Raw genomic sequence first — 57,671 nt, forward strand, 5'->3', positions numbered from 1 at the left:
GGCATAGGCGCCACCAACCACCGCCTGATCGCCTTCAAACATATAATCGCCAAGCAGAGAGAAGGTGCCGGTCGAGGTGGGGTCAACAATCTCGATCAGCTGGATGCCTTCACTCGTCTGCGCTCCGGTCCCGCCGGCATTTTTTACCCTGACAAAAGAAGAACCCGTCGTTTCCTGAGCCTTCATCCTGTCGGTGACGCTGGTATCATCTCCAAGAACGGTATTGAATTCGATCACCCGGCCATTGCCCGTATAGGTGTCACTGACCTCAAGAGTGGCTCCGCCATTGCCGCCAAAGCGCACAAGGCCGCCATTGTCGAGATTGGTCAGGGTCTGGCCAAAACCATTCAGGTCGAGCGTCCCGAACTCATCAACGAAATGATCTGAATTTGCGCTCAGGAAATTGACGCCGCCAGCCTTCAGCGCACCGGCGCTGATCGTCGTCAGACCGCTATAGTCGCTTGCTGTGGTTAGTGTCGTTGCGCCAGTGTTGATATGGTTGACATCGAGATTGCCTGCCATTTGAGGCGTAAAATCTATATCATCAATGTGATTGAAATTGATTGTCGCGTCACCCAGGCCCCCTCGGATTATCGGGGCATTCACGACTCCGCTCAGGCCACCAACACCGATATTGATGGTGCCTTTACCTGTCGCCATTGCAGCAATGCCGACGGCGCCAGAATTAAAAGTGCCGCCATCCATCAGGTTCAGGATGCCTTTCCCGGATCGCCCCAAAGAAGCGTCTCCTGTAACATTAATCCCTGAGTCCAGACCATGTATATCAACAACCGCATCTGCATGCTCCTCATATCCGATCGCCAATACGGTACCAATACTTAACAGGCCGCCTTCCTCAACTAATAATGATGCTTTTCCATCATCACCTACATATCCGAAATCATTAATAATTACAGACGATTTATAGTTTAGAGGTGAGTAAATACCACTTATTACTAATCTTCCGTCAGAATTTTCAGCGCGTCCTACGGACAAGGTATTTGCATTTACAACAGATCCACCAGTAACAGCGGCTGTACCTTCTCCTGCTGAAGCTACATAAAACGCATTTGAATTTATCGTGGAGCGCGTTCCTGTCGCTTCATTAACGCCATCCAGCTGGAGAAACCCTTTGCCATGCTGTCTTCCTCCCACGATGAACCCATCATGAATTTCAACAAGGCCACCATCAAGAACACTAATCGAAGCGTGACCTTCGTAACCAACCCAAAACAGGTTATTAGCAACCTTATATGTAGATGAAAGACCAGTTACTGCATTGACGCCACTAACAAGCAGGGATCCATTAGAGTTTATATTTTCACCCATGACGCTTGTATACTCTGATCGTGCGAGGCCACCATCAAGTACCTTCATTGTGCCAGTGCCATAATTGCCAATGTTAATTCTGGCCATGGATATGAGGGTTGATCTTTGTCCGTTTGCTGCAACGCCGCTAACTTCTACGTATCCATTACCGGTTTCTCCATAGCCAGCATCGAAATAATCAGGATTTACTTGCCTATAGACACCTCCATCGTGAATGATAAGTTCACCACTGCCGGCATTTCCTACTGTTGTTGATGCGTGGTTTACATACTCTGAGCCAGCGCCAGATATTATTACAGAACCGGAAGCATTCTCCTCGTGGCCAACCACCAAATGCGCGGTACTTGCTGTGCCACCGTCTGTAATACTGACTTCACCACTCCCATCTTTCCCAATTATAATTCCATGTTGCCAGTCACCAGAACTAGCAAACGATGAATCACTATAGGGATCCTGCGGCGTATATTCCACCGTGGCGCAAGGCTCTGGCACGGTTACGATTGGATCTGGTTCACCAGAAATTCTACAATCGTTTTTTACCTGTGCATTATCTCCGCTGATGGTAATATTCTGCGCGCCAGCATTTATTGTCAGAGCCGTCAACAACATCAACGCAGATGACGACAATAATACTGATTTCAATCTAGCATTATATTTCATGCTATTCTCCAGACTACGATCTTTCTGCCTGTACCAAGGCAGCAGAAATATTCTCGGTTGGCTTGCTGACGATTTGCCTGCGGGGTGGGGAATACCGCTCTTCTCACCACTGTTTTCACAGGGTTGCACCGCGATGAGATGAACAGAGAAGGAGTTTTCTCCGGAGGAGAATTAAAGCACTACAACTGACAGGTGCGTGCATAGATGACCCTTCACGCAGATCGGTTCCATGGTCACATAAACGGGTCGGCTCCGGATTATGTGGTCAAATACATACAAGAGCACAAGACTCGTTTACAACTATAGGTTGTATATATCTCGCACAATACAACCATTTGTAATAGCCGATAATTATACAATCGGGAGCCATGCGATATTGTTTAGAATTGATTGTTCCAACCAGAGAGCAGGAAGCGGCGATGGTGACGATGGCGAGATAGTGCTTTGCCGTTTTTTCAAAGCGAGTTGCAACCCGGCGGAATTGCTTGATCTTTGAAAAGCAGCACTCGACCAGATGACGCTGTGCCCGGAATATCAGGAAGATAATGACCTGCATTCGTGAGGCTGATCAGATGTAGTTATCTGAAACTGTCATGGTAGAAATGGTAAAGGCCGCTCACCAGACCAACAGACACGACAGAAATAACAAAAACTGCTTTTTTTACAGACATGATCTTGCTGTAAAACAAAAATGAATTTGTCACATGCCAGCCTGAGGTCGGCTGCGCTTTTTCCGATACAGATCACTATCCGTTTTTTCCAGCATCGCCCTGAATGTCTGTCCCGGCTTGCACATCTGTAATCCTGCAGAAATGGAAAGCCGCAATTCAGGTGTTTCAGTCCGGCAACCAAATTCCCGATTCGCAATATCATTGATATCGCCCAGCAGCCGGTCATGATCCCCTTTTTCGGCATGGGGGATGAAGGCGCAAAATTCATCGCCGCCAATGCGGGCAATCAAACTTTCCTCGCCCAATACAGCCTGAAGTGCAGCCGCCACCGACAGGATGGCGTCATCACCGGTCAGATGGCCATATTTGTCATTGATCGCTTTCAGATAATCAACATCGGCAATGATGAATTTCCCCGCAATATCATGGGCCATGGCCATGTTGAACTGCTCTTCAAAACTGCGTCTGTTAAGCAGCCCGGTGAGCGGATCTGTATTTGCACGGCGCGCCAGTTCCGCACTCTGCCTGAGCAGGTTCCGATAAGCTCTTTCCAGCTTTTCCATCTTGCTGAACCAGACGATGGCGATGGGCGGCGCAATCACAAAAGGCAGCACCAGTCGCACAAAAATCGTGATCGCATCCGCCTTTGCGCCCACCAGCAGGCGAAGGCCCGTCGAGAACGAGATTGAAATAGCCGCCGCAATCAAAGTGACCTGCACGCTGCGTTTCAACACATATCGAGAAGGAAGTTTCAAATCACGCCCGCATTGCTTGCCGGTTTCAGAAAAAAATACGAAACCGCCTTTGATCCAAATTTCCATGAAATCAAAATACTAAAGCCTGTCTCTCGAGACTTGAGAACCAGTTTCGGGATAAAGATATGCGTAAAAGCAAAGATTTAAAGCAAGTATGTGAATCTAAAAGATCACGACGCGCTTTAAAGCATTTTGTGAGCACATATAAAATCATCTGGCGCAAGCACAATGCAGCTAAAGCAAGGGCTTGGGGTCAGGTTGAAGCCCGTGGTGCTTTTTCTCCTCACACCATGTCCAGCGTGATTGCAACCGGGCAATGATCCGAGGCTTTGGGCCTGTCCCAGCCAGCGCGTGGAAACCGCTCCACCTCCTGTCCCGGTGGAAAGGGTGTGCGCCAGGGCTGGCCATTGCGGATAATATCGGGAATGGCTGCGGCATTGGTGCGCGCCCATGCAGGCGACAGCAGAATATAATCAAGCTGGCACAGATGCCGCTCCTGGGGCCCGCGTGTGTGATAAAGCGTCCAGCGATCCATTTCCGGCCGCCGCTTCACCACATTTTCACAAAACCCATCTTCAAGCAGCACTTCAAGGCATGAACCCGCCTCGTTTTGCACCTCAAAACGGGTGTCCGAAGCCCCCTCGCCCTCGATTACCACTTTTTGCTGATAATCATTGAAATCGCCACAAATCGCCCAGCGCTTGTCAGCCGTGCGCCCCCGCCCAAAACGCGCTTCAATAATGTGGCGAACAGCCTTTGCCTCGGCAAAACGGATCGGCATGGTCGCCTGCCTGCCATCAAGCCCGTTGCGCGCGCCCCCCATCGATTTGAAATGGACCAGATACAGGGTAAGCGGTTTGCCCCCCACTTTCAGGTCGATTTCCAGACAATCACGTCTGAAAATACGCTCATGCGGCTCTTGCCCCAAAGCCGCCAGTTCAGGCGTATGCAGGCCAAGATCACCATAGGTCAGATGTGCATGACTGGTCATGCGTATAAATTCGATTGGCTGGCCGTCCGCGGTTTCATCGCGCATCATCAAGGCCACATCAATGCCGCGCGAATCATTACCCGACGTGGTGTATTTTTGCCGGTAGCCATGCCCGACCATCTTGAACAGATAACCATATTCAAAGGCTTTCAGCGCCTCGATATTATCCACTTCCTGCATACAGATAATGTCGGCGCGCGTTGCCGCAATGGCCAGCGCGGTCAACTGGCGCGTATCGTCGGAGTGGGCAATGGCGCGCGCCTGTTCCAGCGCGCGATATTCCGCCTCGCTCTTGATCTCGAACAGGGCCAGTGTCCGATCCTGTCTGAGTTGGTTACGAAAACCGGAAAAATCGAACCTGTTCATCAGGTTCTCGACATTGAAGGTGGCAAGACGAAGTGACATGGGATCAACACATGCCTGCAAGCCCCGCCAAACACAAGGCTCAATCCCAAATGGGAGCCATTCATCCTGCGTTCATTGAACACATGTCATTTTGCAGCCATTCACCAGATCAGTCCAACACAGGAGTGACAGATGAAATCTCCTCATTTCTTTTCAATGAAAAGCGGTCTGGCGGCACTGTGTCTGGCCGGCCTGATGTCCATGCCTGCTTTGGCTGCCCCTCCCCCCATATCAGCCCCTGCTGTGCCAGCAGCCTCGACAAGCCAGGACGTGGTGCAAATTCGCGATCACCGACGCTACAAACCCCGGTCACATCGCGGGCACCGCCACCGGCATCATCATCGGCCCCATTATCGCAGTTCCGGCTTTTATTTCGGCCTTGGCCTGGGGCTGCCTGCCTATCGCTATGCAGAACCACGCCGCTATTATCGGCCAACCAGCAACGCCCACGTCAACTGGTGCTACAACCGCTACAGATCATACCGGGCCTGGGACAACAGCTTTCAGCCCTATAACGGACCACGCCGCCAGTGCCGTTCTCCCTACCGTTGAGATTTTGACAGTCCACACATGAAAAAGGCCGGTGATCATGCCACCGGCCTTTTTTACCTGTCAGGTCAAAAGAATTAGTTCTTGGCCTTGTCGACCAGCTTGTTCTTGGCAATCCACGGCATCATGCCGCGCAGCTTTTCGCCGACTTCCTCAATCGGATGCGCATCATTGAGGCGACGGATACCCTTGAAGCGGGCAGCGCCCGAGCGGTATTCCTGCATCCACTCAGACGTGAACTTGCCGGTCTGAATATCTTTCAGAACGCGCTTCATCTCCGCCTTGGTTTCAGCGGTAATGATACGCGGACCGGAGACATATTCACCCCATTCAGCCGTGTTGGAGATCGAGTAGTTCATATTGGCAATGCCGCCCTCATAAATGAGGTCAACAATCAGCTTCACTTCGTGCAGGCACTCGAAATAAGCCATTTCCGGTGCATAGCCAGCCTCGGTCAGCGTCTCGAAACCGGCGCGGATCAGTTCAACCAGACCGCCGCACAGCACAACCTGCTCACCAAACAGATCCGTTTCGCACTCTTCCTTGAAAGTGGTCTCGATAATGCCGGAACGGCCACCGCCAACACCGCAAGCGTAAGACAGGCCAAGCTCAAGCGCATTGCCCGAAGCATTTTGGTGCACAGCCACCAGACATGGCACGCCGCCGCCCTTTTGATATTCGCCGCGAACCGTATGGCCGGGCCCCTTGGGCGCAACCATAATCACGTCCACAGTTGTCTTCGGCTCGATCAGGCCAAAATGCACATTCAGGCCATGCGCAAAGGCAATGGCGGCGCCATCACGGATATTGGGCGCAATTTCATTGTTGTAGATGTCGGCCTGCAACTCATCGGGAGCCGCCATCATCATCAGATCGGCCCATTTGGCAATTTCGGCAACCGTCATCACCTTCAGCCCGTCAGCTTCCACCTTTTTGGCGGTTGCCGAACCGGCCTTGAGACCGACAGCAATTTCCTTGACGCCTGAATCCTTCAGGTTCATTGCATGGGCACGGCCCTGCGAACCATAACCGATAATGGCAACCTTCTTGCCCTTGATGAGGTTCAGATCGGCATCGCGATCATAATAAACACGCATATTCAAATACCCTTCCCGTTCCAATGGATCTATGTGGTTGGTTGATTTTTCCCGGCCCCATGCAGGGCAAGAAACTGTCTGGTGGCGCGCACCGCATCTTCCTCGACTGCCGCCTCCGTCATGCCCGGCCAATCTCCGAGCAAAAGCCTGATCTGCACATCGCGTGCAACCAGCCCAAAAAATGTCCTGAACGCCGTCTCGGCATCTTCAAACACCAACAATCCGGCCCGCTTGCCAGCATCGAGCACCGGCTTCAAGCGGGAGGCCAGTGCAAAACGGCCATTTTCCAAAACGATTTCGCCCAGCTTGTCACGCCCCGACCCGGCATGGCTGATGGCCACACGATTGAGCGCCACCGATGTGTCACTGGAAATCACCTTGAGCCAGTCCCGCGCATAGCCTTCCAGACTTTCACGAAGCCACACGAGATCAGGCTCCACCCGATCAAGCGGAACCACCCGCACCTTGGAAGCTTGCCAGCGCACAGTGGCTGTCAGCAGCCCGTCGCGATCTCCAAACCATTTATAGAGGCTTTCCTTGGAACACCGGGCGCGGCGCGCCACAGCCGCCATGGTCAGATTGTCACCATCTTCGACCAGCAGACGCAAAGCCGCATCCAGAACGTCTTTCTGGCGCTGCGTCAGCTTTTGCACATCATCCTGTTCGTCAGCCTGCACCACCACACTGCCTGCTTCTTGCGTATCGCAAAAACTTTGCGCCCATGCCGCCTCAACAAACCGTACCGTACGTTACGGTTCCTTTAATGCCCGATCATGATTGCAAAGGCAAGGGCAAATAAAAAATGATTTAAAGCGTGTCGCTTTTCTTTCAGATTCACGCGACCCGCTTTAAATCTTTATTTTTACGCATGTCTTTATCTCGAAACTGGTTCCCAAGTCTCGAGAGACAGGCTTTAGATCGCAACCTGCGTGCCGATTTCAACCACGCGCCCGGTCGGTATCTGGAAATATTCGGTCGCATCGGCTGCCGAGCGCGCCAGCCCGATAAAAATCCGATCCTGCCACACCGGAATACCAGCGCTGGCTGACGCTTTGAGTGAACGCCGCGACAGGAAAAACGAGCTTGTCATGATATCGAATTTCCAGCCCGGCTTGCAGCAGGCGGCCAGCGCGCGCGGGATATTCGGCTGTTCCATATAGCCGAAAGTCAAGGTCATGCGCGAAAACAGATCATTTAGCGGCTCCAGCTTCACACGCTCGCCTTCATCTACTTTCGGCTGCTGCGCGGTGACCACACATAGAATGATGTTTTTTTCATGCAGCACCTTGTAGTGCTTCAAGGAGTGCATCAGCGCGGTTGGCGCACTGGATGGGTCGCTGGTCAGAAAAAAGGCGGTGCCGGGCACCAGTTGCGGCTGTTTCTTTTGCAGATTACCAACCAGAAACTCCAGCGGAACCTCGCTTTTTCGTGTCTTTTCAAACAGGAAGCGGCTACCGCGCACCCATGTCCACATGATGAAAGCCATCACCAGCGCAATGGACACCGACACCCAGCCGCCATCCCAAAATTTTACGATATTGGCAATGAAAAAGCCTGTGTCGATAATGCCAAAGAAGAAAGCCAGTGCAATTGCTCCACCAAGGCTCCATGTCCAGCGCCAGCGCATGACCACAAACAGCAATATGGTGGTCATCAGCATTTCGCCGGTTACTGAAATACCATAAGCAGAAGCCAGAGCGCTGGAACTGCCAAATCCCAGCACCAGAATGGTCACGCCAATGGCCAGAAGCAGATTGACACGCGGCATGTAAATCTGCCCCGACTGGGCAGCCGATGTATGGCGCACCTCAAGACGCGGCAGGATATTGAGCCGCACCGCCTGACGCGCCAGCGAAAACGCTCCTGAAATAACAGCCTGTGAAGCAATAACGGTAGCCATGGTCGCCAAAATGACCATCGGCGCCAGGCCCCATTGCGGCATCATCTGGAAAAACGGATTTGTCGGCCTTCCCCCATGCGACAGGACAAAAGCGCCCTGCCCGAAATAGCACAGCAACAGGCTGGGAAAGACTATCAGTAGCCATGCCAGAATGATGGGCCGCCGCCCAAAATGCCCCAGATCGACATAAAGCGCTTCTGCGCCGGTCACGGCCAGAAACACCGCACCAACCGTAATGAGCGCACCGCTTGGCGTATTCAAAAGATAATAGACGGCATAATAGGGATTGACGGCAAGCAGCACACTTGGATCATCAAATATGTGCCATAGTCCCACTGCCCCCAGACATAAAAACCAGATTGCCATGATCGGGCCAAACACAATGGCCATCCGCCCCGAACCAAAGCGCTGGACGGAAAACAGGGCAAACAAGATCACCAGCGTGATGGGCACGACATAGGGCGTGAAGGCAGGCGTAACCAGTTCAAGCCCTTCTACGGCAGACAGAACCGATACGGCAGGCGCAATGATGGAATCGCCAAAAAACAAAGCCGCACCGCATATGCCAAGACCTAAAATGATGCGTCCCCCTTTGGGGTAGGCGCTGCGCGCCAGCGCCATCAGCGATAATGTGCCGCCCTCGCCCGCATTGTCGGCACGCAGCACAAAAACCACATATTTGATCATCACGATGATGGTCAGCGCCCAGACGATCAGCGACAGAACGCCCAGCACATCCATGCGCATGGCCTGTTCACCGGAAGCATGCAACGCCTCGCGAAACGCATAGATCGGACTGGTGCCAATATCACCGAACACAACACCCAGCGCACCAACCATCATGATGGGCACATTATGCTGCTCTTGAACAGGCTGGTCTGCTGGCGAAGCGGGCTCAACCTCACTGCCTGGTTCGGTAACGGCCATGAAAGGAACTCCGTTCAGAACGCGGTGCTCTACTCTTGCTGCGATGCAATATCAAGAGCTTCAAGCCTTGTTTTGCTTCCAGGCAACGGGCAGCTTATGGCCAGCCGCAGGCATTTAAAAACCGTTTGACAGTTTTTTCCATGCCAAATTCCAGCGCATCGGCCGTCAATCCATGCCCGATGGACACTTCCATGAGTTGCGGAACACGCTTGACCAGTGCGGGCAGATTGGCAACCACCAGATCGTGGCCGGCATTGATCTCCAGCCCCTTTGCCAGGGCGGCATCGGCTGCACGACCCAGTTTTTCCAGTTCACGCGCCATCGCATCGGCATCCGCATAGTGGCTGGCATAAGGGCCAGTGTAAAACTCCACCCGTTGTGCTCCGCTATCACGCGCCGCCGACAGCCCCTGTTCATCAGGATTTGCAAATAGCGAGACCCTTGCCCCGCCTTTTTTCAGGCGGGCAATGATCGGGGTTAAAAACCCAAGCTGTTCCTCAAAATCCCAGCCATGATCGGAGGTTGCTTGTGCTGGATCGTCCGGCACAAGGGTTACCTGTTCCGGTTCATTTTCTTCCACCAGCGCTAGAAATTCTTGCGTTGGATAGCCTTCAATGTTGAACTCGGCTTGTGGAAACTCATCATCAATCAGCGCCCGCAACTCCGGCAGATCGGAATTGCGGGTATGGCGCTGGTCAGGACGTGGATGAACCGTCAGCCCATGCGCGCCAGCAGCCAGCGCGATGCGGCCCAAATCCGTCACACTTGGCCATGGCAGATCGCGCCGGTTGCGCAACATGGCCACGGCGTTGAGATTGACTGACAATTTGACCGGCATGGCGTCCTCCCCAAACATCTGCACCAAAATCTGGAGCATTTTGCTTATACGCATAATCATATCCAAAAATCCTGCAACTTTTTGGATATGATTTAGCGAACCACCGTCAAGGTTTCCGCAGCTCGCGTAATGGCCGTATAGAGCCAGCGTTCGCGCGTATCCCGGAACGCCCAGCTTTCATCAAACAGCACCACATTGTTCCACTGCGAGCCTTGCGCCTTATGCACGGTCAGCGCATAGCCATAATCGAAATCATCAAAACGGCGCTTCTGCTGCCAGGGAATTTCGGCCTCTGCATCTTCAAACACCGCCTTGAGCAGCTTGATCTTGGCAAGCCCGCGGTCCGGATCATCTTCTTCGGGCGACACCAGAAGATTGATGCCGGGCTTTACCGTCTCGCGTGAGGCGGTCATCACCTTCCACAGCGAGCCATTCAGCAGCCCCTTGGCCGGATCATTGCGCAGACACACCAGCTTGTCGCCAGCCTGCGGATAATCAGCCGTAAACCCCTTCAACTCGCGCAACCGGTAATTATAGCGCCTGCGCGTGCGGTTGGTGCCCACCAGCACCTGATCGGCATCCAGCACCAGATCCTGGCTCACATCATTCTTGCCGATGACGCGCGCCGCGCCATAATCGCCAAAGCCAAGTTCACGCCCTTCACGCACATCCAGCGCCAGCCGGATAATGGGATTGTCACGCGCCTGCCGATGAATTTCGGTCAGCAGAAAGTCCGGCTCCTGCTCGGTGAAAAAACCGCCGCCGGAAATGGGTGGCAATTGCCCGGGGTCACCCAGCACCAGAATGGGTGTGCCAAAACTTATCAAATCGCGACCCAATTGCTCATCCACCATCGAGCATTCATCAATCACCACCAGTGCGGCCTTGGAAATGGGGCTTTGACGGTTGAGTGAAAATGTCGGCGACATGGAGGTTTTTCCGGTCGTCTCATCTTCCACCTGCTCCTCACCACGCGGGCGATAGATCAGGGAATGGATGGTGCGGGCATTGGTTGCGCCCTTGGAGCGCAGCACTTGAGCAGCCTTGCCGGTGAAGGCGGCAAATTGCACCTGCCCGTCAACATGTTCGGCAAAATGGCGCGCCAGCGTGGTCTTGCCGGTTCCGGCATAGCCAAACAGGCGAAATAGGGGTGAACGGCCATCTTTCAGCCATTTGGCGACAGCTTTGAGCGCCTCGTCCTGCTGTGGTGAGAATTGCATGGCATGGTCAGACCCGATTCTTGAGCCCTTAGCAAGCTTGAACCCTTAAAGCGTGTCGCAATCTTTCAGATTCACGTGACCCGCTTTAAGCTTTTGTTTTTACGCATGTCTTTATCCCGAAACTGGTTCTCAAGTCTCGGAGACAGGCTTTAGCAAGCTTGGCAGCTACACCTTACTGCACCATCGGCCACAATGTGGCAGCAAGCAGCACCCCCATGGTGATATTGAACCATTTCAGCCGCACCGGATCAGACAAGAAACCCCGCAGCACCGTGCCAAACCCCGCCCAGCTTGAAACACATGGCAGGTTGATGATGCCAAACACGGCTGCAATCAACATGACCGACAACAATGGATTGGCCGGGTTGGAAAACACCGCCATGGCCGTGACCGCCATCACCCATGCCTTGGGATTAACCCACTGAAAGGCTGCGGCCTGAAGAAATGTCAGCGGTTTGGCAGACGTATCCTTGCCACTATCGACCGAGCGCGACATGGCAATTTTCCAGGCCAGATAAAGCAGATAGGCGCCGCCCAGAATTTTCAACAGCATGTGCAAAGAAGGAAAGGCCGCAAGCACGGCCCCCAGCCCCAGCCCGATCGCCAGAAGCAGCACCACAAAACCAATGCCAATGCCCAGCATATGCGGAATGCTGCGCATAAAGCCGAAATTTACACCCGACGACAACAGCATAAGGTTGTTAGGGCCGGGCGTGATCGAGGTCACAAACGCATAGGCAGACAGCGCAAGGAAAATATCCGGGGTCATCGCAATGATATCTCGGTTGCGTCAAATCACATGCCTTGCTGGCCGCGATTCATCGCCGCCACGCCGGTGCGGCAGACCTCCACCAGACCAAGCGGGCGCATGATGGCGATGAACTGGTCGATCTTGGCGCTTTTGCCGGTTATCTGGAAAATAAAATGCCCGGTATTGGCATCCACCACATGAGCGCGAAAAGCATCGGCCAGACGCAGCGCTTCCACCCTGTCGGTGCCGGTGCCAGAAACCTTGATCAACGCAAGTTCGCGTTCCAGCGGCCGCTCCTGCCCAAGCTTGTGCGCCCGCACAGTCAGATCCACCACACGGTGCACCGGCACGATGCGCTCAAGCTGATGCTTGATCTGCTGAAGCACATGCGGTGTGCCGCGCGTCACAATGGTGATGCGCGACAGATGCGTTTCATGCTCGGTCTCCGACACCGTCAGGCTTTCGATATTATAGCCACGCCCCGAAAAAAGCCCGATAACGCGCGCCAGCACACCCGGCTCATTATCCACCAATACGGAAAGCGTGTGTGATTCCGGCTTTTCGGTCTCGCTGGCCATGAAATAGGCCGAACCGGTAGGCTGCAACTGTGCATTCATGATTGAATCCCGATCTTCAAAATCTGCAACAACTCATTGTTTTTACGCAGTTTTTATTTCCCTACAGCCGCCCTACACCAGTTCCCGGCCCTTGGCGTCGATCGCATTGGCCACCGCTTCATCCGTTGCTTCATCCGGCAACAGCATCTCATTATGCGCCTTGCCGGAAGGGATCATCGGGAAACAATTGGCAAGATTGGCCACACGGCAATCAAAGATCACCGGCTTTTTCACCGCAATCATTTCCCGAATGGCGTCATCCAGTTCGTCCGGCTTGTCACAGCGTATGCCATGCGCGCCATAAGCTTCGGCCAGCTTGACAAAATCCGGCATGGCTTCCGTATAGGAATGCGACAGGCGGTTGCCATGCAAAAGCTGCTGCCACTGGCGCACCATGCCCATATATTGATTGTTCAAAATGAAAATCTTGATCGGCGCATTGTGCTGGATGGCAGACGACATTTCCTGAATGCACATCTGCACCGAGGCATCCCCGGCAATATCGATAACCAGCGCATCCGGGTGCGCGATCTGTACGCCAAAGGCGGCTGGCAGACCGTAGCCCATCGTGCCAAGACCGCCACTGGTCATCCAGCGATTGGGCTTGTCAAAGTGAAAATACTGCGCGGCCCACATCTGATGCTGCCCCACTTCCGTGGTGATGTAGGTGTCATGATCCCTGGTCAGTTCATACAGCCGCGAAATTGCATATTGCGGCATGATGACATCAGGATTGGTTTTGAACGCCAGCGACTCACGCGCCCGCCATCTGGCGATCTGCTCCCACCATGGATAGAGCGCCTTTTTGTCGGTTTTGGCGCTGGCGCGCCACAGACGCACCATATCTTCCAAAACAGCAGCGACATCGCCGACAATACCAATTTCGACCGGCACGCTCTTGTTGATCGAGGATGGATCGACATCAATGTGAATCTTCCGGGAATGGGGCGCAAAAGCATCAAGGCGTCCGGTGATACGGTCGTCAAAACGCGCACCGATGCAGATCATGACATCACAATCATGCATCGCCATATTGGCTTCATAGGTGCCGTGCATACCCAGCATGCCCAGCCAGTTCTTGCCGGAAGCCGGATATGCACCCAGCCCCATCAGGGTCGAGGTGATGGGAAAGCCGGTCAGATCAACCAGTTCACGCAAAAGCTGGCTGGCTTCCGGTCCTGAATTGACCACACCACCGCCCGTATAAAGGATTGGTCTTTTTGCACCCGCCATGAGCGCAACGGCCGCCCGGATCTGTTCCAGATTGCCCTGAACCTGTGGCTTGTAGCTGGTGCGCGGCGCCGTTTGCGGCGGCACATACAAGCCTTTGGCAAATTGCACATCTTTTGGAATATCGACGACGACCGGTCCCGGGCGACCGGTTGTGGCAACATGAAAAGCCTCATGCAAAACCGCAGCCAGATCATTGACATCCTTGACCAGCCAATTGTGCTTGGTGCAGGGGCGCGTAATGCCCACCGTGTCACATTCCTGAAAGGCATCAGAACCGATCAGGCCGGTGGGAACCTGCCCGGTAATACAGACCAGCGGAATGGAATCCATCAGCGCATCCTGCAAGGGCGTGACCGCATTGGTTGCACCCGGCCCCGATGTCACCAGCATGACACCGGCCTTGCCGGTGGAGCGGGCATAGCCTTCGGCGGCATGACCTGCCCCCTGCTCATGGCGCACCAGAATATGCTCGACATCTTCCTGCTGGAAAAGCTCATCATAGATGGGAAGAACCGCTCCGCCCGGATAGCCGAAGAGGTGCTTGACGCCATTATCCTTCAGCGCCTGCACCACCATTTCAGCGCCAGTCATTTCGCGCCGCTCGTTCTGTCCATTGCTCATCGGTCTGGTTCCGTCTGTTTCCGCAAGGCTATTTGTCGTCTAATGCTATTTGAGATAATAAAAAAGGCCCCCGAGGGAGCCTGTGTGTCGCGCATGGGAGGTTTTGCCCGGTGGTTACACCACCTTGCCCACGCGCGTTCCTACTACGAGAATGAATGTCTTTTTCATGGGGCGAACCATGAAGCGATATTGACATCATGTCAACGCCTAATATCACCAAATTTTCTCCAATCCGTTTGTCCGCGTTAAGACTGGCGCAACCATACCCTCTCACGCAGCCTTAACTGCAAGGCGCTAAGCTCTGTCCCAATTTGGGCTATGGGGTATGCAACATGTATGTCGAGCGTGAAAACAGGTCCGCAGAAGCCACGTCACAGGAACGGCGCGAGGCGCAGCAGGCCGGACATCGTATTTTAGGGCATGTGGTGCGCTGCGATGGCGCGCGCGCCGTCCTTGCTGCTTTTGCCGGCGACGATCAAGGCGATGACCCGACTGAGCGCTGGACGGTCGGGCGCATGGTTTCAATCAATCTGGGCTCCACGCGCACCGTGGGTCTTGTTTATGGGGTCGGCAAACCGGGACATGACTGGCGCCCCGGAAAACTCAACCCGATCGAGGTTGAGGTGGAACTGATTGGCGAGGTGCGCGATGATACGTTTCCTGCCGGCAAGCCGGTTTTTGACCGGGGCATCACCTGCTATCCGCATGTTGGCGCCCATGCACACCGCATCCGCGCCCGCGATCTGGAAGCGGTTTATGATCTTGGTGGCCGCCGCAGCGTCACCATCGGTCATCTTTCGCAGGATGAAAACATCAATGCCAATATCGCCATTGAGGATGTGCTGTCGCGCCACTTTGCCATTGTCGGCACCACGGGCGTCGGTAAATCCACGGCTGTCTCGCTGCTGATGCGCAAGGCAATTACCGCCTGCCCGGAACTGCGCATTCTCATTCTCGACCCACATAATGAATTTGCCGCCTCATTGCCTGAACACGCCATACGTATTGACAGTTCAACGCTGGACCTGCCCTTCTGGATGTTTCGGCTGGAAGAGTTTGCTGAAGTGCTGTTTCGTGGCCGCGAGGCCATTCCCGAAGAAGTGGATCTGCTGCGCGATCTCATTCCTGTGGCCAAAGCCATTTATCGTCATGGCGGCAGCCCGATCCGGCGCGCAACAGATACGCTTACCGCCGACACACCGGTTCCCTACCGCATTGCCGATCTGCTGAAACAGATTGACGAACGCATCGGCTTGCTTGATGGAAAATCTGAGCGGCCAGCGCTGAAATCCTTGCGGATGCGCATTGAACAGGCTTCCACCGATCCGGGCTACCGTTTCATGTTTGCCTCAAAGCTGATCGAGGACACAATCCACCAGACCATCGGCAACATCTTCCGTGTGCCCCACGAAAACCGGCCGGTGACATGTTTTGAAATGGCAGGCCTGCCCTCGGAAGTGGTCAATGCCGTGTGTTCGGTTCTGGCGCGCCTTGCCTTCGATCTTGCCTTGTGGAGCGAGGGGCAATTGAAATTGCTGGTCATGTGTGAGGAGGCGCATCGCTATATGCCAGTCAATTCGCGTCAGGGTTTTGCACCGACACGCGAAGCGCTGGCCCGCATTGCCAAGGAAGGCCGTAAATATGGCTGTTTTCTTGGTCTCGTCACCCAGCGTCCGGGAGAACTTGACCCAACCATTTTATCGCAATGCTCCACCATATTTTCCATGCGGCTGGCCAATGAGCAGGACAAGGCCATCATCCGCTCAGCCATTTCCGATTCTTCCGCCTCCAGCCTCTCGTTCTTGTCATCCATGGGGCAGCGTGAGGCCATTGCCTTTGGCGAAGGGGTGGCCACCACCATGCGCCTGAAATTTGAAAGGCAGGCCAGGAGCCTGTTGCCGACACAAGCGCAAAGCGACACGCGCACCACGGATAAGGCCGGACAGGACGTTGATCTGGAAACTGTCGTCAACCGGTTGCGCAATGGCTTTACCCAACCAGTACTTCCCCCCGAGACCTCTTTGCTGTTTTCTGAAGATACAGACATGACAGATCAGCCGGGGGAGCAGGCCCCGCGTCAACCCGTTTTATTGCAGCGCCGACCGATCGCGGAAGAACCGGAAACACCACGCTATGGGTTGAAACCGTCGGCTTTCGGAGTGCGCTTGAGCGAGGGCTAAAGCCTGTCTCCCGAACTTAAGAACCAGTTTCGGGATAAAGACATGCGTAAAAACAAAGGTTTAAAGCAAGTTCGTGAATCTGAAAGATCACGACATGCTTTAAACCATTTTCTGCCTTGAGGATAATCTGGTCCATTCAGGTCCAAGCTGGTTGCGAAACCAGGTGGATTGCCGCTTGGCATATTGGCGTGTGGCAAGTTTTGCTCTGGCGACAGCTTCCACAAAAGAGATTTTTCCCGTCAAAGCCGCCTGCAACTCACGCACCCCAATGGCTTTCATGGCTGGCAAGGCAGGATCAAGCTGAAGCGCCAGCAATGCCTGCACCTCTTCCAGCGCGCCCTGATCCATCATCGCATCAAAACGCGTGTCGATAGAAAGCCCAAGCACTTCCCGGTCAGGTTCAATGACCATGCAGCGCGCGCTTGATTTTTCCACAAGTGCCGGTCCACGCTGGCTTTGCCATGCAAGGATCGAGCGACCGGAAGCCTCTAAAACCTCCAATGCTCGCACAATGCGCTGGCCGTCAGCGGCTTCAAGGCGCGCGGCCATAGCCGGGTCGCGCTCGCCCAGCAGCCTGTGCAGAACAAGCGGCCCGTCTTTTTGCAACATCTTGCGCCAATGATCCCGGATATCGGCAGGAATATCAGGCATTTGTGACAGGCCTTGCGTCAGCGCCCAAAAATAAAGACCCGTGCCGCCCACAAAAATTGCCTGACGCCCGGCCAAAACGCCTTCATCCAGCAATCGCCCGACATCGCGCAACCAGGCCCCCGTCGAATAGGCGCAGGCAGGCGCCACATGACCATAAAGATAATGCGCAGCCTTCTTTAATTCTTCCGGCCCGGGTCGCGCCGTTAGCTTGTCAAGCACCCCATAGACCTGCATGGAATCGGCATTGATGATGACACCATCCAGTTTTTGCGCAAAATCCAGCGCCAGCTTCGACTTGCCGCTGGCTGTCGGTCCGGCTATCAGGATTGCATTTCTGATAGCCCCCCGCCCCTTCTCTTCACCGGAAGTTTCCATGCCGCTCATTGCCACGCTCATCTCCAGTCCCGCCAATCCCGCCTTGACGGAAACTATAGCGAATAGGGCCTGTGAGGCGGTCAGCGCAAGAGGGGTGGACTGGCTGGCGCAAGGCATTGCCTGCGACATAGCACTTCCAGACAGCGTAAATGAGCAGCAGGCTGCCGCCATTTTGCGTGACAGCCTTGGCGCAGCACCCGTTGATCTGGCCATCCAGCAAGCCGATAGGCGACGCAAAAAAATCCTGATTGCCGATATGGATTCCACCATGATCGATCAGGAATGTATCGACGAGCTTGCCGATGAGGTTGGACTGAAAGCACAGGTGGCTGACATCACTGCGCGCTCCATGAATGGGGAGATCGCTTTCGAGCCAGCTTTGCGCGAGCGTGTTGCCCTGCTGCAAGGTCTTGATGTTGCAGTCATTGACAGCATCATTCAAAACCGGATTACGCTGGCTTCCGGTGGACGCATACTGGTTGCCACAATGCGCGCCCATAGCGCATGGACGGCGCTCGTATCCGGTGGCTTTGACCTGTTTACCGGCCCGATCGCCGCCATGCTTGGCTTTGATGAAAACCGCGCCAACCGCCTGATTGAAAGTGATAAAAAACTCTCCGGCAAGGTTGCCGAGCCGATCCTTGGCCGGGCTGCCAAGGCGCAGGCGCTGCACACTATTTCTGCTCAACTCAATCTGACACCTGCCGACGCCATTGCCGTTGGTGACGGAGCCAATGATCTTGACATGATCCAACTGGCGGGAACCGGTGTTGCCCTGCACGCCAAGCCTGCCGTGGCCGCCCAAGCCAGGATCCGGATCGACCATGGCGACCTGACTGCGCTGCTTTATTTGCAAGGCTACCGGCAGGAGGATTTTGTCTCGTAAGACAGGACCATGATTAAAGCATTGTGCAGTCAGATGGCACCATCTGATGCCACACAAAATGCTTTACTCCATACGCAGCGTTACAAAGCGCAATTCACCGTTTTTCGTGGCTAGCATCAGCAGGGCATTCTTGCGGCCTTGCGCCTTGAGCGCGGCAATACGATCCACCACATCTTTCGGGTTTGCAACCGATTCCTGCGCAATTTCGGTAATCACTTCACCGGCCTGAATGCCTTTCTCAGCCGCCAGAGAATCGGGTTCAACATCCGTAATCACAACGCCATTTACGCCAACAGCAATGCCAAATCGGCGACGGGCGGCCTCGTCAAGTTCGCCAATGCTCATGCCAAGCACAGAAGCGCTTGCCCCCTCATCTTCATTTTGCGTGACCTCATCATCTTCGCCTTCCGGCATGTTCTCGGCATCTTCAAGGCGGCCAAGCGTGACCTTTACGGTCATTTCCTCACCCTTGCGCACCACCACGACCTCAACCTGCTTGCCGACCGGACTGTCTGCCACAATACGCGGCAGATCCCGCATGGCGGCAATGTGCCTGCCATCAAATTGCGTAATGACATCACCAGGCAGGATCGAGCCATCATCGGCAGGCCCACCCTTCATGATACCGGCAATCAGCGCGCCTGTGGCGTTTGTCATGCCAAGGCTTTCGGCAATATCTTCCGTCACCGGCTGAAGGCGCACCCCAAGCCAGCCGCGCCGCGTCTCGCCAAATTCACGCAACTGGTCAACAATGCCGGCCGCAAGCTGGGTGGGAATGGAAAAGCCGATGCCGATCGAGCCGCCTGTTGGCGAAATGATCGCTGTATTGATGCCGATCACCTCGCCATGCATGTTAAACAGCGGCCCGCCCGAATTGCCGCGATTGATGGCGGCATCCGTCTGGATGAAATCATCATAGGGGCCGGCATTGATATCGCGGTTGCGGGCCGAAACAATACCAAGTGTCACCGTACCGCCAAGGCCGAACGGATTGCCGATCGCCATCACCCAGTCGCCGATCCGCATCTTGTCGGAATCGCCAAATTTCACTTCAGTCAGCTTGTGGCCGGAAGGGTCCACTTTCAACAGCGCAATATCGGTCTTGGCGTCCGTACCAACCAGTTTCGCCTTCAGCGTCAGCCCGTCTGAAAAATTGACCTCAATGTCATCGGCATCGGCAATCACATGATTGTTGGTAACGACAAAACCCTGGTCCGCATCGATCACGAAACCAGAGCCAAGCGACTGGACTTTTTGAGCCCCGCCACCGCGCGAACCGCCACGATCCTTGAAAAATTCATCAAAAAAATCCTGAAAGGGCGACCCTTCCGGCAATTCCGGGGCGGGCACTGCCCCCGGGCCATCGGTACCTTTTACCGTTTGCGAGGTGGAGATATTGACAACCGCACCAAGCAGACCTTCAGCCAGATCGGCAACAGAGGCTGGGCCTGCATCTGGCTGGCGCTCAGACATTTGCGTCTGTTCCGTGGCGGGCAAAGTGCTGCCCGTTGCAATGATCGTCAGCCCGCCCGCTGACAGCAATATGACGCGCACAGCACGCAAAAACATCCGGGATTTCATGAACAGGCTCCGGCCATCTCAAAGTTATAAATATCATGATGGCATAAAATGCGGCGCGCATGCGACACAAACTGTCAATCAGGCGCTGCACACATACAAAAAAGGTGGGGCATTTCTGCTCCACCCTTTTTATTTCAGCTACGCACCAGTTTTCATTTCAGCTACGCACCAGCCAGACAATGCCGACACCCAGGGCAATAGCGGCAAGACCCGCAATGCGCAAGGCTGCCTCCGGCATGGACTGGACCTCTGCGGCCAGACGGCGTGCCATGCCGGGAAACCCGCCATAGATCAGCCCCTCAATAACAAGGACCAGACCCAGCGCCGCCAGAAAATCCTGCACGGATTACGGGTTGGTCACGGCTGGAGCAGGCGACGTCACAGACGGCGCTGGCGCCGGGCCTGTTTCGCTTTGGCCTGCATCCTTGAAGAAGCGGAAAAACTCCGATTCCGGTGACAATATCATGCTGGTGCTGTCGCCGGTCAGCGCTTTGCCATAGGCATCCATCGAGCGGTAGAAATCGAAAAATTGCGGGTCGCGCAGATAAGCATCGGCAAAGATGGCGCTGCGTTCAGCATCACCCTCACCGCGCAGGATTTCACCTTCCCGCTGTGCATCGGCAACAATTTCCACCACTTCACGATCAGCACGAGCGCGGATACGCTGGGCGGCTTCATTACCACGCGCCCTTAACCTTTCGGCCTCTGCCAGACGCTCGGCCTTCATGCGCTCAAAGGTCTGTTGGGAAACTTCCTGCGTCAGATCGGTACGGCGGATACGCACATCGACGATCTCAAGCCCCAGCGAGGTTGCATCCGGGCGAAGCTGATCGCGCACTTCGCGCATCATCTCGGCACGCTCTTCCGAAAGTGCTGCCTCAAAGCCACGCAGACCATAGACACGGCGCAATGCCGCATCAAGACGGGTGCGCAACCGCTGTTCAGCCAGTTCGATACTGCCCGAAACCGCCGAACGGAACACCCGCGGGTTAGAGATGCGATAGGCGATGAACGCATCCACTTCATAGAACTTGCCGCCCGAAACCTGCACACGGATATTGTCGAGATCAAAACGCAGAACACGGTCCTCGATCATCTGCACATCATCGGCATCAAAGAATGAAAACGGCAGCTTGAAATAGATGCCCGGATCGCTCTTCACATCGACGATTTCACCAAAGCGCAACACAATCGCCTGCTGGCGCGCATTGACCACGAAGAACGACGAATAGGCCAGAAACAGGATGACAAGGCCGGCAACGACGATAGCTGGAAAACGGTTCGCCATTATTGCGCTCCTCCGGTAGTGGCGCTGGAGCGCTTTTGCAATTCAGGCAATGGCAGATAAGGCACCACGCCGGAGCCTCCCTGTTCCACAACCACCTTGTTGGAATCCTTCAGGACATTTTCCATGGTTTCCAGATACAGACGTTTGCGCGTCACTTCCGGCGCCTTGGCATATTCATCGTAAACCGAGATAAAGCGCTGCGCCTCACCCTGTGCTTCCTGCACAACACGGTTCTTGTAGGCTGCTGCTTCTTCACGAATCTGGGCGCCCTGACCTCGGGCCTGACCAAGTTTCTGGTTGGAATATTGATTGGCCTGCTCGACAAACCTGTCTTCGTCCTGCTCGGCGCGCTGCACCTCGTCAAACGCATCGGCCACTTCACGCGGCGGAGCCGCATCTTCGATGGAAATGGCGTTGACGTTCAAACCGGCATTATAACCATCCAGCGTTGTTTGCAGGATTGTACGCACCGATTCGGCAATGCCTTGCCGGTCATCGCGGAAGATGTCTTGTGCCGGGCGGCGGCCAACGGCCTCACGCATGGCGCTTTCAGCCACCTGAACCAGCATCCCGTCAGGATCGGAAACAGAAAACAGATAGGCGCTCGGATCGGCAATCTGATAAGCCACCGAAAACTGCACATTCACAATGTTCTGGTCACCTGAAAGCATCAGGCCGGACGTGTCATTGCTGCGCGGTGTGCCGCCAATATTGACAAGCTGCTCAGAAATCTTGGCGGTTTCGACTGTTTCAACCGGCCACCAGTGGAAATGCAGACCCGGCTCGGAAAGCTCCTGCTTGGGCTGACCGAAGCGCAGTTCAACGGCAACTTCATCCGGCTGTACGGTGTAAATCGCCTTGAACACCCACAGGCCCAGTAAAACCAGGGCAACAACAAGAAACATGGCCTTGTTGCCGCCATTGCCGCCCGGCAGCGCCTGACGCAGCTTGTCCTGCCCTAACCGCAGAATATCTTCCAGGTCAGGTGGTGTGCCTTGTGGCCCGCCCGGACCGCGAGGCCCCTGCCCCCATGGGCCGCCGCCGCCGCCATTATTTCCGCCGCCGCCCCATGGGCCGCCGCCGCCACTTTTGTCATTCCAGGGCATAAATGTCCTTTCGTCCGCATTTCTTTCATGCGCCACGCATCAACGCACAAGCCTTGACCTTGTATAGGCAGGCCAAAGCCTGCTTTCAACGCGCAGATGGCTTAAAAAACCCTTGTCCCTGCACCATTATGTGATTTTCCATCATCGCACGGGCAAATATGAGGTCAATCACGCCTTTCATAGACGACATAGCGCGTGGCATAATTATCTTTTTCGCCAGCAGGAACCTCCTGACGCAAAGTTTCCCGCCAGAGCGCCGGATCGATGTCCGGAAAAAATGTATCACCCTCTACAGCAGCCAGAACATGGGTGACATGAAGCCTGTCAACCATCGGCAATGCCTGCACAAAAATCTCTGCGCCACCGATAATGCAGGCTTCCCCGTCCGCCCCGGTTTTTGCCGCCGCAATTGCCAGAGCCTCGCTCAGGGAATGAGCAATTTCTGCTCCCTCGATGTCATAATCAGCATTGCGCGTTACAATAATATTGAGTCGCCCGGGCAAAAGCCTGCCAATGCTTTGATAGGTTTTGCGCCCCATGATGACCGGCTTGCCCATCGTATCTGCCTTGAAGCGCTTCAGATCCGTGGACAGGCGCCAGGGTAGATCACCCTCACGCCCGATCACACCATTTTGAGCAATAGCCACATAGATTGCGGTTTTCATATTCTGTTTCCAAGTCGCAGCAGCGCATTATCCAGCCTCGATTGCTGCCTGCAAGGCTGTCATATGCCCTTGCGCCGCCGCAGTGGCAACCTGTTCAACAGCCCGATAATGGCTGATGACAGCCTCTCCCACCGCCGTCAACTGCGCACCACCGCCACGCTTGCCGCCTGTATGGGCGCTAACCACAGGCTTGCCAAAAATCCGGTTCATCTCTTCCACCAGATCCCATGCACGTTTGTAAGACATCTGCATGGCGCGTGCCGCTGCCGAAATGGAACCAAGCGAGTCAATATGCTCCAGAAGTTCAACCTTGCCCGGGCCGATATGTCCATCGGGATCAAGATATATGCGCAAAACCAGCGACGGCATTTTTCTTTTCCTCACAGCGCCATCAAAGCAGAAGCGCTGGTTTGATGGCCATCCTTGGATCTGTTTATGTGACGATAGATGATTCCTTCTGGCTATATAATGCTCTGGTCGTGCTGGTCTCGTCAAAACTGACCGTCTTGACCACAGCAAATATCGACAGACCAGGTTCAAGCCCCAGCATCTGGCATGACTGCCCGGTAATGCGCGACAAAATCATGACCCCGTTGCAATCGAGCAGCACCTCGGCTTCTGCTCCCTCACCATGGGTAATGGCGGCAATCTTGCCCGGCAATATATTGAGCGCGCTCAAACCCTCCGGCTTTTGCCTTGCCACGATCACATCACGGGCACGAATGCGCAGCCGCACAGAACTGCCTTCAGGCTTATCAATACGCGGCACGCGAATCTCACCGGCTGGCGAGCTTAAAACCATCATCGAATAGGCATCGTCATGGCCAAGGACAAGCGTTTCAACCAGCGCGCCACCCTCACCCCGTTCACCGGCGGGCAAAAGGTCAAGCCGTTGTAATATGTCAGACACCGGCCCGCTGGCCCGCACCTTGCCTTGCGCCAGCACCACGACATCGCTGGCCAGCCGCGCCACTTCCGCCACGGAATGGCTGACATAGACGATCGGGATTTTTATCTGATCACGCAGATGTTCGATAAGTGGAAGAATTTCAGCCTTACGCGCCTCATCCAGTGAGGCCAGCGGCTCATCCATCAACAAAAGGCGCGGGCAGGATAAAAGGGCGCGCCCGATAGCCACACGCTGTTTTTCACCGCCAGACAGGCGTGACGGCTTGCGCTCCAGCAATGCACCAATGCCCAGAAGATCGACAATGGCATCCATTTCCAGATAGCGTTCAGTCGCTGGTGTAAACCAGCGCCCGTAAAGCAGATTGGAGCGCACGCTCATATGCGGAAACAGCCGGGCATCTTGAAAAACCATGCCAATGCGGCGCTTGTGGCGCGGTATAAAAACCCCGGCACGGGTGTCAACCAGCACCTTGCCATCCACCTCGATACGCCCCTCGTCGGGCCGGATGAGACCGGCAATCAGATTGATAAGCGAGCTTTTTCCGGAACCTGAAGGACCAAACAGGGCTGTCAGCCTGCCGGAACTGGTAAAACCTGCTTCAATAGAAAAAGCGCCCTGACGATGGCGAAGATCAACGTAAAGCATCACTCCATCTCCATCCGCCGACTGATGCGCCTAGCCAGCACTTCCGAGGCCACCAGCGCCAGCATGGAAATGATGATGCTGATCAAGGTCAGGCGCAACGCCCCCTCATCACCGCCCGGCACCTGTGTGAATGTATAGATGGCTGAAGGCAGCGTCTGGGTTTCGCCCGGAATGTTGGAAACAAAGGTGATGGTTGCGCCAAACTCGCCCATCGCCTTGGCAAAGGACAGGATGGCGCCGGCAATAATGCCTGGCAAGATCAGCGGCAGCGTTACTGTTCCAAACACCAGCAAGGGATGCGCACCCAGCGTTCCCGCCGCCGATTCGAGTTTGCGATCCACAGATTCGATCGACAGCCGGATTGCCCGCACCATCAGGGGAAAGCCCATGATCGCACAGGCAAGAGCAGCCCCCGTCCAGCGAAATGAAAAGACGAGGCCAAAATTCTCGGCCAGAAAACTGCCAATCGGCCCGCGCCTGCCAAAGGAAAGCAACAACAGATAACCCGTCACAACCGGCGGCAGCACCAGTGGCAGATGCACAAGGCCGTTAAGCACCGATTTGCCCCAGAAATTGCCTCGCGCCAGCGCATAGGCAATCAGGATTCCAGGGGCTATGGAGGCAAACATCGCCACCGTAGCCACCTTGAGCGACAGTCTTACCGCCATCCATTCGTCAGGCGTCAGATCCAGCAACCAGTCCATAGGTTGGGCAATACTTAATCTGAAACTGGTGCCAGCACCGTAAAGCCCTGTTCCTCAAACAGTTTTCTGGCCTTTTCCGTCTTCAGGCATGCCAGGAAAGCAGGCGCATCCTCATCACTGGACTCTGCTGTTTGCGCCACCGGATAAATGATCGGCGCATGAGTTTCTTCAGGGAAAGTACCGATCACCTTGACGCCGGGTTCTGCAACTGCATCCGTGGCATAAACAATACCGGCAACAGCTTCACCGGCTGCAACCAGCTTAAGAGCCGCACGCACATTTTCAGCCTGCGCCAGCTTGGTCTCAACCGAACCCCACATGTCAAGCGATTCAAGGGCGGCCTTGCCATATTTACCTGCCGGAACCGCCTGCACATCACCCATGGCAAGGCGGCCATCGCCAATCAGGCCGGCAAGATCAAAACCCTTTTCAAGCACGATTTCCTGAGCGGACTCCGCAGGTGCAACCAGCACAATGCGATTGCCGAGCAATTGCTCTTCCGTATCGGTATTGATGAGATTTTTGTCAGACAGATATTTCATCCAGTCGAGATCGGCAGACATGAAAATATCGGCAGGCGCCCCCTCTTCAATCTGCCGAGCCAGCGCAGATGAAGACGCGTAGGAGATTTTTGCCTGCTCACCAACATCAGCTTCACAGGTTGTGTTGATGGCATCAAGCGCATTTTTCAAACTTGCTGCGGCAAAAACCACAATCTGGCTGTCGTCAGCCTGCGCTGTCGAAACTGGCGCCCCCAACAGCGCCGCAAGCGCCCCTGCCGCCACCAATCCCTTCAAAGTCTCCGCCCTGAACATTTTCATCATGTCTTTTCCTGTCATTACCCATGTATTGCTTTATGAAACCGGGAATCGTTGTATACGAACAAATATAACAAGAAGAATAAAAATCAATAAGATTTGCCCCCGCAACCGCAATGATGCAGGTGTTAGAGTATCAGGCCAAAAAGTCGAAGCAGGCCGGGTTACACCGCAATGGGCGCCTTGATACCGGGATCGGCAATGTAATTTTCCAGCTTGAAATCCTCAAAGCGGAAGGCAAACAGATCCTCGACCGCCGGATTGATCTGCATGGTCGGCAGCGGCTTGGGCTGGCGCGCAAGCTGCTCACGCGCCTGCTCAAAATGATTGGAATAAAGATGCGCATCACCCAGCGTGTGGATGAATTCACCGGGTTTTAGCCCGCTCACCTGCGCAATCATCATGGTCAGCAGCGCATAAGAGGCAATGTTGAAGGGAACTCCGAGAAAAATATCGGCCGAGCGTTGGTAAAGCTGGCATGAAAGCCGCCCTTGCGCGACATAAAACTGAAACAGGCAATGGCAAGGCGGCAGCGCCATCCTCTCCACCTGCGCCGGATTCCACGCCGAGACAATCAGCCGCCGCGACTGCGGATTATGGCGCAACTGGCTCAGCAGATTGGCAATCTGGTCAATTTCACCACCTGCTTCAGAGGCTGGCCCAGAGGTTGGCCATGAGCGCCACTGGCGACCATAGACCGGGCCTAGATCACCATTTTCATCTGCCCATTCATCCCAGATGGTGACCCCGTTTTCATTGAGATATTTGATATTGGTGTCGCCAGCCAGAAACCACAAAAGCTCATGAATGATAGAACGCAGATGCAGTTTCTTCGTCGTGGTGACCGGAAAGCCTTCCTGCAGATCAAAGCGCATCTGATAACCAAAGACCGAACGCGTTCCGGTCCCGGTGCGATCGCCACGATCGACACCAGTTTCAAGCACATGGCGCAGAAGATCAAGATATTGCCGCATCGGCTCGGCTCCGAAAATTTTGCAGAGCCTGTATTATAGGTGGGGACAGGTAGCGGTACAGCCACCGACCTGCACCCCGTCCACAGGCAAAATGCCTTTGCGAACAAAAATACGGGCTGATCAGAGCGTATCGAGCTTACCAAGCTCTTTCGCAACCAGATAATAAAAGGTCACACGGCCCTTGGCGCGCTCACCAGCCATGATCTGCGCAACCTTGGCAACAGCCGCCTCACCTGCCGCAGCCTCAACACCCAGCTTCTTGACGCACCAGCTATCACGCACCCGGTCCAGCTCTTTCTGGTCGGTTGCTGACACCAGTGAAGAATCACGATTACGCAGCGCAATGCCCAGATGTTTCACGATTTTGAAAACCACGGCCTCATCGGCATTGGCATCATATTTTCTCACATTGTCCAGATAATCGCTCATCATATCCCTCTATTTCAGATAAAAATCCATGCGCCAGGTAAAGCACAGCGCCACAAAATACTGTAATCCAGGGCTCCTTACAGCCTGTCAGGAGGGTGTAGGAAGATGCCCGCGCAAGTCAAACAAAAGAAACTCCACAAATGGCATCATTGTTGGCCCGCTTCCTCTTCCATTCAGGCTTGCAAGTGCCTATATTCGCCCTGCTGGCTTGACCAGCTATGGCGATAAACGGGCGATGTAATAAGCCGTTCGGACCCGGGGGCGGTACCCGGCGCCTCCACCACAAACTGCCGGTTTCGGGCCGTTTGTGCTGGGGGCGAAACAGGATCGACGAAGGTGTAAAGATCGTACTTTTGCCCGGCATTGTACCACCGTTATCGGGCTGAACTTTATAGTTGCCAACGACAACTATGCGGAAGCACGTCTCGCTGCTTAATGCGGTGCGACAGCTTCAAATCAACTCCTAAGGGTTCGCACCTTTAGGCGGGGTTCGGAGGTACCTGGCAACAGAAACCTCCACTTCTCCTTTGCATTTCTATTTGATTTTGGCTGCTTGATTCTGGTCTGGTCAAAGATGAGGGAAGCAAATGACGCTTGCCTTCCCAGCGGATCTTGCGCGCATATCGACACATAAAATCCACAGAAATCTTATTCGGGCCCATAGACGGTTTACGTCTGGCCCAAGCTTGATTACAGGTAAGCCGACGATTCAACGGGGCTGTTCATGGCCGACGACCATATCAGATATGACATTCTGGCTCAGGAAGCCTTACGCGGTGTGATGCGCAAGGTTCTGGCCGAAGTTGCGCGCACCGGCTTGCCGGGCAACCATCATTTTTTCATCACTTTTTTGACCGGAGCGCCCGGCGTGCGCATTTCCAGCCGCCTGCGCGAGCGTTACCCGGAACAAATGACCATTGTTGTCCAGTTTCAATATTGGGATTTGAAAGTCACCGATACGGGTTTTGAAATCGGCCTGTCTTTTTCCGACATTCCTGAAAAGCTTGAAATTCCGTTTTCTGCCGTGCGCGGCTTTTATGATCCTTCCGTGAATTTCGAGCTGGAATTCGATGTTCGCACTGAAGAAGCAGACGATGCTGAAACAATGCCGGCCCCGCTTGAACTTAAGCCGGTAATAGCAGACGGGTCAGATCAGGCACCTGAAGAAAAAACACCGGCTTCCGGAAGCACGGATGAAAAAGGCGCTGAAGTCGTCTCGCTCGACGCCTTCCGCAAAAAATAAAGCCCGCAAAAACAAGGCGACGTAGAAAATGGCCGAAATCGTCAACCTGCGCCAATTCCGCAAGCGGAAAGCACGGGAAGACAAGGCGCACAAAGCCACCCAAAATCGCGCCCTGCATGGCCGCAGCAAGGCCAAACGGGCCGTTGACAGCGCAGAACAGGCAAAAGCCGACAGTTTTTTAGACGGACATTTTCTTTCCCCAAACCAGCCTGCATCCGACAAGGACAGTTGAGGGCATGGCGCTGGTCAAAAAACGTTCTGTCACCATTCGCGGCCATCGCACCAGCTATTCGCTGGAGCAGGCGTTTCATGATGATCTGGTCGCTATTGCGGCTGCCCGCACCATGTCACTTGCCGCACTGATTGGCGAAATCGACGAAACCCGGCCAAGAGGCTCCAACCTGTCTTCGGCATTGCGGCTTTATGTGCTGGCCTGGGCCAAGGGTCAGCATAGCTGATTCCTTTTATGGACTGCCCAGAGAACGCAGCAGATTCCTCAAGGTGAATGGCTCGGACGGCAAGGGGGCAGCTCCGTCACTGCCCTCGACAAGCGGCGGCAATGGCACACGCTCAACCCGGGGCTGCTCTTTGGCACGCCGGGCTTCCTCTTTTTCACGCGCAGCTTTCTGCGCCTCTTCTTTTGCACGAGCCGCTTTCTGGGCTTCCTGCAACTCCTGCGCCTCGCGCCGCAAACGCTCCTGTTCCTCACGTGCGGCCTGCTCGGCCTGTTGCACCCTCACCCGTTCTGCCTCTTCAGCCCTGGCGCGCGCTTCTGCTTCCTGCTGACGGCGTTTTTCCTCTACCAGCGCTGCGCGCTCCCGCTGCGCTTGCAAATCCGCGTAATAGGCCGCTTCACGTCGCAGACGCTGCTTTTCAAGCAGTTCAGCCTGCATGGCCTCAACCCGTTGCTGCTCATGCTCCAGCGAGCGCTGCGTCAGATATTGCGCCAGCGGCGCACTATCAAACTGGCGTTGCAGCCCATCAAGGGGCCCTTCAACGGTAAAATTCACCACAGGATCGGAGCCAACCAGCGCATCCTCACCTGCTCGATAGGCAAGCGCGCCTTGAACAGTCACCTCACCATCAAACAGGCTGGCGCTGACAGTGGCTGGAATATCGGCAAGATCTCCTGAAAGCCTGACAGGCGGCACACGCAACACACCATTGGCGATGGTAAAGGCAAGGCTGGTGTCTTGTGCCGCAAAATTGCCCGAAGCAACAATATCGGGCGCAAATTCAGCAACTTTACGCGCATCAATATCGCGCCCGATCTCATCGGCCGTTTGCAGCAAAGCGGGCAATCCCGCCTCATTGAGATTGGCAATCTGCAAATCCTTCAGCCCGGCCGTGCCAGATCCAGACAGCGCCTTGACCATGACATCCAGTGATTTGCCGCTGCTGGAAAAAGCCGCCGACACATCCACCTTTCCCGACAGGCCGGTCTGCGACAGCATGGAGCCAAGGGCAGCATCCGCAAGGCTCATTTGCGCATTGAAAAGCCCGGTTCCTGCTGCGTTTTTCAACTCAAGCAGCCCCGTCACCGTCCCATCAAACATCCTGGCCTCAAAATCCTGAAGACGAAGCTGTTCGCTATCCAGTTTCAGCAAGAAAAAAGCATCATAAAGGCTTGCACGATGACCGACCAAAAGAGCTGAAACCGACAGGTCAAGTTCAGCACTGAAAGGAGCAGTTGACGTGGCTGCAAATGGCGTGACCGACCAGTCCTGACCGGTTGAATTCAAGACACCATCGCCCATCAGCATGGCCGCCAAAGGGGCAATATCCAGATCATCCAGCAAGAGTTTTCCGGTAATATGGGGTTTTCCCGCCTTGAGCCCGACATTGATGTCACCCGAAAAGGCGCTTTCATTCATGGTGCCGGAAAGCGTGTTGAAGATCAAAAGCCCATCCGCATAATCAACATCGGCATCCAGCACCCCGGAACTGCCCAGACCCATTCCTGGCAGTGCGGCACCCGCCGTCATCAGCCATGGCTCGATATCAGCGGCTTCCAGCGTCAGCCTGCCCCGCAGCGCCGGACCATCCTCGCCGGAAAGCACCCCCTCAAAAGAGGCCCTGAAATCATCGCCCGTCAGCAGGGCATGGGTTTTCATGCCATCTCGCAAATCACCATCTGCCAAAATATCCACCTCTCCGGGGCCGGTCAGGCCAAGCGGCAGCACCGGCAGACCGGCCAGCACCAGCAGCGCGGTGGCATCCTGATTGCGAACACCAAGGGTGACAGACAGGGGGGAATCCAGCCAGCCTGCCTGCTTGTTCTGCCCCGAAAAACTGGCGGAAAAGGCAGACCCGCCCGCCTCACCTTGGGCAGAAACGGCCAGGCCATTGGCGCCATTCTTTTCAGTCGCCAGACTGACCACCGCATCAATGCGAGCCTCTTCCAGCAAGCCGGGATAGGTGCGAATCCGCTCACCCAGCCCTGCAATCAGCGCATGATCGCCATAATGCTGTTCCAGCACACTCACCAGCGGGGCCAGATCCAGTGCGACCAGCGAGGCATCGAAACGACCTGCGGGCTTGTCCGGGAAATCTGAAATACGGCCCGTCGCGCTAATGGAGGCCCCGGCCAGGCCGGTCAGCGCCAGCCGGTCAATCTCCAGCACTGCGCCACGCAGGCGCAAAACAGTGTCCACCTGCTCAGCAACAAGACCCCAGGCATCCACTGGCCCGGCCTGAATGTCGAGATCAAGATCCTGAGCGGCAAAGCGGTTTACCCCTTCACTGCTGACAAAGATCGAGGCAAAGGCCGACAAGCCTTCGACATCCAGCGCCCCGCCTTTCAGGGCCAACGCCACGGAAGGGCGCACATCGCCCTTATGTGTCGCCTCCATATGGCCGGTAAATTTTGTATCCCCCAGCATCAGTTCCAGATTGTTGAAATGCTGGTGGCTGGCGCTTAAATCAACCGCGGCGCTAAAGCCTGCCGCGGGCAGGCGCCGCACGGCCTCGTCCACATCTTTCGCCAGCCAGGCTGCAAAGCCGGAAGGCTGCGCCACCGCCAGCAGCAGATGGCCGCGAAAGCCGAAGGCCTCACCTGTGTCAAGCACACCCTCTGCCTCCAGCCGGGTGCGCCCCGGCAGACTGGCGCCCAGCGAATGGATCAGCCAGCCTGCCTGCGTTGGTTCTGCGGCAAGATGAATGTCACGAATGGTCGTGTCACCGGCCACCACAGCCGGAAGCTTTACATCGACCGAGCCGGGAATGGCTGGATGCGGCAGGGCATGCAATGTTCTTTCAACCGCCTCGATCCGCTCGGCCAGCCCCTGGACAGGAAAGCCTTCACCGGCAAGCGCCTCATCAAGCTGCACCTGCGCCCCCGAAGCCTCGATCCCGAAATGCGGTTGTGGCCCATAATCAAGAAAGGCAGTTCCATCGGCAGCATAGGGGCTGTCTGCCGGGCCGGTTTCAAAACGGAATTCGTCTAATGTCAGCTTGCGGTGATCTGCAAAAAACTGGCCGCTGACCCGGTAGCCGGGCTCCGGCTTTACCGGAGCGATTGCCGCATTTTCAGCATCAGGCACGCCAGCCTTGTCTTGAGCCAGCTTGAACTGACCGGCATAATTAAGCCTGCCCTCTTCAAGGCTGAGATTGCCGTCGCTCTCGATTGCCACCGCATAGGCATCAGGGCGCAATTGCAAGCGCAGCCGCATCCGGCCCTCTTCATCCACCCGGCCTGTAGTGGCAGAAATATCGCTATATTCTCCATCAAACAGCAAAAATCCGTCAAGCCGCCATGGCCCCAGCAAGGATCTGGCCGAAACACTGGCATTGATATTCGACAAAACATGGGTGCGCTGGCTGCTGCCATGGCGCAATTTTACCTCACCATCGGTAATGGTCAGGCTTTCAATGGCAATCTGTGCAGCATCAAAAGGCGAAGAAGAATGGGGGGCCCAATCCACCTTGCCATCCTCGTCAAGGCCGATCACAGCGCGCGGCCGCTCCAGCCGCATGTCAAAGATCAGAATTTCACCGCGCAGGAAAGGCGCCAGTTCCGCATCCATGGAAAATGTGTCAACGGTCATCGAAGGCTGCCCTGCCGCCTCCCCGCCCACCACCACATCGGTGAAGGTCAGCGAGGGAAACGGCAGCAGCCTTGCGCGGGCCTCGCCGCGCACCTCAACCTTGCGGTTGAGAATGGCGCTTGCCTCCCGCTCAAAATCGGCACGATACCCCGTCCAGTCAATGAAAGGCGGCACCGCCAGTGCTGCAAACAGCACCAGCGCCAACAATCCACCAATAATCACCAACAGGCGTGCAAGCATGTTTTTAACGCAAACCTTGAAATGACACCCGGTTTCACCCGGATATCACTGACATAATGCGATCAATCAATCTTGATCCGCAGCAATCCTTCCCCCGGTAATCGTCTTTCCGGGGTTAAAAATATTGTTAGGGTCAAGCGCCTGCTTGATCGCGCGCATGACATCGACCCCATGGCCCAGCTCATGCGGCAGAAAAGCTGCCTTGCCCTGCCCCACCCCATGTTCACCCGTGCAAGTGCCATCCATCGCAATAGCGCGCATATTAAGGCGCGATACAAAGGCTTCGACCCGGGCAATTTCAGCCGGGTCCTCCGGGTCCATCAACACCAGCGTGTGAAAATTCCCATCGCCTGCATGGCCCACAATCGGCGCCACCAGCCCGCTTTCGGCAATATCGGCCTCCGTTTCGGCAACACATTGCGCCAGACGTGAAATCGGCACGCACACATCTGTTGACAGCCCCTTGGCTCCGGGTCGCAATATATATGAAGCCCAATAGGCATCATGGCGCGCCTTCCACAACCGGCTGCGTTCTTCCGCCACCGTGGTCCATAAAAACGGCCCGCCACCTTCTTCTTCCGCAATCATGCCAAACAATTCCGCCTGTTCGGCAACACTTGCATCACTGCCATGGAATTCCAGAAACAGGCAGGGGCTTTCAGGATAATCAAGTCTGGAATGAAGATTGATGGCCTTCATCTGCAAGGCGTTGACCAGTTCGATACGGGCCACCGGAATGCCCATCTGAATGGTGGCAATGACCGCACGGCTTGCAGCGCCAAGCGAAGGAAACGGACAAATGCCGCCCGAAATCGCCTGCGGAATACCCTGCAAGCGCAAGGTCAGTTCGGTAATCACGCCAAGTGTGCCTTCCGAGCCGATCAGCAGGCGGGTCAGATCATAGCCTGCCGCGCTCTTTTTTGCCCGCGCCCCGGTTTTGACCACTTCGCCATCCGCCATCACCGCTGTCAGCGAAAGCACAGCTTCGCGCATGGTGCCATAGCGCACGGCATTGGTGCCGGAAGCGCGTGTTGCCGCCATGCCGCCCAGTGAGGCGTTGGCGCCGGGGTCGATCGGGAAAAACAGGCCGGTATCGCGCAAATCCCGGTTAAGCTCCTCCCGCAGAACTCCCGGCTCGACGCGGCAATCCAGATCTTTGGCATTGACGGCCAGAATGCGGTTCATGCGCGACATATCCAGCGAAATACCGCCGCCCGGCGCATTGACCTGCCCTTCCAGCGAGGTGCCTGTGCCAAAGGCAATCAATGGCACATGATGGGCAGCACAGGCACGCACCACTTTTTGCACTTCTTGGGTGTTTTCAGGAAAGACAACGCCATCGGGCATCTGATTTGGCAAATAGGTGGTGGTGTGGCCATGTTGTTCACGCACCGAGCGGCCCGTTTGCAACCGCTCACCAAATTCATGACGCAACGTCTCCAGCACCAAAGCGATGCCTGTTTCGTTGCGCTTGACTGCAACCAGATCGTTAAGGGCCATATATCCTCCGATACCAGACCAGACAGGCGCCATATTTGCCTTCAGCTTTGGCCTGCAAATATATCTATGTCTGTTCTACACTTGCCACAAACTTGTCCAGTCCTGGAGAATTTCCTGTTTTCACGAAACCGGACGAAATGCTCCAGCTTCTTTTTTAGCCGCATTTATGCGACGCCAGATGGTGCCATCTGTGCTCACAAAATGCTCTGAAAGGACCCTTCATGAACGCCCCCTCTCCCTTCACTTCCCGTGTCATGCAGGTCGAAAAAGACTGGCTCGATTATAATGGGCACATGAATATGGCCTATTACAATGTGCTGTTTGATCGTGGCGCGGATGAGGTTCTCAACTTGCTGGGCATTGGCGCAGCCTATGCGAAAATGCGCAAACTGACCATTTACACCGCCGAACTGCATGTCTGTTACATACGCGAATTGCAGCTTGACGACCCTGTCACCGTCAGCTTTCAATTGCTGGACAGCGACGACAAACGCTTGCGCGCCTATCAGGAAATCCGCCATGCAAAAGAAGGCTGGCTGGCAGCAACCGGCGAAACGCTTTCCCTGCATGTCGATATGGCGGGCCCCAATGTCACCCCCTTTCCTGACGACATCAAACCCGGCATCGAGGCCATGCGCACCGCCCATGCAAAACTGCCGGTTCCAGAACGCGCCGGGCGATCCATCGGCATTCGCCGCAAGCCAGCCTGAACCGGCCGGTCATGCTCTCAAAGCATTTGTGCGACACCAGATGAAAACATCTGACGTCGCACAAATGCGGCTAAAAAGCATAGGCAATTGTGGAGGCGGCACCAAAAATCAGCGCCAGTGCAATCAAAACCGCATAAAGGCGCGGCAGGTCAAACAGCACCGCATAGCCTGCAATATAGGCCGTCAGCGAACCAGCCAGCGCCAGCAGAAAGCCATTGCGGTCGCCTACCACCAGATTGGCCGCCATCAACCCACCCAGACACAGCGCACCGAACACGATGATAACTGCGATACCGGCCTTGTCGAAATTGTCGTCCATGCTTTTTCCCTGCAACAGCCCATACGCTCTATTGTTTAAAAACAAGCGCCCACACAGACTTAACCGAGCCTTTGGCAGGAGCAAGGCCAAACTGGTTTTTTCTTTATCGAAGGCAAGACTGTGTGGATTTCAGGAGACGCTTGCCAGCAGCGGTACGGGGGGTTAGAGCATTTTGCAGTCAGATGGTACCATCTGGCGTCGCACAAATGCGGCTAAAAAAGAAGCTGGAGCATTTCATCCGTTTTTCGTGAAAACAAGAAATGCTCTAAGCGGAACAAAACGGCGACACTTCTGGTCTTTTGTGGCCGAATCACTACATTCAGGAATAATGTCCGGCTTTTCCGACGATATGCCTTTTTTTGACGAACCGGGGGCAGCGCCTGCTGCTGCGCCATCCGGCATTGCCGCACGCGCCATGGCCGCCCGGCAGGCGCGCAACAGCCCTGTCGATTATCTGTCGGATCTTAACCCCGAGCAGCGGCAGGCCGTTGAGACGACAGACGGGCCGGTTCTGGTTCTGGCAGGCGCCGGTACGGGCAAGACACGGGTTTTGACCACCCGCATTGCCCATATTCTGGCCACTGGCCGCGCCTTTCCTTCACAAATTCTGGCCGTAACCTTCACCAACAAGGCCGCGCGCGAAATGAAGCAGCGCATCGGCCTTTTTGTTGGCGAAGCTATTGAGGGCATGCCCTGGCTTGGCACCTTCCACTCCATCGGCGTAAAAATATTGCGCCGTCATGCAGAACTGGTGGGCCTGCGTTCCGATTTCAGCATTCTCGACACCGACGATGTCATACGCCTTCTCAAGCAGCTCATTGTGGCCGAAGGACTGGATGACAAGCGATGGGTGCCGCGCGTCTTTGCCCAGATGATTGATGGCTGGAAAAACAAGGGGTTTGGTCCTGAAGACATTCCTGAAGGCGATGCCCGCTCTTTCGGCAATGGTTTGGGCCGCGAGCTTTACCGCGCCTATCAACAGCGGTTGATTGCGCTCAATGCCTGCGATTTTGGCGATCTTTTGCTGCATCCGATCCGTATTTTTCGCACCCATCACGACATTCTTGCCGATTACCACCGGCGCTTCAGATATATATTGGTCGATGAATATCAGGACACCAATACCGCCCAATATATGTGGCTGCGCCTGCTGGCCCAGCGACCGCGCAGCCATGCTGATGAAGGCAACGCACCGCAAGGCGTCAACATCTGCTGTGTGGGCGATGATGACCAGTCGATCTATGGCTGGCGCGGGGCCGAGGTCGACAATATCCTGCGCTTTGAGAAAGATTTTCCAGGTGCCGCCGTCATCCGGCTGGAGCGCAATTACCGCTCCACCGCACATATTTTAGGGGCTGCCACCCATCTCATCGCCCATAATGAGGGTCGGCTGGGCAAAACCCTGTTTACGGATCGCCCTGATCCTGAAGATCAAAAAGTTTCTGTCCATGCCGCATGGGATTCCGACGAGGAAGCACGCGCCATTGGTGAAGAGATCGAAGCCCTGCAGCGCAAGGGCCATGCGCTGAACGACATTGCCATTCTGGTGCGCGCCTCCTTCCAGATGCGCTCTTTTGAAGAGCGCTTCATCGAAATCGGCTTGAATTACCGTGTCATTGGTGGCCCGCGCTTTTATGAGCGGCAGGAAATTCGCGACGCCATGGCCTATTTACGGGTTGTCGCCAATCCGGGTGATGATCTTGCCTTTGAGCGCATCGTCAATGTGCCCAAGCGCAGCCTGGGCGATGCCGCCATCCGCCAGATACATGATACGGCGCGCCTGCTTGGTGTTTCCATGCTGGAAGCCAGCGCCAATCTGGCCGAAAGTGACGAGATGAAACCCAAGCCGCGCGGATCTTTACGCGCAGTCGTGGCCAATTTTTCCCGCTGGCGCGACCTTCTGGAAACCACTCCGCATACGCAACTGGCCGAAACCATTCTGGAGGAAAGCGGCTATACCGATATGTGGAAGAATGACCGTGCAGCCGACGCCCCCACCCGGCTCGACAATTTGAAAGAGCTGATCCGCTCCATGGAGGATTACGGGTCACTGCGTGAATTCCTTGAACATGTTGCACTGGTCATGGACAAGGACAAAAACGAAAATCTTGATGCCGTTTCCCTCATGACCCTGCATTCAGCCAAGGGGCTGGAATTTGAAACCGTCATGCTGCCCGGCTGGGAAGAAGGGCTGTTTCCACACCAGCGCGCGCTGGATGAGGGGGGGCGCTCCGGTCTCGAAGAAGAGCGCCGTCTGGCCTATGTCGGGCTGACCCGCGCCAAGCAGAACCTGCATATCTGGTTTGTTTCGAACCGTCGTATCCATGGCCTGTGGCAATCGACTGTGCCGTCACGCTTTTTGGAAGAATTACCCGAAGCCCATATTAAAATCAGTGAAGGCGGGTCGGATTTCGGTGGCTATGGTCAAAGAAGCGATCAGGCATTCTCCAGCAGCTATGCAACGCCGGGCTGGCAGCGCGCCCGCCAGAACCGCAACGAAGCCACCAGCCGCAATTGGGGCAACCGCTCTGGCCCCGCAGTTGAGCGCATCGGCTATGGCGAGGCAGATTCGGGCTATGGTGCAGGGCGCGGCGCCGTCAAGAGCCACACAATCGAAGGCGAAGTGGTTGCAAAATCGGTGGCGGACACCCCTTCCGCCTTCAAGGTTGGCGACCGCGTTTTCCATATGAAATTCGGCAATGGCAATGTGGCTTCCGTCGATGGCAACAAGCTGACCATCAATTTTGATCGCGCCGGCCAAAAAAGAGTGCTGGACGGGTTTGTCACCGCTGCCTGACAGCATCAAGGCCCCTTCACGCACGGGTCGCAGGCTTATTAACCACAACCTTCAGATTGCATAAAAATTAGATTGCATCTTTGGGTTGTATGTGCGAAATGGAGCTTGCAGGCATTGATGCCTGCTTCCTCCGCTTTAGCGGAAACAGCGCCCCTTTCGCCAATTCACCCCCGCCCGGCGAAAGGGGCATTTTTATTTTACAGGATCAGCCGCCCGGCTGCTCCCAGATTTTCAAAAAATCTTCGACTGAAAGCGCCTGCATATCGAAAACAGCGCGCCCAATCCGCTCGACCGGCCAGTCCCACCAGTTCAATTGTTCAATGCGCGCCGCAATTTCTGGCAAAAACCGGGGGCGTATGAGCCGTGCCGGAGATCCGGCAACAATTGCATAAGGCTCAACATTACGCGTCACCACCGCATTCGCACCAATGACGGCGCCATTGCCAACCGTAATACCGGGAAGAATCACCGCACCATGGCCGATCCACACATCATGGCCGATGGTCACATGCTTTTCCCGCCGCCGCTCCCGAAAGCCCGAATCAACACCCAGATAGCGAAAATATTCATTCGGGCGGTAGCTTATCTTGTGCTGGGTAATCCTCTCGATCGGATGCTCCAGTGCATTGATGCGCGCATTGGCGGCCACCGAGCAGAATTTGCCAAGCGAGGCATAAATGGCCTCGGTATTTCTTTCAAAATAGGTGAAGGCCCCAACCATGACCTCACGCAAGATGACCCGCTCACCAATCGCCACATAAGGCTCCAGACGGCACCCTTTCAACTCGGCGGAAGGATGAATCTGCGGCTGCGATTCGCGCGGTTGCGGTTGTGGCTTCTCATTCATCGTTTTTTTCACCCGTGCTGACGGCTTCAGAGCATTCTACAGGCAAATGAAACTATCTGAGGCTGCATAAATGCGGCTTGCCCTTAAAAGAACCGCTTGCGGCAATGGGCCTGATTTAACAATTTCTGTAAAATGCCTAAAACAGGCTTATCGTCGGACTGGTGCAGCCCTCAAAGCTGCCTGAAAGCGGATTGTTTTTCATGCGCAAGATTTTCATCGCCATTTTAGCCCTCATTGCGGTGCTGATCGGTGTAGCTGGCTATTTATTCTATCAAAAGCAAAATAGCAGCGAGCCCTTTGGCCAGCCTTTTACGCTGACGGACCAGACCGGCCAGCCGATCACCGAAAAAGCCTTCCGCGGTCAGCCAAGTGCGGTTTTCTTCGGCTTCACCCATTGCCCGGAAGTTTGCCCCACAACACTTTATGAACTGGCAGGCTGGCTGAACACGCTGGGCGACGAAGGCAAGAACATTCGCGCCTATTTCGTCTCGGTTGATCCTGAGCGCGATACGCCCGAAATCATGAACACCTATATCAGCAATTTTTCCGATCGTATTATCGGCATCACCGGCGAGCCGGAACAGGTTGCCGCCATGGCCAAGTCTTTCGGTATTTTCTGGAAAAAGGTTCCAACCGAGGATGGCGACTATACGGTCGATCATACCGCATCCGTGTTGCTGCTCAATTCCGGTGGTGACTTTTCCGGCACCATCGCCTATGGCGAAAGCCCGGATACGGCCATGGCCAAGCTCAAGCGACTGGCCCAGGGAAGCTGACCGCTTTAGGGTATCATTTTTATGTCCCAGACACGCCTTCACCTGACTGCATCCAAAAACGAAGCAGAACGCATTTTTGCCAGTCTTGAAACGGCTTTTGAGGAAGAAGGCTGGCCCATCGCCATTCTGGAAGTTGATGAAGAGCGCGACATTCATGAAGTATCGCTCTATGTCGAAGGGGATGCAGATGAGGCGCAGGCGCGGTTAAGCCATGTGTTGCAAGCGCTGACCTTGAACCTTGCCATAGAGCGCGAGGAATTGCCCGACATCGACTGGGTGGCCCTTTCGCTGGAGGGTTTGCAACCCGTACGTGCAGGGCGGTTTTTCGTTCATGGTTCCCATGATCGCGACCAGCGCCGCAACAGTGATATTGCCATTGAGATCGAGGCGGGCCTGGCCTTTGGCACTGGCCATCACGGCACCACGGCTGGCTGCCTTGAAATGCTGGAGCAGGTTGTCAACGCAGAGCAGCCTGCCAATGCGCTTGATCTTGGAACGGGAAGTGCTGTCCTTGCCATTGCGCTGGCCAAACTTGCCGCCATTCCGGTTCTGGCCACCGATATTGATCCGGTTGCGGTCGAGGTTGCCAGCGCCAATGTGCAACTCAATGGCGTGGCTGATCATGTCGAGACTATTACCGCCACCGGCTTTGACCATCCGGTTTTTGCCCGGCATGGTCCCTTTGCGCTGATTATTGCCAATATATTGGCCGGGCCGCTGATCGAAATTGCGCCACAAATGGCAGCCCATATTCGCCCCGGCGGCTCACTGATTTTATCCGGCATTCTGGAGCGTCAGCATGATAGTGTGGTTGAATCCTATATTGCGCAAGGTTTGACCCATATCACCACCCTTCACCGTGAAGGCTGGGTGACAATCCATTTAAAACCAAACGCCTGAACACATTATCAGAACACGGCACAGACTTCATTTAAAAAATCAACTTCCGGGAAATCCCGACATGTTCCAGTCATTTGATTCTTCCAGCAATCCGTCACTTTCTGCCCCGCGCCTTGCAGCTTTGCGCGATCGACTGGCCAAAGCAGGCCTTGACGGGTTTCTCGTGCCGCGTGCCGATGAACATCAGGGCGAATATGTGCCTGCACGCGCTGCAAGGCTGCACTGGCTGACCGGATTTTCTGGCTCGGCAGGCATTGCTCTGGTGCTCAATAAGCGCGCTGTCATCTTTGTCGATGGCCGCTACACTTTGCAGGTCCGCAACGAAACCGATCCGGCCCTGTTTACCTATGACAGCCTCATCGACAATCCGCCGGTCAAATGGATTAGCAAAAACCTGAAACCCGGCACACGGCTTGGCTTTGATCCATGGCTGCACACCACCGGCGAAATCGACCTGCTGAATGCTGCCGCAATCAAGGCGGATATCACACTCGTGGCGGTAGAAGAAAATCCGGTTGACGCCATCTGGCAGGACCAGCCTGCCCCGCCGCTCACCCCTGTTGAACTCCAGCCTCTGGCCTTTGCCGGTGAACTGGCCAGAGACAAGCTGGCCCGGCTGGCTCAGGCAATTGCAGTTGAAGGCGCCACACATGCCGTGCTGACCGACCCCTCTTCCCTTGCCTGGACCTTCAATATTCGTGGCAATGACGTGCCGCACACGCCGCTGGCGCTTGGCTTTGCCATTCTGGCAGCCAATGGCTCTCATCATCTGTTCATGGACAGGGCCAAGTTTTCACGCGAGATCGAAGCCTATCTCACCCAGCTTGCCCAATTGCATCAGCCTGAAGCCTTTGAAGCGATGGTTGGCGATCTTGCCGCACAAGGGGCACGCATTGCGCTTGATCCGGTGCTTGCCGCAGAAAAACTGCGCATGATCATTACCGCCCATAATGGCACAGTTGTAGCAGCGCCTGACCCCGCCCGCATTCCGCGCGCCACCAAAAACAGTGCCGAACTGGATGGCAGCCGTGCCGCGCATCGCCGTGACGGCGCTGCCATGGTGCACATGCTGTGCTGGCTCGACCAGAAAAAGCCGGGTGAAATTGATGAAATCACCGCCGTCACCGCGCTGGAAAATTTCCGCCGCCAGCTTGGCGAGGAAACGCAAATGCCGCTGCGTGACGTTTCCTTCGCAACCATTTCCGGCTCCGGGCCGAACGGTGCGATCATGCATTACCGCGTATCGCATGAGAGCAACCGCAAAATAGCCGAAGGCGAATTGTTCCTGCTCGATTCAGGCGCACAATATCAGGACGGCACCACAGATATTACCCGCACCATTCCCATGGGCCAGCCATCGGAAGAAATGCGCCTGCGCTATACGCTGGTGCTCAAAGGGTTGATCGCCATTTCATGCTTGCGTTTTCCTGCCGGAACACGAGGGGCCGATATTGACGCCTTCGCCCGGCTGGCGCTGTGGCGGCACGGGCTGGATTTTGCACATGGCACTGGTCACGGCGTCGGCTCTTATCTGGCCGTGCATGAGGGACCGCAACGCATTGCCAAAACCGGAACCGAGAAATTGCGTGAAGGCATGATCCTTTCCAATGAGCCGGGCTATTACAAGCAAGGTAGCTATGGTGTGCGGCTGGAAAACCTGATCGTGGTTGACCCGGCCACCCCAATCGACGGCGGCGACATTGACATGCATGGTTTCGAGACGCTGACGCTTGCGCCTTTCCACCGCTCCATGATTGTACGCGATCAACTGTCACCAGCCGAGTTGGAATGGCTCAACGCCTATCATGCACGTGTACTGGCAGAAATTGGGCCGATGGTGGATGGCCAGGTGCTGACCTGGCTGGAACACGCCTGCGCACCGCTTTAATTCATTTGTGCAATGCCAGATGTAACCATCTGTACTCACAAAATGCTTTAACCTCTTGTTCTTGCCGCATTTGTGCGACGCCAGATGTAATCATCTGGCTGCAAAATGCTCCAAGTTCTTGTTTTCCGCATTTGTGCGACGTCAGATGAAAACATCTGTACTCACAAAATGCTATGGATCAAGCAAAAAACTGGCGGGCAACAACCAGCACAATGGCGCCCACCAGAAACATGCTCAGCAATCCGCCACGCAGCGCCACAAGACCGGCAATACTGATAGAAAGCCATTCAGCCGGTCCGCCCTGCATGACGGCAGGCGCCACCAGCGTAGTCAACACCGCAGCAGGCACAGCATTCAGCCCCGCCTCAATGCGCGGATGAACCCGTTCAAATTGCGACAGCACCAGATAGCCACCAATGCGCGTCAGATAGGTGACGACAGCCGCAGCAATGATGATCCAGCCAATCGTGCTCATGACCGGCTCCCTGATGCTGTAATCCCGCTAAGGCGTGGCGGCATGATGACAGCCAGTATCACCCCGGCCAGCCCGCCAATACTGACATGCCAGGGCGAACCTATGGTTTGATGGGCAATAATTGAAGAAATAGCGCTGACCGCAACAATGGGCAGCCATAAGGGCCGCTGGCGAAAATCCATGACCAGCCCGAGAAAATAGATCGGCAGCAAGAAATCAATACCCAATGCCGCCATATCTGGAATCAACATCCCCAACCACGCTCCAATGCCCGTGTTCAGCACCCAGAACCCATACATTGGCAGCGCCAACCCCAGATACCAGGCAAAGCCCGGCTGTTGGTGAAAAGCCCGTGTTTCAGTCAGCGCATATTGCGGATCGGTCAATAAAAAATAGGCAAGCACCTGCTGCGGCTTGTTCCACCGCGCCAGATGTCTGCCAATGGCGGCTGAATAAAGCACATGCCGAAAATTGACGGCAAAGATCGACAACACGATCAACCAGCCCGCGGCCTGATGGCCAAACAATTCAACGCCCACAAGCTGGCTGGCCCCACCAAAAACCATGGCGCTCATCAGCACGGCTTCGAGAGCCGTAAAACCATTCTCGATCGCAACCACGCCAAACAGCATGGCAAAAGGCGCTGACGCCACGAAAACGGGCACGCCAAGGCGCGCCCCTTCCATAAACTCGCTCCGCCATGACGGTGGAGTAACAGCCTGTATGCTCACGAAAATCCCCTTCAAGCGGCTGTCATCAGACCGCTTTGCCTACCAGCACAAACCATGCCTCTTCGTCAATCACCTCAATGCCAAGCTGATTGGCCTGTTTCAGCTTGGAACCGGCTCCGGGCCCCGCCACCACAAGATCGGTTTTTTTGGAAACAGACCCGGACACCTTGGCGCCCAGTTTTTCAGCCATGGCTTTTGCTTCATCGCGTGACATTTTTTCCAGCGCCCCGGTAAACACCACTGTTTTACCAACCACCGGCGAATCACTGGCGCCAACCGGTTCCTCGTCCTGTACCACCACCTGCGCCAACAATGCCTGCAAAACCTGCTGATTATGCTCTTCCTCAAAAAACTCCACCACCGTACCGGCAACGACCGAGCCAATCCCATTGATGTTATTGAGTTCCTGCCAGGCAGCATTGCCCGGATCGCCCTTTTCCTGTGGCACTTCAGCTTCTTTCGCCAGTTTGCAAAAATCTGCAAAGCGCAGGAAATGGCGGGCAAAACGCTTTGCATTGGTTTCACCGACATGGCGAATACCCAAGGCAAACACAAACCGTGAAAATTCTATTTCGCGCCGCTCATCAATGGCTGCAAACAGTTTTTTCACCGAGACAGCGCCAAACCCCTCGACATTTTCCAGCTTGGTCAAGGATGCCTGCTGGCGCTCTTTCAGCGTAAAAATATCGGCGGGTGAACGGATCTGCAGTGCCGGGTCCGTTGCGTGAAAGAAAAATTCGATCTGCTTTTCGCCCAGCCCTTCAATATCAAGGGCATTGCGGGAGACGAAATGGCGCAAGCGCTCCACCGCCTGCGCCGGACAGATCAGACCTCCGGTACAGCGCCATACCGCCTCACCCTCCTCGCGCACTGCATGGCTGTGACAGACCGGGCATTCATGCGGAAACACATAGGCAATCGCATCTGCCGCACGCTTTTCCAGCACCACATCAAGGATTTGCGGGATAACATCACCAGCCCGCTGCAAGATAACCGTGTCGCCAATGCGAATGTCGCGCCCTTCGCGCAGCACCTGACCGCTATTACCGATGCCCTTGATATAATCCTCATTGTGCAGTGTGGCATTGGTGACAACCACCCCGCCCACCGTTACCGGCTCAAGACGCGCCACCGGCGTCATCGCCCCTGTTCGGCCAACCTGAATGTCGATGCCTTTGAGCAGTGTCATTGCCTTTTCAGCAGCAAATTTATGCGCGGTTGCCCAGCGCGGGCTGCGCGAGCGGAAGCCTAACCGCTCCTGAAGGTCGAGCCGGTCCACCTTGTAGACAACACCATCAATATCATAGGCAATTTCGGCCCTGCCCGCCTCAATGCGGTGATAGTGCGCCAGCATCTCCTCCACATTATTGCAGCGCATCATCAACGCATTGATGCAAAAACCCCAATCGGCAAATCGTTGCACCACCTCATATTGCGTATTGCCCAGCGCAGTTGAGGCTGCCCCCCAGGCATAGGCAAAAAACCGCAGCGGCCTTTGGCGTGTTACCTCCGGGTCGAGCTGGCGCAGACTTCCGGCAGCCGAATTGCGCGGATTGGCAAAGACACGGCCTGTCTTTGCCATGCGCTGGTTCAATTTTAAAAAATCATCGCGGCGCATATAAACTTCACCGCGCACTTCCACCATATCGGGCGCATCATCGGGCAGCGTTTGTGGAATTTCGGCAATGGTGCAGATATTGGCGGTTACATTTTCACCCGTCGCGCCATCACCACGGGTGGCGGCCGTTACCAGTTTGCGGTTTTCATAACGCAGCGACATGGACAGCCCGTCAATTTTCGGCTCGGCGGTAAATACCAGCTCCTGATCGGCAGGCAGGCTCAAAAAACGCCGCACACTGGCCACGAAATCATAGGCATCCTCATCTGAAAACACATTATCGAGCGACAGCATCGGCACGGCATGAACAACCTTGCCAAAAACCTCCACCGGGGTGGACCCAACCTTCAAGGACGGCGAATCCTCACGCACCAGTTGAGGAAACCGCGCCTCGATTGCCGCATTGCGCTGACGCAAGGCATCATAGTCAGCATCGGAAATTTCCGGTGCATCCTGCTCGTAATAATAGCGGTCATGTGCAGCAATCTGCGTAGCCAGCCGCTCAAGCTCGGCTGCGGCTTCAAGCTGTGTCAGTGTATCGACCGGTTTTTCAGACATGACAGCATCTCTTGATTCAAACAAAGGTCCCGGATGGAACAAGCTATGTAGCGCGCATAAAGCCGAACGCAAACAGGCGCATATGCCTTATTTCTGAATCATTTTCTCAATTATAAAAAGGAGATGAGCGCCCCTGCCTCAGGCAGCAGGAACTGTATTTTCACGCAACAGGCGTTCGGCAGCCGCGCGCGCCTCATCGGTAATGGTGGCGCCTGCCAGCATTCGTGCAATCTCTTCCTGCCGCGCTTCCAGGTTCATCGCCTCAATGCCGGTCGCCACCCGGTCCGCACTGCCCGACTTGGAAATCAGGAAATGGGTGAAGGCGCGCGCGGCCACCTGCGGCGCATGGGTAACAGACAACACCTGCACACGCTGCGCCAGCCGCGCCAGGCGCTGGCCGATGGCATCGGCAACAGCACCCCCGACGCCTGTGTCGATTTCATCAAAAACCAGTGTCGGCGCAGAACCCCGGTCAGCCAGCGCCACTTTCAACGCCAGCAGGAAGCGGGACAATTCGCCTCCTGAAGCCACTTTCATCATCGGGCCGGGGCGGGTGCCGGGATTGGTGCGCACCCAGAATTCAACCTGATCGATGCCCTCTTCCATACGGTTGTCGACTTCACTTGCCAGTTCGACAATGAATTCGGCACGTTCCAGCTTCAGTTCCGGCAATTCAGCCATCACAGCAGCACAAAGCCCCCGGGCGGCAGCATAACGCAATTCAGACAGATGGGCGGCACTTTGATCATAAAGAACCCGCGCCTGAACGGCCTGCTGCTCCAGTCCCGCCAGCCGCTCTTCGCCTGCGTCAAGATCAGACAGATCAGCCGCCATGCTGTCCCGCAACCGGGCAAGATCATCCACCTGCACATTATGCTTGCGGCCAGCCGCACGCAGGGCAAACAACCGCTCTTCAGCCTGTTCCAGCCGCCGCGGATCATATTCTGTCTCACGCAAGGCTGTGGAAACGGCTGACTGTGCCGCATCAAGCGACAACATGGCTTCATCTAAAGATGTCACCACCTCATCGAGCAGGCCTGGCGCTTCAGCAGATTTGCGTTGCAGTCGCCGCAGCAGGCTGGCCAGTTGCGGCAAGGGCGAAGACGGGCCAGACAGCACATCTTCGGCATCCCTGATTTCAGTGGCAATTTTTTCCGCCCGCATCATATCGGTGCGAAGCCTGGCAAGCTCATCTTCTTCGCCGGGCTGCGGGTCAAGTTGCACCAGTTCAGCAACGGCTGCCCGCAAATAGTCGGCCTCACGCGCTGCGGCCTCGACACACGCCTTGTGACGGGCAAGTTCCTGTTCGGTGCTGCGCCAGCCGCGCCATGCTTCTGCCGTTTCACGCACCGCACTGGCATGGCCACCAAAAACATCCAGCACCTCACGATGAGCACTGGCATCGACCAGCGCACGCTCATCATGCTGACCATGAATTTCCACCAGCGCATGGCCGATGCTGCGCATCAAACCCACACTGGCTGGCTGATCGTTGATAAAGACGCGGGTACGCCCATCGGCGGCCTGTACCCGGCGCAAAATAATGTCACCATCATCCTCAATGGCGTTCTGATTCAGAATATCGCGGGCAGGATGATTTCCAGGCACATCAAACACAGCCGTCACCTGGCCCTGCGGGGCGCCATGGCGCACCAGCGAGGCATCGCCACGCGCCCCCAACGCCAAGGACAGCGAATCAAGCAGGATCGACTTGCCCGCTCCCGTTTCGCCGGTCAGCACCGAGAGGCCTGGAGCAAATTCAATATCCAGTTTCTCGATCAGAACAATATCGCGGATCGACAGCCTGGTCAGCATGAAGCAATCAGCCGGTAATCAGTTTCCCGGCCTTGGAAATCCATGAGCCGGCATTTTCCCGGGGCGTCAGCCCGCCGCTTTGCAGCAGCTTGTAAGAATCCTTATACCACTGGCTGCTCGGATAATTCTGGCCAAGCACGGCTGCCGCCGTCTGCGCCTCATCGGTCAAGCCCATTGCATAATAGGCTTCCACCAGACGCGCCAGCGCCTCTTCAATATGGCGGGTCTTGGAATATTGTTCGACCACGGTACGAAAACGCTTGATCGCAGCCAGATATTCGCGCCGTTCCAGATAATAGCGACCAACCTGCATTTCCTTGCCGGCAAGCTGGTCATTGGCATAGCGGATCTTGGTGCGCGCATCCTCGGCATATTGTGAATCGGGCCAGCGATTGACCAGTTCCTGCATGGTTTGCGCGGTCAGGCGCGCTTCCTTCTGGTCCTGCGTCACATCGCGGATCTGGCGGAAATAGCTCAGGCCTGCAATGTAAACCGCATAGGCGGCATCTTCCGAAGTCGAATACAGGTTCAGATAGCGCTGAGACATGCTGATGGCAGCCTCATAATTACCCTGACGGTAATTGGTGAAAGCCCCCATCACCATCGCCTTGCGGGCATATTCCGAATAAGGATGCTGGCGGTCCACCGCACTGAACTTTTTTGCGGCCTCGCCAAGACGGCCGGCATTGAGATTGGCCAGACCCTGATTGTAAAGCACATCCGCCGGTTCGGTCTGCTCGACAAAGGTCGAAAGATCGAGATCCTTGTCCGACGACATGCAGCCAGCCAGCAGCAAAGGCATGCCGGCAACCGACAAAACCATGACAACCCGCCCCAGACGGCTCTTTATTGTCGTCATTGATCGCTCAGCCTGTTTAAACATCATGATAGGAATTAGCCCTTTCGGCGCAGTTTCCTCAGTCAACGAGAAGCCATAGACCAAAAGGGGCGCACCCGGCAACGCTATCGACCGGCAATCGCACATTTTTGTGGCAAATATGGCGTTTTGGTCCCCATCCCCTGAAAATCAAAAAAGGATTTCAACCCGCCGATCACCGGCTCAAATGGCCCAGGGCGCAAAAACCGGCCCGCTGACAGCACTGATTTGAGCAATACGGCCATGTTTCTGGCGTGTTGTCTCGACGATTTCAAAGGCTTCAGGATCAGATAACAGGCGGCGAAGGGCAACAGAATTGAGCCTGTGTCCACCCCGATAGGAGCGGAAACAGCCAATGAAACGCGCACCAGCCAGCGCCAGATCGCCTATGGCATCCAGCGTCTTGTGGCGGACAAATTCATCGGAAAAGCGCAAACCCTCCATATTGATGACCTTGTTGTCATAGCCAATGACAACCGAATTTTCCAGCGATGACCCCAGCGCATAGCCTCCCGCCCAAAGGCGCTCGACATCTTTCAAAAAACCAAAAGTGCGCGAACCGGCAATTTCAGTACGGAAGGAATCACCATTCAAGTCGATATCGAATTGCTGGCGGCCAATAGCCCGGCTCTCAAAATCAATTCCAACCTCAAAACGTGTGCCTGAATAGGGCCGAAACTCCGCCCATGAAGCGCCATTTTCAATACGGATTTCTTTTAAGATACGAATGAAGCGGCGTTTGGCAGATTGCACCTCCAGCCCGACCTGGTCGATAGCCTCCACAAACATGGCGGCCGAACCATCAAGGATTGGAACCTCATTGCCTTCCATCTCAATAATCAGATTATCAATACCGGCACCCAACAGGGCAGCCATCAAATGCTCGACCGTGGAAACATGCACGCCTGTCGGATTGCCAAGCAGCGTGGAAAGATCGGTCGCTCCCACTTCAGAAACCAGCGCCCGGATTTCCCGACCCGGTTCTGGACCATCGACAAACTGAAAGACGATCCCCGTATCCACATCCGAAGGCACAAAGGTCACGGCGACAGGCTTGCCGCTATGCACGCCGGTTCCGGTGAGCCTTACCCGCGATTTTATGGTTGTCTGATAATCGTCCAAAATGGTCCCCGTCGGCCGCCCGGCCCTAAAGCGTGTCACTTTTCTTTCAGATTCACGCGACCCGCTTTAAGTCTTTGTTTTTATGCATGTCTTTATCCCGAAACTGGTTCTCAAGTCTCAGGAGACAGGCTTTATCTTCACCATGTCATCGGGCGAAGATAATAACGCGCAAGACTTCCTCAAAATCACGCTTTCTTACCTTCTGTAACGATCTGAAGACAATCACTAATCTTTTGTTTTTATTTTATTTAATAAAAAAGGCGGTCAATTTCTGACCGCCCTTTTTCAGTTCAGATCAGGTTTGCCCGATCAAGTGCCTGCCTCAATTGGCCTGCCGGCGCAGAAAGGCCGGGATTTCCAACTGATCATCATCATGGGCGCGCGGACGCGCAACCAGACGGCCCTGATCATCAAGCTGGCCACGGCGCGGTGCATAAAGCTGCGGGTCATGCGAGGCTGAAGGGCGCGGCTGGGCAGGCTGGGCCTGACGCAGCTTCGGCTCACGCGGCTGGGCAGGCTGAAGCTGCGCGGGCTCTTCTTCACGACGGGTCAGGCCTGTGGTCAGACGCTTGAGCAGACCCATGGGACCGCGATCTTCATGAGCAGCCGGGTTGTTCTGGGCCTCAACCTCGGCGCGCACCACCGGCGGAAAATCTTCCACTCGCGGCATGCGCTGCGGTGCGGCCGCCTGCTGCTGGTGATGCGTCTCACCAAGCTGGGGAGCAGGCTGGACCGGCTCCGGAACCGGCTGCATCTGCAAGGCCGTTGCCTGCCGCTGCATGACGACTGGCTGCTGGAATTGCTGCGCGGGCTGATAGGGCTGCGGCTGCTGAAACAGCTTGCTCTGCGGGCGGAAACTGTCGCCAGCCTGTGCAGGACGCTGCACGGAAGCGGCCGCATTCTGTTCAGCCATCTGGAAAGCCTCGGCGACCGGATCGGCAGCGACCGGGTCCTGTATCGGGGCAGGCTGTGGCGCAGGCTGGGCGGCAGGGCGTGTTTCAGCAGCCGGAGCTGCCGGGCGTGCCGTCACAGGCTTGGTCTGTGCAGGACGGATCGAGATCGGAGCCGCCTCAATCTCCTCACCCGACTTGTCGATGCCCGTGGCAACGACCGACACGCGGATAACCCCTTCCAGTTCCTCATCGAAGGTTGCGCCAAGAATGATGTTGGCGTCAGGATCAACTTCCTCACGAATACGGGTTGCAGCCTCATCAACCTCAAACAGGGTCAAGTCGCGGCCGCCGGTAATCGAAATCAGCAGACCCTTGGCGCCGCGCATGGAGGTTTCATCCAGCAGCGGATTGGCGATTGCCGCTTCTGCAGCAGCCATTGCACGGCCTTCGCCGGAAGCCTCGCCGGTGCCCATCATCGCCTTGCCCATCTCGCGCATGACCGAGCGAACGTCGGCAAAGTCGAGATTGATCAGACCTTCCTTGACCATCAGGTCAGTGATGCAGGCAACACCTGAATAGAGTACCTGATCCGCCATGGCAAAGGCATCGGCGAATGTGGTCTTGTCATTGGCCAGACGAAACAGGTTCTGATTGGGAATGACAATCAGAGTATCAACCGACTTCTGCAATTCCTCAATGCCCATATCCGCCGTCTTCATGCGGCGCTGACCTTCAAAGTGGAAGGGCTTGGTCACAACACCAACAGTGAGAATGCCTTTTTCGCGGGCAGCGCGCGCTACAACCGGGGCAGCGCCTGTGCCGGTGCCGCCACCCATGCCTGCTGTGACGAAGCACATATGGGCATTGGACAGATGGTCGTTGATTTCGTCGATGCATTCTTCAGCAGCAGCGCGCCCGACTTCCGGCTGCGAGCCCGCCCCCAGACCCTCGGTCACATGCGCGCCAAGCTGAATGAGACGTTCAGCCTTTGAAGTGCTCAACGCCTGCGCATCGGTATTTGCCACAACAAAATCAACACCGCGCAGACCGGAGGTGATCATGTTGTTGACGGCATTGCCGCCACCGCCGCCCACACCGAAAACGGTGATGCGCGGCTTCAGTTCGGTGATGTCCGGTCTTTGAAGGTTAATCGCCATTGTCCTCGTCCTTTTGCCTTTTTCCGCCGCTTCGCCATCGCGGCTCTTTGGGGCTGTCCCCGTCAATTCAACAAGAGTTCTGCGCCTTTACCCGGTCACAGAACACATCTTTAAAAACTCTCTCTCAACCACTGACTCACACGATACAGTCGCCCATCCGTCCCTGTCCTTTTGAACATGGACCCACCCCTGGCAGGGCGACTTTCAAAATTCGCCACCTGCGGATAAACAAGCAGCCCCACCACTGTGGAAAAGGCTGCACCCTTGGCTGCTTCAGGCAAACCGGCAACGCCCAACGGGCGGCCGGTACGCACATTGCGCCCCAGAATACGGCGCGCCACTTCGGGCAGGCCCGCAAGCTGGCTGGCGCCGCCCGTCAACACGATTCGCTTGCCGATGGCGTTGCCATAACCTGATTTGCCGATACGGTCGCGCAGCATTTCCAGCGTCTCTTCGACACGGGCACGGATGATGCGCGTCATGACAGAGCGTGGAATCTGCATCGGCACACCATGATCGCCGCCAATCGGCTGGATTGTCACCAGATCACGATCATCGGCACTGCCCGACAGGGCCGAACCATGCATGACTTTCAGCCGCTCAGCGGCCTCAAGGGTGGTGGAAAGCCCCTTGGCCAGATCCAGGGTCACATGATTACCGCCCACGGGAATGGAATCGCCATGCACGAAATTGCCTTCCGAGAAAATGGAAATGCTGGTCGTGCCGCCTCCCATATCGATACAGGCAGCACCCATTTCCAGCTCATCATCCACCAGGGCCGCCAGACCGCTGGCATAGGGCGTCGCCACCATGCGTTCGACCGAAAGATGCGAACGGTTGATCGCCAGTTCGATATTGCGCAAAGGGGCTGCATCGCCGGTCAGAACATGCATGTCCACGCCCAGCGCATCCCCCACCATGCCGCGTGGATCACGCACACCGCGCTCGGTATCCAGCAAAAAACCGACAGGCAGCGAGTGGATGACCTCACGCTCGGATTTCATTGCCTGACGCGCCCCGGCAGCCAGAACCCGCTTGATGTCGCTTTCATCCACCTCATGCCCGCCCAGATTGACGGTAGCGGAAAAAATCTCGCTCTTCAGGCGGCCGGCACTCACATTGACGATCAACGAATCGGCGGTCAGCCCGGCCATGCGCTCAGCCGAATCCACAGCCAGACGAATTGCATGTTCAGCGCGCTCAAGATCGATCACCACGCCCGACTTCATGCCCTGCGATTTCTGATGCCCGATACCGATCACCTGAACACGATGCGTGCGCCCGCGCAGCAGCTTGCCGTCCTCGCATGGCTGCAAGCGCGCCACCACGCAGCACACCTTGCTTGAGCCGACATCAAGTACGGTCAACACGCCGGAGCGGCGGGCCGCAGCATCACCCTTCTTGCCAAGCCAGCTCATATGCGGCTCCCCGGCTTGCGTGGGGCATTCTTGAGCGCCGCCAACCGGGCAGCCGAAGCATCAGGCGAAAGCTCCAGAGCCACGCGGTCAGGAATGCGCAAATCAACCGCAACAATATCACGCCCAAGCAGGCCCTGCTCGCGCTCCATGCGCACCAGCCGCGCAAGGGCTGCAGCAACATCATGTTCCGGCAGCTTGATAACCACACCATTATTAAGATGCAGATCCCAGCGACGCCCGCCAAGGCGCACATAGCCCTTCACACGACCTGCCAGTTCCGGCACATCGGAAATCTGCGCAATCAGTTCCGGCGCATGATCAGATGCACCATTGCCGACAATCAGCGGCAGACCAGCCAGCCGACCGCCAGAGAACGGCGCAATGATGCGGCCGCTTTTTTCAATGACACTCAACACGCTCCCCTGCTGCCAGATGGCAAAGGGCTCACGCTCCTGAATACGCACCTCCAGCGCATTGGGATAAACCTTGCGAACCGTGGCATGTTCAACCCAGGGCAAGGACACGATTCTGTCGCGCGCATCCTCCACATCAAGGCCAATAAGCGCCGTCCAGCCATTCAGCTCAAGTTCACCCAGAATGTCGATTTCCGACGTATGATGATTGCCCACAACCCGGATCTGATCGACAGCAAAGCCGGTCCGCGCCGTCACATTCTGCACAAAACCTTCAAGCTGACCACCAAGATAGGCCCCATAGACACCGCTCGACGACAACAACACGGCAGATAAAATCGCCGCAGAAAAAGGCGGCGCCACATAAGCGCCCGCACCCAGCCTTGAAGCCACGCGCAAAGGACGCCGCAGCCAGCGCCGCGCACCGGCGCGCATGACCGGCAGCAAGCCAGACAGCCATTCACCACCAACAGTTTTGCGCTTCAACGAAAACACGAAGCGTCCTCCACCATCCAGCTCAAAAGATCACCGAAGGAATGCCCTGCATATGCGGCAATCTCAGGCACCAGCGACGTCGGCGTCATACCCGGCTGCGTGTTGACTTCCAGCCAGACAATCTCGCCATTTTCAGAATAACGGTCGTCATAACGAAAGTCGGACCGGGATACGCCCCGGCAACCGATTGCCCGATGCGCCTCAAGGGCCAGTGTCAGTATTTTTTGGTAAATATTTGGTGAAATTTCCGCCGGTGTTACATGTTTTGATCCACCCGGCACATATTTTGAATCATAATCATAAAAGGAATGGCCGGTCGGAATGATCTCGCAGACCCCAAGCGCCACATCGCCCATCACCGCACAGGTCAGCTCGCGCCCGGCGACATAGCGCTCAACCATGACGCTCTCGCCATAATTCCAGTCCGGCGACGAGATGATTTGCGGCGGATGCGACTGGTCCTCCCCCACAATGACCACACCAAAGCTCGACCCCTCATTCACCGGCTTCACGACATATGGCGGAACCATTGGATGCTGGCCACCCACCGCAAAACGGTTGACGATTTTTGATTCCGCCACAGGAATGCCGGCCGCACGCGCTATCTTTTTGGCCTGCTCCTTGTTCATGGCCAGCGCCGAGGCCAGCACACCTGAATGGGTGTAGGGAATTTGTAGATATTCAAGCACACCCTGAATAAGGCCATCCTCACCAAAAGGACCATGCAGCGCGTTGAAGGCAACATCAGGCTTTAGGGCCGCAAGCACAGCGCCGACATCGCGATCCACATCAACACGGCTTACCTTGTAGCCTTCAGCCTCGAGCGCATCAGCACAGGCATGACCAGACGACAGAGAAACAGGCCTCTCACTTGAGATGCCCCCCATCAAAACAGCAACATGGCTTTTGGTCATATCCCGTCATCCCCTCGGCGGGCACCTGTTTTTGCCTCCCGATAAAGCCTCATGCACGCAGCAGCAGTCCCGCCAGGAACCGCGACTTACGCCACTGAACGACTCAAATCAGGAAACGCTTAAGCCCAAAGAATCAGAGAGTTGATTCCGTGGCAAGCCCTTATGAATCCAAGAGATTCACTTTCTGCAAATTTAGAGCATTTTGCAGTCAGACGGAATCGTCTGGCGTCGCAGAAATGCGGCTAAAACAAGAGATTAGAGCATTTCATCCGTTTCCATGAAAACAAGAAATGCTCTAAATGAAATTTTAGCCTTACCTAAAGCGTGTCACGATCTTTCAGATTCACGCGACCCGCTTTAGGCCTTTGTTTTTACGCATGTCTTTATCTCGAAACTGGTTCCCAAGTCTCGAGAGACAAGCTTTAAGTCTTTACGGGCACAGGCGCGCCACAAAACTCTTCCACCTCAAAGCCGGGGCGAAATTGTCCAATACGGCGGATTTCCCACTGCAGGCAAATCCCGGAATTTTCAAAGACCTTCGCCCGTACCGTCTCGCCCAGACATTCCAGATCATAGGCGGTAGCTGACCCGGTATTGATCATGAAATTGCAATGCATGGGCGACATCTGCGCCCCGCCGATCATCAGCCCCCGGCAGCCAGCCTTGTCGATCTCTTTCCAGGACGAGGAGCCTTCCGGGTTCTTGAAGGTGGAACCGCCGGTTTTTTCCCTGATCGGCTGCACCGTCTCGCGGTGGTTTTGAACCTCATCCATCGCGGCACGAATGACATCCCGGTCCTCAACATAGCCTTCAAAAACAGCGGAGGTAAAAATCAAATCGGCAGGCACACTGCTGTGGCGATAGGAATAGCCCATATCGGCATTCGACAAGACATGCAGCCTGCCCTTGCGGTCCAGCGCCCGAACCTCAACGACCCGCTCACATGTTTCTGTGCCATTAGCGCCAGCATTCATGCGCAAGGCCCCACCGATGGCGCCGGGAATGCCATGGTAGAAATGGAAGCCGCCAATACCAGCCTCCCATGCTGCTGCCGCCACACGCTTGTCAGGGGCGGCGGCACCGGCGCGAATGCGTGTTTCAGAAATGGCCTCGACGCCGCCAAACCCTTTGGCGGAAAGGCGCACCACAAAGCCTGGAATACCGCCATCGCGCACCAGAAGATTGGAGCCGATGCCCACAACCGTCAGCGGCACCTCTTCAGGCAGGATTTTTAAAAAAGCGGCAAGATCATCTTCATCGGCTGGCTGGAACAGAGCATCTGCCAGCCCGCCGACGCGAAACCAGGTGATCTTGTCCATTTCAGCATCAGGCGTAATGCGCCCGCGCAAGCCGACAAGCCTGTCACCCAGACTGTCCAGCAGCGCCTGCCCCCTGCTCAATGTGCGTCTCCGTTCAATTCACCCGGTAAGGCATAGGCCCATTGCGTGATATTGCCAGCACCCAGAAAGATCACCAGATCACCGGAATCGGCCAGTTCGCGCACCAGCGGCGCAATGTCGGATGGCTGCGCAACATGGCGGGCATCACGATGCCCGGCAGCACGCATACGCGCAACCAGTTCCGCGCTCGACACATTTTCGATCGGGTCTTCTCCGGCAGCATAAACAGGCGCGACCATGATGGTGTCAGCATCATTAAAGCACACCGCAAACTCATCAAACAGGTCGCGCAAACGGGTGAAACGATGCGGCTGGGCAATGGCGATGACGCGGCCTTTGGTGGCATCGCGCGCCGCCTTCAAAGCCGCCTTGATCTCAACCGGATGGTGGCCGTAATCATCAAAGATCTCGACCCCCTGCCATGAACCCGTATGGGTAAAACGACGCTTGACGCCCCCGAATGAAGACAGGCCCTTGCGGATTTTCTCATCAGACAGCCCAAGCTCAATGGCAACCGCAATGGCAGCCGTTGCGTTGGAAACATTGTGATGACCGGGCATGGGCAGGCGAAGACCGGCAATAGCGCGCTCAAGACCCGTCTTGCGATCATGGATGATCACATCAAAGACCGAGACCGCACCATCCATGCGGTGATTGGCAAAGCGCACATCAGCCTGCGCATTCTCGCCATAGGTGACAACACGCCGATCGCCGATCCGGCTGACCAGCGCCTGCACTTCCGG

51 protein-coding genes and 1 other RNA gene (1 of these 52 running past the window's edge) are annotated in these 57,671 nt (G+C 55.6%); 13 read left to right on the plus strand and 39 right to left on the minus strand.

Annotated features, from left to right (window positions below; genetic code table 11):
- Both ACFPLB_RS15915 and ACFPLB_RS15920 read right to left on the minus strand, forming a co-directional pair.
- A partial coding sequence (locus ACFPLB_RS15915; RefSeq protein ID WP_378231460.1) for an autotransporter outer membrane beta-barrel domain-containing protein occupies positions 1–1,989 on the minus strand: 1,989 nt, incomplete at its 3' end.
- Positions 1,990–2,689: 700 nt separating this feature from the next.
- Entirely contained in the window at positions 2,690–3,415 is a 726-nt protein-coding gene (locus ACFPLB_RS15920) for a GGDEF domain-containing protein (RefSeq protein WP_378231462.1), read from the minus strand.
- 125 nt (positions 3,416–3,540) lie between these two features.
- On the opposite strand from ACFPLB_RS15920, the gene ACFPLB_RS15925 reads away from it, so the two are divergent.
- The gene (locus ACFPLB_RS15925; protein WP_378231465.1) at positions 3,541–3,735 is read left to right on the plus strand and encodes a hypothetical protein; all 195 of its coding nucleotides are present in this window, start codon (positions 3,541–3,543) and stop codon (positions 3,733–3,735) included.
- Here the strand turns inward: ACFPLB_RS15925 and ACFPLB_RS15930 are convergent.
- Positions 3,699–4,811 carry an endonuclease/exonuclease/phosphatase family protein gene (locus ACFPLB_RS15930; RefSeq protein WP_378231467.1) on the minus strand — a complete coding sequence of 371 codons (1,113 nt, stop codon included), beginning with the start codon at positions 4,809–4,811 and terminating at the stop codon, positions 3,699–3,701. The genes ACFPLB_RS15925 and ACFPLB_RS15930 overlap by 37 nt on opposite strands.
- Positions 4,812–4,943: 132 nt before the next feature.
- On the opposite strand from ACFPLB_RS15930, the gene ACFPLB_RS15935 reads away from it, so the two are divergent.
- Positions 4,944–5,363 (plus strand): BA14K family protein, encoded by a 420-nt coding sequence (locus ACFPLB_RS15935; RefSeq protein WP_378231469.1) that lies wholly within the window; start codon positions 4,944–4,946, stop codon positions 5,361–5,363.
- 74 nt (positions 5,364–5,437) lie between these two features.
- Here the strand turns inward: ACFPLB_RS15935 and ilvC are convergent, their stop codons facing one another.
- The 8 genes from ilvC to ACFPLB_RS15975 form a co-directional block, all read right to left on the minus strand.
- Positions 5,438–6,457, minus strand: coding sequence for a ketol-acid reductoisomerase (ilvC, locus tag ACFPLB_RS15940; protein ID WP_378231713.1), 1,020 nt, complete (start codon positions 6,455–6,457; stop codon positions 5,438–5,440).
- 29 nt (positions 6,458–6,486) lie between these two features.
- On the minus strand, positions 6,487–7,134 hold the full coding sequence (locus ACFPLB_RS15945) for a TetR/AcrR family transcriptional regulator (RefSeq protein ID WP_378231715.1): 648 nt from the start codon (positions 7,132–7,134) through the stop codon (positions 6,487–6,489).
- Positions 7,135–7,370: 236 nt separating this feature from the next.
- Positions 7,371–9,284 (minus strand): potassium transporter Kup, encoded by a 1,914-nt coding sequence (locus tag ACFPLB_RS15950; protein WP_378231471.1) that lies wholly within the window; start codon positions 9,282–9,284, stop codon positions 7,371–7,373.
- A gap of 94 nt (positions 9,285–9,378) precedes the next feature.
- On the minus strand, positions 9,379–10,122 hold the full coding sequence (locus ACFPLB_RS15955; protein WP_378231717.1) for a pyridoxine 5'-phosphate synthase: 744 nt from the start codon (positions 10,120–10,122) through the stop codon (positions 9,379–9,381).
- A gap of 92 nt (positions 10,123–10,214) precedes the next feature.
- Complete coding sequence (locus ACFPLB_RS15960) at positions 10,215–11,342, minus strand: ATP-dependent DNA helicase (protein WP_378231473.1); 1,128 nt, start codon at positions 11,340–11,342, stop codon at positions 10,215–10,217.
- A gap of 172 nt (positions 11,343–11,514) precedes the next feature.
- Positions 11,515–12,111 carry a LysE family translocator gene (locus tag ACFPLB_RS15965; RefSeq protein ID WP_378231476.1) on the minus strand — a complete coding sequence of 199 codons (597 nt, stop codon included), beginning with the start codon at positions 12,109–12,111 and terminating at the stop codon, positions 11,515–11,517.
- A 26-nt stretch (positions 12,112–12,137) separates the two neighbouring features.
- Complete coding sequence (ilvN, locus tag ACFPLB_RS15970; RefSeq protein ID WP_378231479.1) at positions 12,138–12,710, minus strand: acetolactate synthase small subunit; 573 nt, start codon at positions 12,708–12,710, stop codon at positions 12,138–12,140.
- 72 nt (positions 12,711–12,782) lie between these two features.
- Entirely contained in the window at positions 12,783–14,564 is a 1,782-nt protein-coding gene (locus tag ACFPLB_RS15975; RefSeq protein ID WP_378231481.1) for an acetolactate synthase 3 large subunit, read from the minus strand.
- Positions 14,565–14,896: 332 nt separating this feature from the next.
- Between ACFPLB_RS15975 and ACFPLB_RS15980 the strand changes: the two genes are divergently transcribed.
- Positions 14,897–16,744: an ATP-binding protein gene (locus ACFPLB_RS15980; RefSeq protein ID WP_378231483.1), complete on the plus strand. Its 1,848-nt coding sequence runs from the start codon at positions 14,897–14,899 to the stop codon at positions 16,742–16,744.
- A gap of 99 nt (positions 16,745–16,843) precedes the next feature.
- Here ACFPLB_RS15980 and miaA read toward each other — a convergent pair whose 3' ends face one another.
- Positions 16,844–17,779: a tRNA (adenosine(37)-N6)-dimethylallyltransferase MiaA gene (miaA, locus tag ACFPLB_RS15985; protein WP_378231486.1), complete on the minus strand. Its 936-nt coding sequence runs from the start codon at positions 17,777–17,779 to the stop codon at positions 16,844–16,846.
- Here miaA and serB point away from each other — a divergent pair.
- Entirely contained in the window at positions 17,769–18,656 is an 888-nt protein-coding gene (gene serB, locus ACFPLB_RS15990; RefSeq protein ID WP_378231488.1) for a phosphoserine phosphatase SerB, read from the plus strand. The two genes, miaA and serB, sit on opposite strands and share 11 nt — an antisense overlap.
- Before the next feature lie 63 nt (positions 18,657–18,719).
- Here serB and ACFPLB_RS15995 read toward each other — a convergent pair whose 3' ends face one another.
- From ACFPLB_RS15995 to ACFPLB_RS16045, 11 genes are all read right to left on the minus strand, one after another.
- A complete protein-coding gene (locus ACFPLB_RS15995) occupies positions 18,720–20,129 on the minus strand; it encodes a DegQ family serine endoprotease (protein WP_378231719.1) in 1,410 nt (469 codons plus the stop codon).
- A gap of 265 nt (positions 20,130–20,394) precedes the next feature.
- The gene (locus ACFPLB_RS16000) at positions 20,395–20,580 is read right to left on the minus strand and encodes a DUF2065 domain-containing protein (RefSeq protein WP_378231491.1); all 186 of its coding nucleotides are present in this window, start codon (positions 20,578–20,580) and stop codon (positions 20,395–20,397) included.
- Positions 20,581–20,583: 3 nt separating this feature from the next.
- On the minus strand, positions 20,584–21,525 hold the full coding sequence (gene hflC, locus ACFPLB_RS16005; protein WP_378231493.1) for a protease modulator HflC: 942 nt from the start codon (positions 21,523–21,525) through the stop codon (positions 20,584–20,586).
- On the minus strand, positions 21,525–22,631 hold the full coding sequence (gene hflK, locus ACFPLB_RS16010) for an FtsH protease activity modulator HflK (protein WP_378231496.1): 1,107 nt from the start codon (positions 22,629–22,631) through the stop codon (positions 21,525–21,527). The genes hflC and hflK overlap by 1 nt, the downstream gene beginning before the upstream one ends.
- 164 nt (positions 22,632–22,795) lie before the next feature.
- Positions 22,796–23,296 carry a dihydrofolate reductase gene (locus tag ACFPLB_RS16015; protein WP_378231498.1) on the minus strand — a complete coding sequence of 167 codons (501 nt, stop codon included), beginning with the start codon at positions 23,294–23,296 and terminating at the stop codon, positions 22,796–22,798.
- A 27-nt stretch (positions 23,297–23,323) separates the two neighbouring features.
- Positions 23,324–23,665, minus strand: coding sequence for a winged helix-turn-helix domain-containing protein (locus ACFPLB_RS16020; RefSeq protein WP_378231500.1), 342 nt, complete (start codon positions 23,663–23,665; stop codon positions 23,324–23,326).
- Between the two features lie 64 nt (positions 23,666–23,729).
- A complete protein-coding gene (modC, locus tag ACFPLB_RS16025) occupies positions 23,730–24,851 on the minus strand; it encodes a molybdenum ABC transporter ATP-binding protein (RefSeq protein WP_378231503.1) in 1,122 nt (373 codons plus the stop codon).
- On the minus strand, positions 24,851–25,555 hold the full coding sequence (gene modB / locus ACFPLB_RS16030; RefSeq protein ID WP_378231505.1) for a molybdate ABC transporter permease subunit: 705 nt from the start codon (positions 25,553–25,555) through the stop codon (positions 24,851–24,853). Before modB ends, modC begins: the two co-directional genes overlap by 1 nt.
- 14 nt (positions 25,556–25,569) lie before the next feature.
- Entirely contained in the window at positions 25,570–26,370 is an 801-nt protein-coding gene (gene modA / locus ACFPLB_RS16035; protein WP_378231721.1) for a molybdate ABC transporter substrate-binding protein, read from the minus strand.
- A gap of 167 nt (positions 26,371–26,537) precedes the next feature.
- Complete coding sequence (locus ACFPLB_RS16040) at positions 26,538–27,347, minus strand: thymidylate synthase (protein WP_378231508.1); 810 nt, start codon at positions 27,345–27,347, stop codon at positions 26,538–26,540.
- A gap of 120 nt (positions 27,348–27,467) precedes the next feature.
- Positions 27,468–27,776, minus strand: a complete 309-nt coding sequence (locus ACFPLB_RS16045) for a DUF2853 family protein (RefSeq protein WP_378231510.1) — start codon at positions 27,774–27,776, stop codon at positions 27,468–27,470.
- A gap of 163 nt (positions 27,777–27,939) precedes the next feature.
- Between ACFPLB_RS16045 and ssrA the strand changes: the two genes are divergently transcribed.
- From ssrA to ACFPLB_RS16065, 4 genes are all read left to right on the plus strand, one after another.
- Positions 27,940–28,297: a transfer-messenger RNA gene (gene ssrA / locus ACFPLB_RS16050) on the plus strand.
- A gap of 203 nt (positions 28,298–28,500) precedes the next feature.
- Positions 28,501–29,019 carry an SspB family protein gene (locus tag ACFPLB_RS16055; RefSeq protein WP_378231512.1) on the plus strand — a complete coding sequence of 173 codons (519 nt, stop codon included), beginning with the start codon at positions 28,501–28,503 and terminating at the stop codon, positions 29,017–29,019.
- Between the two features lie 28 nt (positions 29,020–29,047).
- Entirely contained in the window at positions 29,048–29,251 is a 204-nt protein-coding gene (locus ACFPLB_RS16060; protein ID WP_378231515.1) for a DUF4169 family protein, read from the plus strand.
- 4 nt (positions 29,252–29,255) lie between these two features.
- Complete coding sequence (locus ACFPLB_RS16065) at positions 29,256–29,477, plus strand: ribbon-helix-helix domain-containing protein (RefSeq protein ID WP_378231518.1); 222 nt, start codon at positions 29,256–29,258, stop codon at positions 29,475–29,477.
- A 6-nt stretch (positions 29,478–29,483) separates the two neighbouring features.
- On the opposite strand, the gene ACFPLB_RS16070 is transcribed toward ACFPLB_RS16065, so the two are convergent.
- Both ACFPLB_RS16070 and ACFPLB_RS16075 read right to left on the minus strand, forming a co-directional pair.
- Entirely contained in the window at positions 29,484–33,305 is a 3,822-nt protein-coding gene (locus ACFPLB_RS16070; protein WP_378231520.1) for an AsmA family protein, read from the minus strand.
- Between the two features lie 66 nt (positions 33,306–33,371).
- On the minus strand, positions 33,372–34,805 hold the full coding sequence (locus ACFPLB_RS16075; protein ID WP_378231522.1) for an FAD-binding oxidoreductase: 1,434 nt from the start codon (positions 34,803–34,805) through the stop codon (positions 33,372–33,374).
- 221 nt (positions 34,806–35,026) lie between these two features.
- On the opposite strand from ACFPLB_RS16075, the gene ACFPLB_RS16080 reads away from it, so the two are divergent.
- A complete protein-coding gene (locus tag ACFPLB_RS16080) occupies positions 35,027–35,515 on the plus strand; it encodes a thioesterase family protein (protein ID WP_378231524.1) in 489 nt (162 codons plus the stop codon).
- 70 nt (positions 35,516–35,585) lie between these two features.
- Here ACFPLB_RS16080 and ACFPLB_RS16085 read toward each other — a convergent pair whose 3' ends face one another.
- Positions 35,586–35,834, minus strand: a complete 249-nt coding sequence (locus tag ACFPLB_RS16085) for a hypothetical protein (protein ID WP_378231525.1) — start codon at positions 35,832–35,834, stop codon at positions 35,586–35,588.
- Positions 35,835–36,162: 328 nt separating this feature from the next.
- On the opposite strand from ACFPLB_RS16085, the gene ACFPLB_RS16090 reads away from it, so the two are divergent.
- Positions 36,163–38,631 (plus strand): ATP-dependent helicase, encoded by a 2,469-nt coding sequence (locus ACFPLB_RS16090; RefSeq protein ID WP_378231527.1) that lies wholly within the window; start codon positions 36,163–36,165, stop codon positions 38,629–38,631.
- 205 nt (positions 38,632–38,836) lie between these two features.
- On the opposite strand, the gene ACFPLB_RS16095 is transcribed toward ACFPLB_RS16090, so the two are convergent.
- The gene (locus tag ACFPLB_RS16095; RefSeq protein ID WP_378231529.1) at positions 38,837–39,478 is read right to left on the minus strand and encodes a DapH/DapD/GlmU-related protein; all 642 of its coding nucleotides are present in this window, start codon (positions 39,476–39,478) and stop codon (positions 38,837–38,839) included.
- A 200-nt stretch (positions 39,479–39,678) separates the two neighbouring features.
- Between ACFPLB_RS16095 and ACFPLB_RS16100 the strand changes: the two genes are divergently transcribed.
- From ACFPLB_RS16100 to ACFPLB_RS16110, 3 genes are all read left to right on the plus strand, one after another.
- A complete protein-coding gene (locus ACFPLB_RS16100) occupies positions 39,679–40,254 on the plus strand; it encodes an SCO family protein (RefSeq protein WP_378231532.1) in 576 nt (191 codons plus the stop codon).
- Positions 40,255–40,275: 21 nt separating this feature from the next.
- Complete coding sequence (locus ACFPLB_RS16105) at positions 40,276–41,154, plus strand: 50S ribosomal protein L11 methyltransferase (protein WP_378231534.1); 879 nt, start codon at positions 40,276–40,278, stop codon at positions 41,152–41,154.
- Positions 41,155–41,215: 61 nt separating this feature from the next.
- A complete protein-coding gene (locus ACFPLB_RS16110; RefSeq protein ID WP_378231536.1) occupies positions 41,216–43,042 on the plus strand; it encodes an aminopeptidase P family protein in 1,827 nt (608 codons plus the stop codon).
- Between the two features lie 178 nt (positions 43,043–43,220).
- Here the strand turns inward: ACFPLB_RS16110 and ACFPLB_RS16115 are convergent, their stop codons facing one another.
- The 12 genes from ACFPLB_RS16115 to murC form a co-directional block, all read right to left on the minus strand.
- Entirely contained in the window at positions 43,221–43,517 is a 297-nt protein-coding gene (locus ACFPLB_RS16115) for an AzlD family protein (RefSeq protein WP_378231539.1), read from the minus strand.
- Positions 43,514–44,248, minus strand: coding sequence for an AzlC family ABC transporter permease (locus ACFPLB_RS16120; RefSeq protein WP_378231541.1), 735 nt, complete (start codon positions 44,246–44,248; stop codon positions 43,514–43,516). The genes ACFPLB_RS16115 and ACFPLB_RS16120 overlap by 4 nt, the downstream gene beginning before the upstream one ends.
- Before the next feature lie 25 nt (positions 44,249–44,273).
- Positions 44,274–46,424 (minus strand): NAD-dependent DNA ligase LigA, encoded by a 2,151-nt coding sequence (gene ligA / locus ACFPLB_RS16125; RefSeq protein ID WP_378231543.1) that lies wholly within the window; start codon positions 46,422–46,424, stop codon positions 44,274–44,276.
- Positions 46,425–46,562: 138 nt separating this feature from the next.
- Positions 46,563–48,239 (minus strand): DNA repair protein RecN, encoded by a 1,677-nt coding sequence (recN, locus tag ACFPLB_RS16130; RefSeq protein WP_378231546.1) that lies wholly within the window; start codon positions 48,237–48,239, stop codon positions 46,563–46,565.
- A gap of 7 nt (positions 48,240–48,246) precedes the next feature.
- Positions 48,247–49,125 carry an outer membrane protein assembly factor BamD gene (locus ACFPLB_RS16135; RefSeq protein ID WP_378231548.1) on the minus strand — a complete coding sequence of 293 codons (879 nt, stop codon included), beginning with the start codon at positions 49,123–49,125 and terminating at the stop codon, positions 48,247–48,249.
- A gap of 174 nt (positions 49,126–49,299) precedes the next feature.
- Positions 49,300–50,238 (minus strand): UDP-3-O-acyl-N-acetylglucosamine deacetylase, encoded by a 939-nt coding sequence (gene lpxC, locus ACFPLB_RS16140; protein ID WP_378231550.1) that lies wholly within the window; start codon positions 50,236–50,238, stop codon positions 49,300–49,302.
- A gap of 322 nt (positions 50,239–50,560) precedes the next feature.
- A complete protein-coding gene (ftsZ, locus tag ACFPLB_RS16145; protein ID WP_378231552.1) occupies positions 50,561–52,288 on the minus strand; it encodes a cell division protein FtsZ in 1,728 nt (575 codons plus the stop codon).
- A 110-nt stretch (positions 52,289–52,398) separates the two neighbouring features.
- Positions 52,399–53,706: a cell division protein FtsA gene (gene ftsA / locus ACFPLB_RS16150; RefSeq protein WP_378231554.1), complete on the minus strand. Its 1,308-nt coding sequence runs from the start codon at positions 53,704–53,706 to the stop codon at positions 52,399–52,401.
- Positions 53,703–54,614 carry a cell division protein FtsQ/DivIB gene (locus tag ACFPLB_RS16155; RefSeq protein WP_378231557.1) on the minus strand — a complete coding sequence of 304 codons (912 nt, stop codon included), beginning with the start codon at positions 54,612–54,614 and terminating at the stop codon, positions 53,703–53,705. The genes ftsA and ACFPLB_RS16155 overlap by 4 nt, the downstream gene beginning before the upstream one ends.
- A complete protein-coding gene (locus ACFPLB_RS16160) occupies positions 54,602–55,528 on the minus strand; it encodes a D-alanine--D-alanine ligase (protein WP_378231559.1) in 927 nt (308 codons plus the stop codon). The genes ACFPLB_RS16155 and ACFPLB_RS16160 overlap by 13 nt, the downstream gene beginning before the upstream one ends.
- A 422-nt stretch (positions 55,529–55,950) precedes the next feature.
- Positions 55,951–56,928, minus strand: coding sequence for a UDP-N-acetylmuramate dehydrogenase (murB, locus tag ACFPLB_RS16165; protein ID WP_378231560.1), 978 nt, complete (start codon positions 56,926–56,928; stop codon positions 55,951–55,953).
- Positions 56,925–57,671 carry the 3' portion of a UDP-N-acetylmuramate--L-alanine ligase gene (gene murC / locus ACFPLB_RS16170; protein ID WP_378231562.1) on the minus strand. It continues 660 nt past the right edge of the window, so the window shows 747 of its 1,407 coding nt (coding positions 661–1,407); its start codon lies beyond the right edge, outside the window; it ends in the stop codon at positions 56,925–56,927. The genes murB and murC overlap by 4 nt, the downstream gene beginning before the upstream one ends.

Source organism: Aquamicrobium segne (assembly GCF_042656785.1).
GTDB lineage: Bacteria > Pseudomonadota > Alphaproteobacteria > Rhizobiales > Rhizobiaceae > Mesorhizobium > Mesorhizobium segne.

Excerpts from the sequence above, each read along its gene's own strand:
- ACFPLB_RS15925 (WP_378231465.1), top strand. The coding sequence starts at position 3,541 with ATGCGTAAAAGCAAAGATTTAAAGCAAGTATGTGAATCTAAAAGATCA.
- ACFPLB_RS15930 (WP_378231467.1), bottom strand. The coding sequence starts at position 4,811 with ATGTCACTTCGTCTTGCCACCTTCAATGTCGAGAACCTGATGAACAGG.
- ACFPLB_RS15935 (WP_378231469.1), top strand. The coding sequence starts at position 4,944 with ATGAAATCTCCTCATTTCTTTTCAATGAAAAGCGGTCTGGCGGCACTG.
- ilvC (WP_378231713.1), bottom strand. The coding sequence starts at position 6,457 with ATGCGTGTTTATTATGATCGCGATGCCGATCTGAACCTCATCAAGGGC.
- ACFPLB_RS15950 (WP_378231471.1), bottom strand. The coding sequence starts at position 9,284 with ATGGCCGTTACCGAACCAGGCAGTGAGGTTGAGCCCGCTTCGCCAGCA.
- ACFPLB_RS15955 (WP_378231717.1), bottom strand. The coding sequence starts at position 10,122 with ATGCCGGTCAAATTGTCAGTCAATCTCAACGCCGTGGCCATGTTGCGC.
- ACFPLB_RS15960 (WP_378231473.1), bottom strand. The coding sequence starts at position 11,342 with ATGCAATTCTCACCACAGCAGGACGAGGCGCTCAAAGCTGTCGCCAAA.
- ACFPLB_RS15965 (WP_378231476.1), bottom strand. The coding sequence starts at position 12,111 with ATGACCCCGGATATTTTCCTTGCGCTGTCTGCCTATGCGTTTGTGACC.
- ilvN (WP_378231479.1), bottom strand. The coding sequence starts at position 12,710 with ATGAATGCACAGTTGCAGCCTACCGGTTCGGCCTATTTCATGGCCAGC.
- ACFPLB_RS15975 (WP_378231481.1), bottom strand. The coding sequence starts at position 14,564 with ATGAGCAATGGACAGAACGAGCGGCGCGAAATGACTGGCGCTGAAATG.
- ACFPLB_RS15980 (WP_378231483.1), top strand. The coding sequence starts at position 14,897 with ATGTATGTCGAGCGTGAAAACAGGTCCGCAGAAGCCACGTCACAGGAA.
- serB (WP_378231488.1), top strand. The coding sequence starts at position 17,769 with ATGCCGCTCATTGCCACGCTCATCTCCAGTCCCGCCAATCCCGCCTTG.
- miaA (WP_378231486.1), bottom strand. The coding sequence starts at position 17,779 with ATGAGCGGCATGGAAACTTCCGGTGAAGAGAAGGGGCGGGGGGCTATC.
- ACFPLB_RS15995 (WP_378231719.1), bottom strand. The coding sequence starts at position 20,129 with ATGTCTGAGCGCCAGCCAGATGCAGGCCCAGCCTCTGTTGCCGATCTG.
- hflC (WP_378231493.1), bottom strand. The coding sequence starts at position 21,525 with ATGGCGAACCGTTTTCCAGCTATCGTCGTTGCCGGCCTTGTCATCCTG.
- hflK (WP_378231496.1), bottom strand. The coding sequence starts at position 22,631 with ATGCCCTGGAATGACAAAAGTGGCGGCGGCGGCCCATGGGGCGGCGGC.
- ACFPLB_RS16015 (WP_378231498.1), bottom strand. The coding sequence starts at position 23,296 with ATGAAAACCGCAATCTATGTGGCTATTGCTCAAAATGGTGTGATCGGG.
- ACFPLB_RS16020 (WP_378231500.1), bottom strand. The coding sequence starts at position 23,665 with ATGCCGTCGCTGGTTTTGCGCATATATCTTGATCCCGATGGACATATC.
- modC (WP_378231503.1), bottom strand. The coding sequence starts at position 24,851 with ATGCTTTACGTTGATCTTCGCCATCGTCAGGGCGCTTTTTCTATTGAA.
- modB (WP_378231505.1), bottom strand. The coding sequence starts at position 25,555 with ATGGACTGGTTGCTGGATCTGACGCCTGACGAATGGATGGCGGTAAGA.
- modA (WP_378231721.1), bottom strand. The coding sequence starts at position 26,370 with ATGTTCAGGGCGGAGACTTTGAAGGGATTGGTGGCGGCAGGGGCGCTT.
- ACFPLB_RS16040 (WP_378231508.1), bottom strand. The coding sequence starts at position 27,347 with ATGCGGCAATATCTTGATCTTCTGCGCCATGTGCTTGAAACTGGTGTC.
- ACFPLB_RS16045 (WP_378231510.1), bottom strand. The coding sequence starts at position 27,776 with ATGAGCGATTATCTGGACAATGTGAGAAAATATGATGCCAATGCCGAT.
- ACFPLB_RS16055 (WP_378231512.1), top strand. The coding sequence starts at position 28,501 with ATGGCCGACGACCATATCAGATATGACATTCTGGCTCAGGAAGCCTTA.
- ACFPLB_RS16060 (WP_378231515.1), top strand. The coding sequence starts at position 29,048 with ATGGCCGAAATCGTCAACCTGCGCCAATTCCGCAAGCGGAAAGCACGG.
- ACFPLB_RS16065 (WP_378231518.1), top strand. The coding sequence starts at position 29,256 with ATGGCGCTGGTCAAAAAACGTTCTGTCACCATTCGCGGCCATCGCACC.
- ACFPLB_RS16070 (WP_378231520.1), bottom strand. The coding sequence starts at position 33,305 with ATGCTTGCACGCCTGTTGGTGATTATTGGTGGATTGTTGGCGCTGGTG.
- ACFPLB_RS16075 (WP_378231522.1), bottom strand. The coding sequence starts at position 34,805 with ATGGCCCTTAACGATCTGGTTGCAGTCAAGCGCAACGAAACAGGCATC.
- ACFPLB_RS16080 (WP_378231524.1), top strand. The coding sequence starts at position 35,027 with ATGAACGCCCCCTCTCCCTTCACTTCCCGTGTCATGCAGGTCGAAAAA.
- ACFPLB_RS16085 (WP_378231525.1), bottom strand. The coding sequence starts at position 35,834 with ATGGACGACAATTTCGACAAGGCCGGTATCGCAGTTATCATCGTGTTC.
- ACFPLB_RS16090 (WP_378231527.1), top strand. The coding sequence starts at position 36,163 with ATGTCCGGCTTTTCCGACGATATGCCTTTTTTTGACGAACCGGGGGCA.
- ACFPLB_RS16095 (WP_378231529.1), bottom strand. The coding sequence starts at position 39,478 with ATGAATGAGAAGCCACAACCGCAACCGCGCGAATCGCAGCCGCAGATT.
- ACFPLB_RS16100 (WP_378231532.1), top strand. The coding sequence starts at position 39,679 with ATGCGCAAGATTTTCATCGCCATTTTAGCCCTCATTGCGGTGCTGATC.
- ACFPLB_RS16105 (WP_378231534.1), top strand. The coding sequence starts at position 40,276 with ATGTCCCAGACACGCCTTCACCTGACTGCATCCAAAAACGAAGCAGAA.
- ACFPLB_RS16110 (WP_378231536.1), top strand. The coding sequence starts at position 41,216 with ATGTTCCAGTCATTTGATTCTTCCAGCAATCCGTCACTTTCTGCCCCG.
- ACFPLB_RS16115 (WP_378231539.1), bottom strand. The coding sequence starts at position 43,517 with ATGAGCACGATTGGCTGGATCATCATTGCTGCGGCTGTCGTCACCTAT.
- ligA (WP_378231543.1), bottom strand. The coding sequence starts at position 46,424 with ATGTCTGAAAAACCGGTCGATACACTGACACAGCTTGAAGCCGCAGCC.
- recN (WP_378231546.1), bottom strand. The coding sequence starts at position 48,239 with ATGCTGACCAGGCTGTCGATCCGCGATATTGTTCTGATCGAGAAACTG.
- ACFPLB_RS16135 (WP_378231548.1), bottom strand. The coding sequence starts at position 49,125 with ATGATGTTTAAACAGGCTGAGCGATCAATGACGACAATAAAGAGCCGT.
- ftsZ (WP_378231552.1), bottom strand. The coding sequence starts at position 52,288 with ATGGCGATTAACCTTCAAAGACCGGACATCACCGAACTGAAGCCGCGC.
- ftsA (WP_378231554.1), bottom strand. The coding sequence starts at position 53,706 with ATGAGCTGGCTTGGCAAGAAGGGTGATGCTGCGGCCCGCCGCTCCGGC.
- ACFPLB_RS16160 (WP_378231559.1), bottom strand. The coding sequence starts at position 55,528 with ATGACCAAAAGCCATGTTGCTGTTTTGATGGGGGGCATCTCAAGTGAG.